Below are 57,083 nucleotides of genomic sequence, written 5' to 3'. Positions count from 1 at the left end.
GACAGGCTGGGGCTCTGCGAGGAGCTGGAGCGGCTGATGGCCGACCACGTCCGCGGCTACCGCGACGAGTGGGCCGAGACCATCAACGACCCCGAGCGGCTGCGCCGGTTCGTCACCTTCGTCAACGCGCCCGACGCGCCCGACCCGTCCGTGAAGTTCGTCCCGGAACGCGACCAGGTCAAGCCGGACCTGGACATCCTCGCGGGACCGGTTCTCGCCATCCGCACTCTTGAAGGGACCGCCTCCTGATGACCACGCAGACACTGGAGACCGCGCAGGACACCCGGACCGTCCGGCTCGCCGCCGGGGACGGCTGGCTCACGGTGTGCGACCGCTCGCTGCTGACCCCCGGCCGCGGGGTCGCCGCCCTCCTCCCGGACGGCCGGCAGGTGGCGCTCTTCCTGGACCGGGCGGGACGCACGTACGCCATCGACAACCGCGACCCGTTCACCGGGGCCTATGTCCTCTCGCGCGGCCTGGTCGGCTCGGACGGCGGGCAGCCCTTCGTCGCCTCGCCCCTGCTCAAGCAGCGCTTCGACCTGGCGACGGGCGCCTGCCTGGACGACGACGAGGTCTCCGTACCGGTCTTCGAGGTACGCGCGGACTGACGCGCACCGGCGGCCGGAAGTACCCCCGAACGGGTGCTTCCGGCCATGCGCGTGCCCGGTCGTACGCTTGATCCATGACCCAGGGCTGGAGCGCGCGCGACATACCCGACCAGAGCGGCCGCACGGCCGTGGTGACGGGGGCCAACAGCGGGATCGGGCTCGTCACCGCCCGTGAGCTGGCCCGTTGCGGGGCCAGGGTGCTGCTCGCCTGCCGCGACGAGCGGCGCGGCGAGGAGGCGGCGGCCCGCATCCGTTACGCGGTGCGCGGCGCGGACGTCGAGTTCGCCCCGCTCGATCTGGCCGATCTGTCCTCGGTGCGCGCGTTCGCCAAGGACCTCCGGGCGGACCGGCTCGATCTGCTGGTCAACAACGCCGGGGTGATGGCGCTGCCGTACGGGCGGACCGCCGACGGCTTCGAGACCCAGTTCGGCGTCAACCACCTCGGGCACTTCGCGCTGACCGGGCTGCTGCTGCCGAGGCTGTCGGCCACCGGGGGCGCCCGGGTGGTGACCGTCTCCAGCGGGCTGCACGCCCTCGGCAACATCGACATGGGCGACCTCAACAGCGAGCGGAACTACCGCCGCTGGACCGCCTACGGCCGCTCGAAGACCGCGAACCTGCTCTTCGTCCACGAGCTGGCCCGGCGGCTCGCGGCGGTCGGCAGCCCACTGGTCGCCACCGCCGCGCACCCCGGCCTCGCCGCGACCAACCTCCACACGGCGGGGGCCCGGCTGGAGAAGCGCAGGGTGGCCGAGCGGGTCATGAACCTCACCAACCTCTTGGCCCAGCCCGCGTCCGCCGGGGCCCTGCCCACGCTGTACGCCGCCACCGCGCCGGGCGTGCGCCCCGACTCGTTCACCGGCCCCCGGCTGGGGTGGCGCGGCGCGCCCGGACCGTCCTCACGGGCGGGCTGGACGCGCGACGACGTGGCGGGCGAGCGGCTGTGGGTGGCCTCGGAGCAGCTGACCGGGGTGACGTACGCGGGGCTGTAGCCCGGCCCTCCACGGCTCGGCCCTCCACGACTCAGCCCTCGACGGCGGACGGGTCCATCCAGACGACCTCCCACATGTGGTGGTCCGGGTCCTGGAAGGAGCGGCCGTACATGAAGCCGAGGTCCTGCGTCTCGTTGGCGGGCGATCCGCCGTTGGCGAGGGCGGCCTCGGCCAGCTCGTCCACCTTCTCGCGGCTGTCCGCGCTGAGCGCGAGGATCACCTCGGTGGACGCGGACGCGTCCGCGATGTCTTTCTTGGTGAAGTCCTTGAAGCGCTCCTCCTGGAGGAGCATCGCGAAGATCGTGTCGCTGATGACGAGGCAGGCGGTGCGCTCGTCGCTGAACTGCGGGTTGAAGGAGTAGCCCAGCTTCGCGAAGAAGTTCTTCGACGTCTCCAGGTCCTTGACCGGCAGGTTCACGAAGATCATCTGAGGCATGGCCGTCTCGCTCTCTCGGTGCTCGGGTTCGGTGTGCGTGTTCTCGACTGGTAGACGCCGGGGCCGCCCGGAACTCATCGGTGCGGGCCGCGGATCCTTTCCGTACCGGGCACCTCACGAAACCGCGACCGGCGCCCCGCCCCTCAGCAGCGAGCCGCCCAACGGGGTCAGGGTGTGCTGGACGGAGCTGCCGTGCCGCAGGGTGTGGACGAGCCCCGCCTCCCGCAGGACGCAGGCGTGCTGGCTGGCCGAGGCGAGGGAGACCCCGGCGCGCCGGGCCAGTTCGCTGGTGGTGCAGCCGTCGCCGATGGCCCGCAGGACCGTGGAGCGGGTCTGCCCGAGCAGCCGGCCGAGCGAGGGGCCCGGGTCGGCGAAGGCGGGGGCGGCCCGGTGGGCGACCGGGTAGACCAGGACCGGCGGGAGCAGGGGGTCGCGCAGGACGACGGGGGCGCCCCGGCAGAAGTAGGACGGCTGGAGGAGCAGTCCGCGCCCGTCCAGGTGGAGGTCGCGGTCCACGGGGTAGTCCGCCTCCAGGACGGGCGCCCGCCAGCGGATGACCGGGGGCAGCGAGGCGAGCAGTTCGTCGGTGCCGCCGCCCAGCAGGGCGCGGCCCCGGATCGCCCGGTCGGCCTCGACGGCGGAGCGGATGTGCGGCCAGTACGGCTCGACGGCGGCGCGGTGGTAGTCCCGTAAGGCGGCGACGAGCCGGGCCAGGGGCTCGGCGCCGCCCTCGCGCAGGGGCTCCAGGCGGGCGGCGTGCCTCGCGCCGGCGTCCCCGAGGAGGGCGATCTCGGCGCTCAGGCGCTCGGGCGGAGTGGCGCGCACGGCTTCCATTCCGGCGTCGGGTCCGAGCGGTTCGGCGCTTTCCTGAGAAGGCGTCAGGAAGTCGGGGAAATATCCGCGCTGCGGGACCACCGCGGACAGCAGACGTACTTCACCGCTCAACCGTGGGCGGGTTTCGGTGCGCCATTTCCCGAAGACCGCGGAAGCCCTCCGGTCCCTCAGCCGGTGAAAACTGAGAATGGTCTCCCACAGCGCGTCCGGCCCGGAGGCCATCCGCACCCTGGAAAGGTCCCATCCGGAGACATGGATACGCAGCACCGAACTCCCACCCCTTGCACCTGCAATTCCCCCCTCGCAAGAGTATGCGAATCGTAACAGCACGTCACCACGGGGTTTCGGCCAGAGGTGAAACGCCTCGCCGGGACCGCCCGCCGGACGAAAAGCTGTACGGCGTCGGGTGCGATTCCGGAGCCACCGGAAGAGCGAGTGAAGGCCGTGGGGGGTTTTGCTCGTTCGGCGGCGGTTGGCAATGGTGCGGCTCCGCACTCGATGGGGGTAAGCCGGGTGCGGCCCGTGGATGGGGATCCACGGGCCGCACCCCGGTCCGTTCAACTCGATTTCTTTGCGCATTAAACGAAGCAATGGGCGCTGGGCGCCAATTTACCGGAGCATGACAACGTTGTACGGGGATGCCGTCCCACATGACAAGACGGTGGCACCCCCGCACAGGGTGCCACCGTCTCAGGAATTCCGCGTCAGCGGCTGTCGCTCGCCCGCGCCCCGGCCGCCGCCCGGCCCGCCTCAAGACGCGCCACCGGAATGCGGAACGGCGAGCAGGAGACGTAGTCGAGACCGGCCTCGTGGAAGAAGTGCACCGACTCGGGGTCGCCGCCGTGCTCCCCGCAGATGCCCAGCTTCAGGTCCGGGCGGGTGGCCCGGCCGGCCGCGACGGCGTTCGTGACCAGCGAGCCGACGCCGTCCTTGTCGATCGTCTCGAAGGGCGACACCCCGAAGATGCCCTTCTCCAGGTACGCGGTGAAGAAGGACGCCTCCACGTCGTCGCGGGAGAAGCCCCACACCGTCTGGGTCAGGTCGTTGGTGCCGAAGGAGAAGAACTCCGCCGCCTCCGCGATCTGCCCGGCGGTCAGCGCGGCGCGCGGGAGCTCGATCATGGTGCCGATCTTCAGCTTGAGGTCGGTGCCGGTGGCGGCCTGGACCTCCGCGATGACCCGGTCCGCCTCGTCGCGGACGATCTCCAGCTCCTGGACCGTGCCGACGAGCGGGATCATGACCTCGGCGCGCGGGTCGCCCTTGGCGTTCTTGCGGGCGGCGGCCGCCTCGGCGATGGCCCGCACCTGCATGGCGAACAGGCCGGGGATGACCAGGCCGAGGCGCACCCCGCGCAGCCCCAGCATCGGGTTCTGCTCGTGCAGCTTGTGCACGGCCTGGAGGAGGCGCAGGTCGTTCTCGTTGGCGTCCTTGCGGGCCTCGGCGAGGGCCACGCGTACCGAGAGCTCGGTGATGTCCGGCAGGAACTCGTGCAGCGGCGGGTCGAGCAGCCGCACGGTGACCGGCAGCCCGTCCATCGCCTCGAACAGCTCGATGAAGTCCGCCTTCTGGAGCGGGAGCAGCTGCTCCAGGGCGGTCTCGCGCTCCTGGTCGGTGTCGGCCAGGATCAGCTTCTCGACCATCTCGCGGCGCTCGCCGAGGAACATGTGCTCGGTGCGGCAGAGGCCGATGCCCTGGGCGCCGAAGCGGCGGGCACGCAGGGCGTCCTCCGCGCTGTCCGCGTTGGCCCGCACCCGCAGCCGGCGCACCCGGTCCGCGTACGCCATGATCCGGTGTACCGCGGCGACCAGTTCGTCGGCGTCGTCGGCGCCCGCGTGCATCCGGCCCTCGAAGTACTCGACCACGGGGGACGGTACGACGGGGACCTCACCGAGGTACACCTTGCCGGTGGAGCCGTCGACGGAGACGACGTCGCCCTCCTCCACGACGATGTCGCCGACCGTGAGGCGCCGGCGCTTGGTGTCGACCTCGATCTCCTCGGCGCCGCAGACACAGGTCTTGCCCATGCCCCGGGCGACGACGGCGGCGTGCGAGGTCTTCCCGCCGCGCGAGGTGAGGATGCCCTCGGCGGCGATCATGCCGTCCAGGTCGTCCGGGTTGGTCTCGCGGCGGATCAGGATGACCTTCTCGCCGGACCGGGACCACTTGACGGCGGTGTACGAGTCGAAGACCGCCTTGCCGACCGCCGCGCCGGGCGAGGCGGCGATGCCCCGGCCGAGCCGCCGGGTCTTCGCGGTGTCGTCGAAGCGCGGGAACATCAGCTGCGCGAGCTGGGCGCCGGTGACCCGCTGAAGGGCCTCGGCCTCGTCGATGAGCCCCTGGTCGACCAGCTGGGTCGCGATCCGGAAGGCGGCACCGGCGGTGCGCTTGCCGACCCGGGTCTGGAGCATCCACAGGTGGCCGCGCTCGATGGTGAACTCGATGTCGCAGAGGTCCTTGTAGTGGGTCTCCAGCGTCTCCATGATCGTCAGCAGCTGGTCGTACGACTGCTTGTCGATCGACTCCAGCTCGGCGAGCGGCACGGTGTTGCGGATGCCCGCGACGACGTCCTCGCCCTGCGCGTTCTGGAGGTAGTCGCCGTAGACGCCCTGGTGGCCGCTGGCCGGGTCACGGGTGAAGGCGACGCCCGTACCGGAGTCGGGGCCGAGATTGCCGAAGACCATCGAGCAGACGTTGACGGCGGTGCCGAGGTCGCCGGGGATGCGCTCCTGGCGGCGGTAGAGCTTGGCCCGGTCGGTGTTCCACGAGTCGAAGACCGCCTTTATGGCCAGGTCCATCTGCTCGCGCGCGTCCTGCGGGAAGTCGCGGCCGGCGTCCCGCGCGACGATCTTCTTGAACTCCTTGACCAGCTTCTTCAGGTCGCCCGCGTCCAGGTCCACGTCGACCTTGACGCCCTTGGCCTCCTTCGCGGCCTCCAGCGCCTCCTCGAAGAGCTCGCCGTCCACCCCGAGCACGGTCTTGCCGAACATCTGGATCAGCCGGCGGTAGGAGTCCCACGCGAACCGCTCGTCGCCGGCCTGGGCGGCGAGGCCCACCACGGAGGCGTCGGAGAGGCCGATGTTGAGGACGGTGTCCATCATCCCGGGCATCGAGAACTTGGCGCCGGAGCGTACGGAGACCAGCAGCGGGTCGTCGGCCTGGCCGAGCTTCTTGCCCATCCGCGTCTCCAGGGCGCCGAGGTGCGCACTCACCTCGTCGCGGAGGGCGGCCGGCTCGTCACCGCTGTCCAGGTAGACCTTGCACGCCTCGGTGGTGATGGTGAAGCCGGGCGGGACGGGGAGCCCGAGGTTGGTCATCTCGGCGAGGTTGGCCCCCTTCCCGCCGAGGAGGTCCTTCAGATCCTTGTTGCCTTCGGTGAAGTCGTAGACGAACTTCTGCACATCTTTGTTTTCCGACACGGTCTCGACTCCTCGAAGACGCGGTGGCTGCCCTGACGGCGAGGAACATACCCAGATCGAAGGTGCCTGGGTACGTCCACTTGCGCGTCGTACGGCCGTAACCACCCGTCCGCCAGCAGATCGAAAGTCGGCCGGCCGGAAGCCATCCGGAATCCTGCATTCAGGAGTCGTACACAGGATCACGCAGCGCACACCGGAACCCGCGATTAGGTGGCCGAAAGTAGCCGAAGCATCGATCGATCAAAGTACGAGCACCTGGCACTCAGTGCCACCCTTTGAGAAATGCAGCCCCGGTTTTCCCGCTCATCTGAGCGTCACGCCTCTCAAGGTGGCGAGAATCACTCGATGGGGCCACCGCTCAGATGAGCGAAAACGCGCATGGGGGGCACGCGGTGCCCCCCATGCGCCGACGGCTTTTCTCAGCCCCCGGAGGTGTCCAGCTCCGCGTCGGCGCTGATGCCCGCGCAGTCGTACGGGTCCTTCAGCCAGCCGTCCGGGAGAGCCACCCGGTTGTTGCCCGAGGTGCGGCCGCGCGGACCGTCGGCGCCGTCCGGCCAGGGCTGGTCGAGGTCAAGCTCCTGGAGCTGGGAGCCCAGCTCCTCCAGCGAGGAGGTGATCGCCAGCTTCTTGCGCATCTCGGAGCCGACCGCGAAGCCCTTGAGGTACCAGGCGACGTGCTTGCGGAAGTCGATCACGCCGCGCGCCTCGTCACCGATCCACTCCCCCAGCAGCGTCGCGTGCCGCAGCATCACGTCGGCGACGGTGCGCAGCGTGGGCGCCTGCCGGGTCTCCGTGCCCTCGAACGCGCTGACCAGGTCGCCGAAGAGCCAGGGGCGGCCCAGGCAGCCGCGCCCCACGACGACGCCGTCGCAGCCGGTCTCGCGCATCATGCGCAGGGCGTCGTCCGCGCACCAGATGTCGCCGTTGCCGAGCACCGGGATCTCCGGGACGTGCTCCTTGAGGCGGGCGATGGCGTCCCAGTCGGCGGTACCGCCGTAGTGCTGGGCGGTGGTCCTGCCGTGCAGGGCGACCGCCGTGACGCCCTCCTCGACGGCGATCCGGCCGGCGTCGAGATAGGTCAGGTGGTCGTCGTCGATGCCCTTGCGCATCTTGATCGTGACGGGCAGGTCCCCGGCCCGGGAGACCGCCTCGTGCAGGATCGCGCGCAGCAGCGGCCGCTTGTACGGGAGGGCCGAGCCGCCGCCCTTGCGGGTGACCTTGGGGACCGGGCAGCCGAAGTTGAGGTCGATGTGGTCGGCGAGGTTCTCGTCCACGATCATGCTGACGGCCTTGCCGACCGTGTCCGGGTCCACTCCGTACAGCTGGATCGAGCGCGGGGTCTCGGTCGCGTCGAAGTGGATGAGCTGCATGGTCTTCTCGTTGCGCTCGACCAGGGCCCTCGTCGTGATCATCTCGCTGACGAAGAGGCCCTTGCCGCCCGAGAACTCCCGGCACAGCGTGCGGAAGGGGGCGTTGGTGATGCCGGCCATGGGCGCGAGGACCACCGGCGGCTGCACGGTGTGCGGGCCGATGCGGAGCAGCGGGGGCGAGGGGGCGAGCGTGGTCATGGCCCCATTGTCCCGTACGCCGATGACTGCTCCCCAGGGCGTCCCGCCCCGCCGGGGCGAGGGGAAGAGGGGGCGTTGTCCGACCCCCGCCGTAGCGTGGGGATTCCGGCGACCGGCCGGCCTGTGAAGGAGACGAAGCTCATGACTACGACCTCTGCCCGCTTAACTCCCGGCTCCCCCAGCCGTCGCGGTCTGCTCGCGCTCGGCGGCGCCGGGGTGCTGCTCCTCGGTACCGCGGGCACCGCCCGCGCGGCGGCCGATCCCACGACGGCCCGGCTGCGCGAGCTGGAGCGGACGCACGGCGCCCGCGTCGGCGCGTTCGCGTACAACGTGGCGACCGGGGTCGCGGTGCGGCACCGGGCGGACGAGCGCTTCCCGATGCTGTCCACGTTCAAGACGCTCGCGGCGGCGGCCGTCCTGCGGGATCTGGACCGGGACGGCGAGGTCCTGGCGAAGGTGATCCACTACACGAAGGCGGACTGCGTCTCCGACTCGCCGGTCACGGACACCGCGGAGAACATCGCGAACGGGCTGAGCGTGGCCCGGCTCTGCGACGCCGCCATCGGGGACAGCGACAACACCGCGGGCAATCTGCTGCTGCGCGAGCTCGGCGGCCCGCACGCCGTCACCCGCTTCGCCCGCTCGCTGGGCGACCGGGTGACCAGGCTGGACCGCTGGGAGCCCGTGCTGAATTCCGCCGAGCCGGGCCGGGTCACGGACACCACGACCCCGTCCGCGCTCGCCCGCGACTACGCCCGGCTGGTCCTGGGGGACGTGCTGCAGCGCCGGGACCGCGCACTGCTGACCCACTGGCTGCTCAACTGCCGGACGAGCGGGACGCGGTTCCGGGCCGGGCTGCCGCCGGAGTGGACGGTCGCCGACAAGACGGGCGGCGGCTCGTACGCCTCGTGCAACGACGTGGGCGTCGCGTGGACGGAGGAAGGCGTACCGGTGGTCCTGGCGGTGCTGACGACGAAGCCGACGGGCCCTTCGGACGCGGCCGGCGACCACCCGCTGGTGCGGGACGTGGCGAAGGCCCTGGCGGCAGCAGTCGTTAGTTAGTCGTACTATCAATGAATGCCTGAGCTCAGCCACCGACGGCGGATGCTGGTGCTGGCGATCTGCTGCATGAGCCTGCTGATCGTCAGCCTCGACACCACCGCCCTCAATGTCGCCCTGCCCGCCATGCGCCAGGACCTCGACGCGAGCGTCGCGGGGATGCAGTGGACGATCGACGCGTACACGCTCGTCCTCGCATCCCTGCTGATGCTCGCCGGTTCCACCGCCGACCGGATCGGCCGGCGGAAGGTCTTCATGGCGGGCCTGGTGCTGTTCACGCTGGGCTCGGCGCTCTGCTCGCTGGCACCGAATCTGGAGGCGCTGATCGCCTTCCGGATGGTGCAGGCCGTGGGCGGCTCGATGCTCAACCCGGTCGCGATGTCGATCATCACCAACACCTTCACCGACCCCCGCGAGCGCGCCCGCGCGATCGGGGTCTGGGGCGCGGTCGTCGGCGTCTCGATGGCGGCGGGACCGGTGGTCGGCGGCGCTCTGGTCGACTCGGTCGGCTGGCGCTCGATCTTCTGGGTCAACCTCCCGGTGGGCCTCGCCGCCCTGTTGCTGACCTGGCGTTACGTCCCCGAGTCGCGCGCCCACCGGGCCCGCCGCCCGGACCCGCTGGGCCAGCTCCTGGTGATCACGCTGCTGGGCTCGCTGACGTACGCGATCATCGAGGCCCCGCAGAAGGGATGGGCCTCCGCCGAGATCCTGCTCTTCGCGGGGCTCGCGGCGGCGGCCCTCGTGGGGCTGCTGGTGTACGAGCCCCGGCGCGCCGATCCGCTGATCGACCTGCGGTTCTTCCACAGCGTGCCGTTCAGCGGGGCCACGGTCATCGCCGTCAGCGCCTTCGCCGCGCTCGGCGGCTTCCTCTTCCTCAACACGCTCTACCTCCAGGACGTCCGGGGCCTGAGCGCGCTGGACGCCGGGCTCTACACGCTGCCCATGGCGGCGGTGGTGTGCCTGCTGTCGCCGCTGTCCGGGCGGCTCGTGGCCAGTCGCGGACCGCGCATCCCGCTGCTGATCGCGGGCGGTGCGATGGCGGTGAGCGGCCTGATGCTGGCGGCCTTCGACGCGGAGACCGGGACGGTCTCGATGTTCGCCGCGTATGTGCTGTTCGGCCTGGGCTTCGGCTCGGTGAACGCGCCCATCACCAACACCGCCGTCTCCGGCATGCCCCGCTCCCAGGCGGGCGTCGCGGCCGCCGTCGCCTCCACCAGCCGGCAGATCGGGCAGACCCTCGGGGTCGCCGTGATCGGCGCGGTCCTGGCGGCGGGCATGGCGGACCCGGGCGGCTCGGACGGCTTCGTGGCGGCGAGCCGGCCCGGCTGGTGGATCGTCACCGGCTGCGGGCTCGCCGTCCTGCTGATCGGCGCCCTGAGCAGCGGCCGCTGGGCCCGGTCCACCGCCCGCCGGACTGCGGAGCGGCTGGCGGAACCGGTGGCCGGGAGCTCGGCCGCTCAGCCTTCGGAAGCCCGCACCAGTTCCTGAAGGCGGGCCAGCCGCTCGTACGTCTCGTCGTCCCGGGGCGCGTAGCTGACCAGGCGCGGTCCGGCCGAGGGACCGAGCCACAGGTCGGTGGCCTCCACCCGGAGCAGCCCCACCCAGGCGTTGCGGAAGACCTTGGCCCGGCTGCCCGCGCCGACGACCTCGTGCCGGGCCCAGTTCTCGCGGAACTCCTCCGAGGCCGCCTCCAGGCGCCCCAGCAGCTCCTTCCAGGCGGGCTCGGCGAGGTGTTCCGCCATCGCCGCGCGGAACTTGGCGGTGATGTAGCGGGTCACCTCGGCGGTGTCCATGACGGAGGCCCGCCACTGCGCGTTGGTGTGGGCGAGCAGCATGACGTTGCGGTCCTCGGGCGCGACCTCCTCCAGGTCGCAGAGCAGCCGCCCGTACGTGCGGTTGTGGGCGAGGATGTCGTACCGGCTGTTCTGCACACAGGCGGGGATCGGCTCCAGCTGCCGCAGCATGGTCCGCAGCGCCGGGGTGACGTGCGGGCAGTCGGTGCCGGGGGCCGGGTCGATGGCCGCGGCGAGCGAGAAGAGGTGGCTGCGCTCGCTGCGGTCCAGCAGCAGGGCGCGGGCGAGGGCGTCGAGGACCTGGGGCGAGACCTGGATGTCCCGGGCCTGTTCGAGCCAGGTGTACCAGGTGACGCCGACGGCGGAGAGCTGGGCGACCTCCTCGCGGCGCAGCCCCGGGGTGCGCCGGCGGCGGCCCCGGACGAGGCCGACCTGCTCGGGGGTGATCCGTTCGCGGCGGCTGCGCAGGAAGTTCGCCAGCTCGTGCCGCCGGATGTCGGGCTCGCTCGCGCCGGGGACGGCCGTCTGCGTCAGGGGCGTCGCCATCGTCGTCATTCCTCCAGGGTGCGGGCCCGGTGCGGGCCCCGGGCTGCTGGTGCCTGGTGGTCCTTGTACCAGGATAAGGACACTCTGGTACCAGGCTGCGAGGGGCGCGATCGTCGATGGCGTGAGTGAATCCTCTGTACGGACGACAACGGCAAGCGCCACCACCTCCCCGGTGGTGCGGCACGACCATCCCGCCCCGGTCCTCGGCACGCTGGGGCTGTTCACCGTGCTGCTGGGCGCGGCCCTTCCCCTCATCGACTTCTTCATCGTCAACGTGGCCCTGCCCACCATCGACCGCGACCTGGCGGCGGGCCCGGCCCTGCTGGAACTGGTCGTCGCGGGCTACGGCCTCGCCTACGCCGTGCTGCTCGTCCTCGGCGGGCGGCTCGGTGACATGGCGGGGCGGCGCCGGCTCTTCCTGGCCGGCATCGCGGCCTTCGGGCTGACCTCGCTGGCCTGCGGGCTCGCCCCGACCGCCTGGACCCTGGTGGCGGCGCGGGTGGCCCAGGGCGCGTCGGCCGCGCTGATGCTGCCGCAGGTCCTCGCCACCATCCAGGCGGCCACCTCCGGCCACCGCAGGGCCCGGGCGATGAGCCTGTACGGGGCGACGGCCGGGCTCTCCATGGTCGCGGGCCAGATCCTGGGCGGGGCGCTGGTCGCCGCCGCGCCGCTCTCCTCGGTGTTCGGCGAGAGCGCGGGCTGGCGGTCGGTGTTCCTGGTCAACGTGCCCGTCGCGGCGATCGGTCTGGTGCTGGCGGCGCGCGCGGTCCCGGAGACGCGGGCGGACCGGCCCGCGCCCGTCGACGTACCGGGCACGCTGCTGCTCGCGGTGTCGCTGCTGACGCTGCTGGCCCCGCTCACCGAGGGCCGGGCGGCGGGCTGGCCGCTGTGGACCTGGGTGTCCCTCGCGCTGTTCCCGTTCGCGGCGGCGGCCTTCTACCGGGTGGAGCGGCGGGCGGACCGGCGCGGGCTGGTCCCACTGGTGCCGCCGAGCCTGCTGCGCCTGGAGTCGCTGCGGCGCGGGCTCGCCCTGGTGGTGCCGTTCTCGGTGGGCTTCGGCGGCTTCATGTTCGTCATCGCGGTCGCGCTCCAGCAGGGCCTGCAGCTGGGCCCGGCGCGGTCCGGGCTGTCGATCGCCCCGATGGCGGTGGCCTTCTTCGCGGCCTCGCTGGCCGGTCCCCGGCTGGTGCGGCGGTACGGCAGCCGGGTCGTGACGGCGGGCGGGCTGATCCAGGCGGTGGGCGTGGCGGTGCTCGCGTTCACCGTGTGGCGGGGCTGGCCGGACCTGGGCATGGCGGGCCTGCTGCCGGGCATGGCGGTCGCCGGTTTCGGCCAGGGCCTCCAGCTGCCGGTCATCTTCCGCATCATCCTGTCGGACGTACCGCCGGAGCGGGCCGGGGTGGGCGGCGGTGTGATGACGACGACCCAGCAGGCGACGCTGACCCTGGGCGTGGCGACGCTCGGCTCGCTGTTCCTGGCGCTGGTGCCGGGGTCGGGGATGCGGGACGCGCTGATCGTGACGCTGCTCGTCCAGCTGGCGGCGGTCGCCCTGACGACCGCGCTGAGCCTGCGGCTGCCGCGCACGGTGAGCTGAGGGGCGGGGGCTCCGGACGGGGCGGCCCGGGACGCGGGGCGGACACGGCACGGCCCCGGCGGGCGGACCTGGTGGTCCGGCCCGCCGGGGCCTCGGTGTGTGCGCGGGGCGTCAGCTCTGCGCCGGGGCCTCCGGCTCCGCGGCCGGCGCGTCGGCGTCCGCGGTGTCGGGCTGCTCGGTGCCGGCGGCCCGCTCCCGCATCTTGCGGAGCAGCTCCTGCTTCTGGTCGGCGGCCGACTTGCGGTCGGCGGCCTCTCCGGCGGGACCGGCGCCCTGCGCCCCGCCGCGGGACAGCTTCTTGCGCTGTCCGCCGACGCCGAGGAGGTTGTTGCGGCTCTTGGCCATGGGGTTCTCCCAATGTGTGGTCTCGGTGAGGTCTCTCGTGACCTCGGATCGATCCGGGGGGCGGCGGGTGGTCGGACCCGCCGCGCTCTCACTCGTAGATCTGGAAGAACGAAGACATGGGCAGGACGGTACCCACACCGGGCGCCCGGCTCACCCGGTTTTCCGTCCCCGGTCCCCCCGGCGCACGAGGCCCCCGGTTCCGCGGCGGGCGCGGAAGCCGGGGGCTTCGGTCGGCGGGTGCGGGCGTCAGCAGCCGAGCAGGCGGGAGGCGAGGTAGCCCTGGATCTGGTCCAGGGAGACGCGCTCCTGCTTCATCGTGTCGCGCTCGCGGACGGTGACCGCGTTGTCGTCCAGGGTGTCGAAGTCGACGGTGACGCAGAACGGCGTGCCGATCTCGTCCTGGCGGCGGTAGCGGCGGCCGATGGCGCCGGCGTCGTCGAACTCGATGTTCCAGTTCTGCCGGAGATCGGCGGCGAGGCCCTTGGCCTTCGGCGAGAGCTGCGGGTTGCGGGAGAGCGGGAGGACCGCGACCTTGACCGGCGCCAGGCGCGGGTCGAGGCGCATCACGGCGCGCTTCTCCATGACGCCCTTGGCGTTCGGCGCCTCGTCCTCGCTGTACGCGTCGAGGAGGAAGGCCAGCATCGCGCGGCCGACACCGGCCGCCGGCTCGATGACGAACGGGGTGTAGCGCTCGCTCTTCTCCTGGTCGAAGAAGGAGAGGTCCGTGCCCGACGCCTTGGAGTGGGCGTTGAGGTCGTAGTCGGTGCGGTTGGCGACGCCCTCCAGCTCGCCCCACTCGCTGCCGCCGAAGCGGAAGCGGTACTCGATGTCAGCGGTGCGCTTGGAGTAGTGGGAGAGCTTCTCCTGCGGGTGCTCGAACCACCGCATGTTCTCCTCGCGCATGCCGAGACCGGTGTACCAGTTCCAGCGCTGCTCCATCCAGTACTCCTGCCACTGCTCGTCCTCGCCCGGCTTGACGAAGAACTCCATCTCCATCTGCTCGAACTCGCGCGTGCGGAAGATGAAGTTGCCCGGAGTGATCTCGTTGCGGAAGGACTTGCCCATCTGCGCGATGCCGAACGGGGGCTTCTTGCGCGCGGTGGTCAGCACCTGGGAGAAGTTGGTGAAGATGCCCTGCGCGGTCTCGGGGCGCAGGTAGGCGACCGAGCCGGAGTCCTGGGTCGGGCCGAGGTGCGTGGAGAGCAGGCCGGAGAACTGCTTGGGCTCGGTGAAGGTGCCCTTGTTGCCGCAGTTCGGGCAGTTGAGGTCGGCGAGGCCGTTCGCGGGCGCCTTGCCGTGCTTCTCCTCGTACGCCTCCTCCAGGTGGTCCGCGCGGTAGCGCTTGTGGCAGGAGGTGCACTCGGTCAGCGGGTCCGAGAACGTGGCGACGTGGCCGGACGCCACCCACACCTCGGGGGCCAGGATGACCGACGAGTCGATGCCGACGACGTCCTCGCGGGAGGTGACCATGTAGCGCCACCACTGGCGCTTCAGGTTCTCCTTGAGCTCGACGCCCAGCGGCCCGTAGTCCCAGGCGGCCTTCTGACCACCGTAGATCTCGCTGCAGGGGTAGACGAAGCCACGGCGCTTGCTCAGGCTGACGATGGTGTCGATCTTGTCGGCGGCCACGGTGCTCTCTTCATTACGACGGAACGGGCGGGCGAATGGCCCAGATTACCGGCGGCCACTCCCCTTCGATCAAATCGGTATCGGTCCCGGCCGCGAACCCCGCTTGTTGACAATCGTTTCCACTTTTGTTGAAAATGAGTGTCATGAACATACGCCGCCTCATACCGGCCGCCGCCGTCACCGGCGCGGTCGCGCTCGGTCTCACCGCCGTCACCGCCTGCTCGTCGTCCGACACCTCCGACCACAAGGGCGACGGCCGGCTGGACGTGGTGGCGTCCTTCTATCCGATGCAGTTCCTGGCCGAGCGCATAGGCGGCGACCACGTCTCGGTCACCAGCCTCACCAAGCCCGGCGTGGAGCCCCACGACCTGGAGCTCAGCCCCCGGCAGACCGGCAGGCTCAGCGACGCGGACTTCATCCTCTACCTCAAGGGCCTCCAGCCGGCCGTCGACGAGGCGATCAAGCAGTCCGGCGCCTCCCACACCCTGGACGCCGCGACGCTGACCACGCTGGAGGACCACGGCACCGAGACCGGCGGTGAGGAGCACGGCCACGCGCACGAGGGCGACGAGGCCGGCGCCGATCCGCACATCTGGCTGGACCCGGTGAAGTACACCGAGGTCGCCAAGGGCGTCGGCACGTCCCTGGAGAAGACCGACCCGGACCACGCGGCGGACTACCGCAGGAACACCGACGCCCTGGTCAAGGAGCTGGGAGCGCTCGACACCGCGTACCGGACCGGGCTGAAGAACACCGCGACGAAGACGTTCATCACCACGCACTCCGCCTTCGGCTACCTCGCCGAGCGCTACGGCCTCACCCAGGAGGGCATCGCCGGCATCGACCCCGAGGCCGAGCCCAGCCCCGCCCGCATCAGCGCCCTGCACTCCATCGCCGAGAAGAAGAAGGTCACCACCGTCTTCTTCGAGACGCTCGCCAGCGACAAGACGGCGAAGACCGTCGCCCGCGACACCGGCCTGAAGACCGACGTCCTGGACCCGCTGGAGGGAATCACGGACAAGTCCAAGGGCGATGACTACATCGAGGTCATGAAGTCCAACCTCGCCGCCCTGCGCTCGGCGCTCGGCGCGAAGTGAGCGACGACCCCACCGCACCCGACGACCTCACCGCTCCCGTCGGCCCGAACCGCGCAGCAGCACCGGAGGCGCTCATGCCCGAGCCCCAGCACCCCACCAGCGAACCCGTGATCGCCGTACGCGACGCCACCGCGACCCTGGGCTCGCGCCCCGTGCTGCGCGGCGTCGACCTGACCGTGCAGCGGGGCGAGGTCGTCGCCCTGCTCGGCGCCAACGGCTCCGGCAAGTCCACGGCCGTCCGCTCCGTCATCGGCCAGGTCCCCCTGACCGGCGGCACCGTCGAGCTCTTCGGCACCCCGCTGCGCCGCTTCCGCGACTGGGCCCGGGTCGGCTACGTCCCGCAGCGCACCACGGCGGCCGGCGGCGTGCCCGCCACGATCCGCGAGGTCGTCTCCGCCGGGCGGCTCTCCCGCACCCGGCTCGGCCTCCCCCGCAGGGCCGACCGCGCCGCCGTCGACCGGGCCATCGAGCTCGTCGGCCTCGCCGACCGCGCGAAGGACTCGGTCAACGCCCTCTCCGGCGGCCAGCACCAGCGCGTGCTCATCGCCCGCGCGCTCGCCGCCGAACCGGAGCTCCTGATCATGGACGAGCCGATGGCGGGCGTGGACCTGGCCAGCCAGGAGATCCTGGCCGCCACCCTGCGCGAGCAGGTCGCCGGCGGCGCCACCGTGCTCCTCGTCCTGCACGAGCTGGGCCCGCTGGAGCCCCTGATCGACCGGGCGGTCGTGCTGCGGGACGGCTGCGTCCTGCACGACGGGCCGCCCCCGAAGGCCGTCGGCCAGCACGCGCTGCCCGGCCACGACCACGTACACCCCCACGCGGCTTCCGAGCCCGTCCGGACGGGACTGCTGAGCTGACCATGGAATTCCTCGACCCTCCCTTCATGCAGCGGGCGCTGCTCGCCGCCGTGCTGGTCGGCGTCATCGCGCCCGCCGTCGGCATCTACCTCGTGCAGCGCCGGCAGGCCCTGATGGGCGACGGCATCGGCCACATCGCGATGACCGGCGTCGGCCTCGGCTTCCTGCTCTCCACCAGCCCGGTCTGGATGGCCACCGCGGTCGCCGTCGCGGGCGCGGTCGTCATGGAGCTGATCCGCTGGTACGGCCGCACCCGCGGCGACATCGCGCTGGCCATGCTCTTCTACGGGGGCATGGCGGGCGGTGTCCTGCTGATCAACCTCTCGGACACCGGCTCGAACGCCAACCTGACCTCGTACCTCTTCGGCTCGCTGTCCACGGTCTCCTCCGAGGACATCACCTCGATCTCGCTGCTCGCCGCGTTCGTGCTGCTGGTGACGGTCGGGCTGCGGCGGCAGCTGTTCGCCGTCAGCCAGGACGAGGAGTTCGCCCGGGTGACGGGCCTGCCGGTGCGGATGCTGAACCTGCTCGTCGCGGTCACCGCCGCCGTGACCGTCACGGTCGCGATGCGGGTCGTGGGGCTGCTGCTGGTCAGCGCCCTGATGGTGGTCCCGGTCGCCGCCGCGCAGCAGATCACCCGGTCCTTCAAGGTGACGTTCGTGCTCGCGGTCGTCATCGGCGTCGGCGTCACCCTGTCCGGCACCATCACCTCGTACTACCAGGACGTTCCGCCCGGCGCGACGATCGTGCTGCTGGCCATCGGGGTCTTCGTCGTCCTGACGCTGCTCGCCGCCCCGCTCGCCCGCGGCCGCGCCCGGCGCGGCGAGACCGAGGCGGAGCGGTGCACCCTGGAAGTACCGGGAGCCCGCCCGGCACCGGACGACGTCCGAGTCTGACTCCCCGGACGGGGCGGGCTGGCACAATGGCCCGACAGATGTACGGGCGACACGAGGAGGCTCCTGTGGCGACGGCGCCGATCAGTGGGACGAACGCGGCTCCGGTACGCGGCCGCTCGACCCGGCAGCGGGCAGCCGTCGCGGCGGCGCTCGACGAGGTGGACGAGTTCCGCAGCGCCCAGGAGCTGCACGACGTCCTCAAGCACCGGGGGGACTCGGTCGGCCTGACGACGGTCTACCGCACCCTCCAGTCCCTCGCGGACGCGGGCGAGGTGGACGTCCTGCGCACCACGGAGGGCGAGTCCGTCTACCGGCGCTGCTCGACCGGCGAGCACCACCACCACCTGGTCTGCCGCATGTGCGGCAAGGCGGTCGAGGTGGAGGGGCCCGTGGTCGAGCAGTGGGCGGAGACCATCGCCAGCCAGCACGGCTTCGTCAACGTGGCGCACACGGTCGAGGTCTTCGGCACCTGCGCGGACTGCGCGGGCGGCGAGAAGTAGGCCGGACCGGGGCGGCTCCCGCTCCGGCCGTTCAGACCTTCGTCAGGTTCCGGTCGAAGATCGCGCGCACGCGGTCCACATCGGACCCGTCCCGGACGCCCCGCTTGGGTATCACGGTCACCCCGGTGGCGTTCCGGTCGTCGCTGAACATCACGAACAGGTCCGCTGTCTCCACGTACCGCGGCTGCGCCCGCCACTTGACGACCGCGCTCGTGCTGTCCGTGTCGACGGCGACGCCGGACTCCTCGACCCGCACCCGGAACTCGCCCTGCCGCCGTACGAACCGGAACAGCTGGCGCGCCATCAGCCACGGGCCGAGGAACAGCAGCGGGCCGCAGATCAGCAGCGCCGCCAGCAGGGGCACCGGTACATCCTCGCCCTTCGCCAGCGACAGTGCGGTGGCCACGACGCCGCATCCCGTCGCGACCACCCCCAGGACCCGCTGCCGCCGGCCCGAGGCGCTGACCCGGTTGCGGGCGCGGAGCGCCGTCGTGTAATCGCGCAACTCCGGGCGGTATCTCAGCTCGACCGCTCCGTGCACGGCATCCCGCTGTTCGTTCATGGCCCCCACCTGACGTGTGTGAAAGAGCCGTGATCGTACCGGCAGGGGTTCAGGCCCGGGGATCCGATGTCGCCGCGACCTCCTCCGCGCCGCCGAACCGGCGGTCGCGCTGGGCGAATTCCAGGCAGGCGCGCCACAGGTCGCGGCGGTCGAAGTCCGGCCACAGCACGTCCTGGAAGACCATCTCGGCGTACGCGCTCTGCCAGATCAGGTAGTTCGAGGTGCGCTGCTCGCCGCTGGGGCGCACGAAGAGGTCCACGTCCGGCATGTCCGGGTAGTAGATGTACTTCGCGAACGTCTTCTCGTTGACCTTCGACGGGTCGAGCCGTCCGGCGGCGACGTCCTGCGCGATCCGCTGCGCGGCGTCCGCGATCTCGGCCCGGCCGCCGTAGTTGACGCAGAAGTACAGCGTCATCTTGTCGTTGTCCTTGGTCTGCTCCTGGGCGACCTGGAGCTCCTGGACGACGGACTTCCACAGCTTGGGCATGCGGCCCACCCAGCGGATACGGATACCGAGCGCGTCCATCTCGTCACGGCGGCGGCGGATGACGTCCCGGTTGAAGTTCATCAGGAACTTCACCTCCTCCGGGGACCGCTTCCAGTTCTCCGTCGAGAAGGCGTACAGCGAGAGGTTCTTGACGCCCATCTCGATGCAGCCCTTGAGCACGTCCATGACGACGGCCTCGCCGACCTTGTGCCCCTCGGTGCGGGGCAGGCCGCGCTCCTTCGCCCAGCGGCCGTTGCCGTCCATCACGATGGCGACGTGCTTGGGCACCAGCTCACCGGGGATCTTCGGGGGCACGGCACCGGACGGGTGCGGCTCCGGGGTCTTGTAGTCGCGCCGGTTACGGCCGCCGAGCATCCCGCGTACTGCCATGTGCTTCTCAGTCTCCCTGTGTCACTTCTCTACGTACCGCAGTGAACGCAGCCCGCGCTCCAGATGCCAGTGCAGATACGCGGACACCAGTCCGCTCCCCTCCCTGGCATGACGCGCCTCGCACGCGTCCGCCGTCTCCCAGTCGCCGGTGAGCAGGGCGCTCAGCAGGGCGACGGCCTCAGCCGAGGGTACGACGCTGCCGGGCACCCGGCAGTCGCCGCATACGATGCCGCCCGCCGCCACGGAGAAGAAACGGTTCGGGCCGGGCAGTCCGCAGCGCGCGCAGTCGTCGAAGCTGGGGGCGTAGCCGTTGACCGCGAGGGAGCGCAGCAGGAAGGCGTCCAGGATGAGATGCGGCTCGTGCTCGCCCCGGGCCAGCGTGCGCAGCCCGCCCACCAGCAGCAGATACTGCTGGACCGCGGGCTCGCCCTCGTGGTCGGTGAAGCGCTCGGCGGTCTCCAGCATCGCGGTCCCGGCGGTGTAGCGCCCGTAGTCCGTGACGATCCCGCCGCCGTACGGGGCGATCGTCTCGCTCTGGGTGCACAGCGGAAGACCGCGCCCGACCAGCTCGCTGCCCCGCGCGAAGAACTGCACGTCCACATGGGAGAACGGCTCCAGACGGGCCCCGAACTTCGACTTGGTGCGCCGCACCCCGCGCGCGACGGCCCGCACCCGGCCGTGGCCCCGGGTCAGTATCGTGATGATCCGGTCGGCCTCGCCCAGCTTCTGCGTGCGCAGCACCACGCCGTCGTCCCGGAACAAGCTCATGCGTCCCATTGTCCGGTACGCCACTGACACCCGGGGCCCGCCCCCGTGCGGCGGGGCCGTAGGGCTCCCCCGGCGGTCACCCCGAGCCCCCGGGCCCACAGGAGCCCCAGGAGGGCCGGGGGGCGGATCAGGAGGGCGTACGCGCCGCCTCGGCGAGCAGGCGGGCGGTGTCCTCGGCGCGCAGCCTCAGCGCGCCGCCGACGGTGGTCAGCACCTCGCGTTCGGCGGTGCTGTACGCGCCGTCGACGAGGGCGATCCGGGCGCCCTGGAGCAGAATCGATTCGCGCCCGGTGGGGGCGAGGTGCGGGGCGAGCGGTTCCAGCGCCTCGTGCAGCTCGATGGCGAGGGCCGCGCCGCACGCCTCGGCCGCCGGGTCGAACGCGGAGCCCTGGCCGATGTCGGCGGACAGCACCTCGACCACGGTCGCGAGCTGTTCGGGCGTGCAGTCGTCGAACCCGGCGCCGCGCACGGTGTCGGCGGCGCTCTCCAGGACCGTACGGGAGGTGCTGCCGCCGGCCGCGAGGACGCCGAGGGCCACGGTGTGCACGGCGTCCCGCAGCATCGCGGAGAACCGGGTGGTGGTGGGGTGGTCGAGCGTTTCCGGGTCGAAGTGCTGGTGGCAGGCGGCGCATTCGACCACCGGGCCCGTGGTGCCGCGCCGCAGCAGGGGCACGCCCAGCACGGCGAAGCGACGGCGGCCCGTGAGGCGGCGGTAGTTGCGGTCACCGCCGCAGCCGGGGCAGAAGAACTCCCCGTCACCGGTGGTGTCCCACAGCGTACGGATGCCGCAGATACGCAGCTTCATGGCGCGTTGTCCCAGGGCTGACCGCACGTCGCACACCTCCGTAACACTCCGGCAACACTGCCGTGTCGACGTGATGTTAACCACATCACCCTTGTGCCGTCAGCACCCCGCCGGTCACAACCGCCCGGAGAATGGCCGAACCCCGCCCCCCGGAAGCGGGTGGGCGGGGTTCGCGGACCGTACGACTCCGGGCCCTTTCGGGCGCCGGATCAGCGGGTGGCGCGGTTGACGGCCGAGACGACCGCCTTCAGCGAGGCGCGGGTGGTGTTGGCGTCGATGCCGATGCCCCACAGCACCTTTCCGTCGATGACGCACTCGATGTACGAGGCGGCCTGGGCGCTCGCGCCCTCGCTCATGGTGTGCTCGGTGTAGTCCAGCAGCCGGGCGTCGATGCCGATGGCCTGCAGCGCTTCGAAGAACGCGGAGATCGGGCCGTTGCCGGTGCCGGTCAGCACGGTGTCCGTGCCGTCCACGGTCGCCTCGACGGTGATCGTGTCGCGGCCGTCGGTGCCGGTCGTGCTCTGGCCGGAGCGGATCTGCACGCGCCCCCAGGCGTTCTCGGGGTTGGGCAGGTACTCGTCCTGGAAGACGCTCCAGATCGCCGTCGGCGTGACCTCGCCGCCCTCGGCGTCGGTCTTGGCCTGAATGATCCGGGAGAACTCGATCTGCATCCGGCGGGGCAGGTCCAGCTTGTGGTCGTTCTTCAGGACGTACGCGATGCCGCCCTTGCCGGACTGCGAGTTGACCCGGATGACCGCCTCGTAGGAGCGACCGACGTCCTTCGGGTCGATCGGCAGGTACGGCACGGCCCACTCGATGTCGTCCACCGTCTTGCCCTGGGCGGCCGCGTCGGCCTCCATGGCGTCGAAGCCCTTCTTGATGGCGTCCTGGTGGGAGCCGGAGAAGGCGGTGTAGACCAGGTCGCCCGCGTAGGGGTGGCGCGGGTGGACCTCCATCTGGTTGCAGTACTCGCTGGTGCGGCGGATCTCGTCGATCTGCGAGAAGTCGATCTGCGGGTCGACGCCCTGCGAGAACAGGTTCATGCCCAGCGTCACCAGGTCGACGTTGCCGGTGCGCTCGCCCTGGCCGAACAGGCAGCCCTCGATCCGGTCCGCCCCGGCCATCAGGGCCAGTTCGGCGGCGGCGACGGCGGTGCCGCGGTCGTTGTGCGGGTGGACGGACAGGCAGACGAACTCGCGGCGCGACAGGTTGCGCGACATCCACTCGAACCGGTCCGCGTGCGTGGACGGCGTCGAACGCTCCACGGTGGCGGGCAGGTTGAGGATGATCTCGCGGCCCTCCTCGGGCTGCCAGACGTCACAGACCGCCTCGCAGACCTCCAGGGCGAAGTCCAGTTCGGTGTCGGTGAAGATCTCCGGGCTGTACTGGTAGCCGAAGATCGTCTCGTCGCCCAGGATCTTGTCCGCGTACTCCATGACCAGCCGGGTGCCGTCCACGGCGATCTGCTTGACCTCCTCCTTCGAGCCGCGGAAGACCACGCGGCGGAAGGTGGGGGCGGTGGCGTTGTACAGGTGGACGGTGGCGCGCCGGGCGCCCACCAGCGACTCGACGGTCCGCTCGATCAGTTCCTCGCGGGCCTGCGTCAGGACGGAGATCGTCACGTCCTCGGGGATCGCGCCCTCTTCGATGATGGAGCGGACGAAAGCGAAGTCCGTCTCACCGGAGGACGGGAAGCCGACCTCGATCTCCTTGTAGCCCATGCGTACGAGCAGGTCGAACATCTCGCGCTTACGGGCCGGCGACATCGGGTCGATCAGGGCCTGGTTGCCGTCGCGCAGGTCCGTGGACAGCCAGCGGGGCGCCTTGGTGATCCGCTTCTCGGGCCAGGTGCGGTCGGGGATGTCGACAGCCTCGTAGCGGCCGTACTTGTGGACCGGCATCCCGGACGGCTTCTGCAGCACCGCGGCGTTGGTGATCGGCGTGGGACGGCCGACGGCGTGCGAGGCGGGGGTCTGGGCGGGGTTCACTTCGGTCATGGCGCGGGGCTCCTCGGGTGTCCTTCTCGGGGACGGCCGACTGTGTTTCTGCAACACCAGACTCCGCGGGGAGGGGGTCGGCCTCGACTACAGGCCCTCGCCGCGGCAGCTAAGAAGAAGCAGCCCGAAACGCATGATGCGTCGAGACTAGCCGAGGGGCGCCCGAGACGTGGGTGCCGTTCCAGTATGCGGGATCGGCAACCGCCCTTACCCGTACGGGACGACCTAAACGCCCAACAGTGACCAATCACTCCATTTCAGCAACCCTGGTTGCAACCAGTGACATCACACTTACGCAGTGCCACAGTCGTGTGTATGCAGCCTCGTTCACAGCAGGGGTTCCACCCCGTCTTCTGCACCATCGTCCCGCCCCACGTCCTCGACAAGCTGTCCCAGTCCGACGACCCCGTCCTCGCCGATCCGGCCCGCCGCACCCTGGAGTCCGACGCGGCCCGGCGCACCCGCCGCCAGATGACGGCCGTCGCCCGGCCCACGGCCCCCGTCGAGCCGGACGACGAGGGCAGCGCCAAGCCCCACCGCACGCTCTACGACTGCCGCCACGGCACGGACCTGCCGGGCACCAAGGTCCGCGGCGAGGGCGAGAAGCCCACGAAGGACGCCAGCGTCAACCGCGCGTACGCGGGCCTCGGCGCCACCTTCGACCTGCTGCTCACCGCCTACGGCCGGCGCTCCATCGACGGCCACGGGCTCCCCCTGATCGGGTCCGTCCACTACGACGAGAAGTACAACAACGCCTTCTTCGACGGCGAGCAGATGGTCTTCGGCGACGGGGACGGCGAGATCTTCCTCGACTTCACCGTCGCCATCGACGTGATCGCCCACGAACTGGCCCACGGGCTCACGCAGTACACCGCCAACCTGAGCTACTACGGCCAGTCCGGCGCGCTCAACGAGTCGGTCTCGGACGTCTTCGGCTCCCTCGTGAAGCAGTACTCGCTGGGCCAGACCGCCGACCAGGCGGACTGGCTGATCGGCGAGGGGCTGCTCGCGCCCCGGGTCCAGGGCGTGGCGCTGCGCTCGATGAAGGCGCCCGGCACGGCGTACGACGACGACGTGCTCGGCAAGGACCCACAGCCGGCGTCCATGGACGACTACGTCCACACCGGCGACGACAACGGCGGGGTCCACCTCAACTCCGGCATCCCCAACCGCGCGTTCTATCTCCTGGCGACCGCGCTGGGCGGCAGCTCCTGGGAGCGGGCGGGCCAGCTCTGGTTCGATGTGCTCACAGGTGGTGAACTGGCGGTGGACGCGGACTTCGCGGACTTCGCCCGGCTGACCGTGGCGGCGGCGCGCAGCCGCTTCGGCGAGGGCGACGAGGTGGAGGCCGTTCTCAAGGCGTGGTCGGAGGTGGGCGTTCCGACCGACTAGGAAGGGACACCGCATGCGGATCCAGGTGAGCAGGACCGGCGGCTTCGCCGGCATCGCGCGCCACCGCGAGATCGACACCTCCGGACTGGCCGACGCCCAGGAGTGGGAGGCCCTGGCCGGCACGGCACTCGCCGACGGCCAGGCCGCCGCGCCCCGGGGCGTCCCGGACGGCTTCAGCTACCGGATAACGGTGGACGGCCGGACCGTGCACTGCGCGGACCCCCGTCTGACCGAGGCCCAGCGCGCCCTGATCTCACGCGTCCTGAAGGAGGGCGCGTGAGATCAGGCCCTCAAGGGTCTGGCAGGTCTCAGAACCCGAGCTTGCGCAGTTGCTTGGGATCGCGCTGCCAGTCCTTGGCGACCTTGACGTGCAGGTCGAGGAAGACGGGGGTGCCGAGCAGGGCCTCGATGTGCTTGCGGGACTTGGTGCCGACGTCCTTCAGGCGCTTGCCCTTCGGGCCGATGATGATGCCCTTCTGGCTGGGGCGCTCGATGTAGACGTTGGCGTGGATGTCCAGCAGCGGCTTGTCCGCCGGCCGGTCCTCGCGCGGCAGCATCTCCTCCACGACGACCGCGATGGAGTGCGGCAGCTCGTCGCGTACGCCTTCGAGCGCGGCCTCGCGGATCAGCTCCGCGACCATCACCATCTCCGGCTCGTCCGTGAGGTCGCCCTCGGGGTAGAGCGGCGGGCTCTCGGGCAGCAGCGGGGCGATCAGGTCGGAGAGCAGGTCGACCTGCTGGTCCTTGACGGCCGAGACCGGGATGATCTCCGCCCACTCGAAGCCCAGCTCCTCGCCGAGCCGCGAGACGGCCAGCAGCTGTTCGGCGAGCTGCTTGGAGTCGACCAGGTCGGTCTTGGTGATGATCGCGATCTTGGGCGTCTTCCGGATGCCCGCGAGCTCCTTGACGATGTACTTGTCGCCGGGGCCGAGCTTCTGGTCGGCGGGCAGGCAGAAACCGATCACGTCGACCTCGGCCCAGGTGGTGCGCACGATGTCGTTCAGCCGCTCGCCCAGCAGGGTGCGCGGCTTGTGGAGCCCGGGGGTGTCGACCAGGATCAGCTGGGCGTCCGGCCGGTGCACGATGCCGCGCACGGTGTGCCGGGTCGTCTGCGGACGGTTGGAGGTGATGGCCACCTTCCGCCCGACCAGAGCGTTCGTCAGGGTGGACTTGCCCGCGTTGGGGCGGCCCACGAAGCAGGCGAAGCCGGCCCGGTGGGGGGCGGGGTTCTCGGCCTGCCGCGCGGCGGCTTCAGGGTTAGGTCGAACGCTCATGGCGCCCATTGTCCCCGATCCCGGGGGCGCCGGGGCACCGAGGCGCCCGCCACGCCCTCCGGGCCCGGTCCGGACGGCCCCGGGCCCCGCCCCCGTACCGGGGTCAGCCGGCCGTGACGCTGAGCCGGAGCTGTCCGTCCGGCCCGGCGAGCAGCACCGGCGTGCCCGCCCCGCCCAGGTCCCGTACGGCGGCCCGGTCCTCCTCGGAGGGGGCCTCGGCCTCGGAGACGATCGCGGCGGCCTCCAGGGACTTCGCCCCGCTGGCCACCGCCATCGCGACGGCCGTCCGCAACGCGCTGAGCTTCAGCGACTCCAGCTCCACGGTGCCGGCCACATAGGTGCGCCCGGTCTCGTCCCGGACGGCCGCGCCCTCGGGGACGCCGTTGCGGGCGCGGGCGCTGCGCGCCAGGGTGACGATCTTGCGGTCCTCGGCGCCGAGGTCGGTGGTGCCGGTGCTCTCAGTCATGTGCCGAGCATACGAAGCCCGGCGCGGACCGGGGCGGGCGGGAGCCCTGGAGCCTGTCTGCCTCAGGGGCGGTCGAGCCGCAGCCGCTCCGCCTTCGGCAGCCCGGCCACCACCAGGTCGTAGCTGTCCTCGATGAGCTCGCGCAGCTTCGCGTCGGGCAGTCCGGAGACGGTGACGGTGTTCCAGTGGCGCTTGTTCATGTGCCAGCCGGGCACCACCGCCTCGTACTCCTCGCGCAGCCGCACCGCCTCGTCGGGGTCGCACTTGAGGTTCACCGTCAGCGGCCGGGCGTCCAGCTCGCTGAGCGCGAACATCTTGCCGAGCACCTTGAAGACGGACGCCCCGGGCCCGAACGGGAACTCCTCGGCGCTCGCGTTGAAGCTCAGGCAGAAGGCCCTCAGCTGCTGCGGGGTCATTCCGGCGTCTCCTCCTCCTCGGGAGCCACCGGCTCCACCAGCACCGTGACGATCTTGTTGCGCCGGCCCGCCGGGGACTCCGCGGTCAGCCGCAGCCGCCGCCCGTCGGGCAGTTCGACCTCGGAGGACGCGCCGGCGATCGGGACCCGGCCCAGCGCCTTCGCGAGGAGTCCGCCGACCGTCTCCACGTCCTCGTCGTCGTACTCGTCGAGGCCGAACAGCTCGCCGAGGTCCCCGATGTCGAGCCGGGCGGTGACCCGGAAGCAGCCGTTCTCCAGCTCCTGGACGGGCGGCAGCTCGCGGTCGTACTCGTCGGTGATCTCGCCGACGATCTCCTCCAGGATGTCCTCGATGGTGACGATGCCCGCCGTGCCGCCGTACTCGTCGATGACGACGGCGACGTGGCTGCGTTCCTGCTGCATCTCGCGCAGCAGATCTCCGGCGTTCTTGGTGTCGGGCACGAACGACGCCGGGCGCATCGCGGTGGAGACCGGGTCGGCCTCCGACTCCCGGTTGATGTGCGTCTTGCGGACCAGGTCCTTCAGATAGACGATCCCGACCACGTCGTCCTCGTTCTCGCCGGTGACCGGGATGCGCGAGAAGCCGGAGCGCAGGGCGAGGGTGAGAGCCTGACGGATCGTCTTGTAGCGCTCGATGCAGACGAGGTCGGTGCGCGGGACCATCACCTCGCGCACCAGGGTGTCGCCGAGCTCGAAGACGGAGTGCACCATGCGGCGCTCCTCGTCCTCGATCAGCGACTCCTGCTCGGCGAGGTCCACCATGGCCCGCAGCTCGGCCTCGCTGGCGAACGGGCCCTTGCGGAATCCCTTGCCGGGGGTCAGCGCGTTGCCGATGAGGATCAGCAGCTGCGGGATGGGCCCCATGATCCGGGCCAGCGGCAGCAGCACGTACGCCGAGGCGGTCGCCGTGTTCAGCGGGTGCTGGCGGCCGATGGTGCGCGGGGAGACGCCGATCGCGACGTACGAGACGAGGACCATCACACCGATGGCGACGGCCAGCGCCTCCCAGGTCTCCGGGAACTCCTTCAGGCAGGCGTACGTGACGAGCACCCCGGCGGCCATCTCGCAGGCGACCCGCACCAGCAGGGCGACGTTGAGATAGCGCGTCGGGTCGGCCGCGACCTGCTCCAGCTTGGCGCTGCCGCGGCGGCCCGAGCGGACCGCCTCGGCGGCCCGGAAGCTCGACGTACGGGCGATGCCCGCCTCGGCGCAGGCGGCCAGCCAGCCGACGACGACCAGCAGGACGACGCCGGAGATCAGGGGCAGGCTCACGAGACGGTCGGGGCGGGGGACGGGCCGGTCAGCCCGCGCTCACCGCGCCAGCCGTCCACGATGGCCGCCTGGAGGCCGAACATCTCGGCCTTCTCGTCCGGCTCCTCGTGGTCGTAGCCCAGCAGGTGCAGCACCCCGTGGACGGTGAGCAGCTGGAGCTCCTCGTCCATGGAGTGCTGGGTCTCGGCCTCCTCGCCCTGCCGCTTGGCGACCTCGGGGCAGAGCACGATGTCACCGAGGAGCCCCTGCGGGGGCTCCTCGTCGTCCTTGGCCGGCGGACGCAGCTCGTCCATCGGGAAGGACATGACATCGGTCGGGCCCGGGAGGTCCATCCACTGGATGTGCAGCTGCTCCATGGCCGCGGAGTCCACCACGATCACCGAGAGTTCGGAGAGGGGGTGGATCCGCATGCGCGCGAGCGCGTAGCGGGCGATGTCGAGGATCGCCTGCTCGTCGACCTCGGTTCCGGACTCGTTGTTGACGTCGATCGACATGGTGCGCTGCTACTGCTTCCCGTTGTGACGGCCGCGGCCCCGATGGCCCCCGCCGTCCTGCTCGCCCTTGCTGTTGTCGTACTTCTCGTACGCGTCGACAATACGGCCGACCAGCTTGTGCCGGACGACATCCTGGGAGGTGAGGCGGGAGAAGTGCACGTCGTCGATGCCCTCCAGGATGTCCTGCACCTGGCGCAGACCGCTCTTGGTCCCCGTCGGCAGGTCGACCTGGGTGATGTCACCGGTGACGACGATCTTGGAGTCGAAGCCGAGCCGGGTCAGGAACATCTTCATCTGCTCGGCGCTGGTGTTCTGCGCCTCGTCCAGGATGATGAAGGCGTCATTGAGCGTGCGGCCCCTCATATAAGCCAAGGGCGCCACCTCGATCGTGCCCGCGGCCATCAGGCGCGGGATCGAGTCGGGGTCGAGCATGTCGTGCAGGGCGTCGTAGAGCGGGCGCAGGTACGGGTCGATCTTGTCGAACAGCGTGCCGGGCAGGAAGCCCAGGCGCTCGCCCGCCTCGACGGCCGGGCGGGTCAGGATGATGCGGCTGACCTGCTTGGACTGGAGGGCCTGGACCGCCTTGGCCATGGCCAGGTAGGTCTTGCCGGTACCGGCGGGGCCGATGCCGAAGACGATCGTGTGCTTGTCGATCGCGTCGACGTACCGCTTCTGGTTGAGCGTCTTGGGGCGGATCGTGCGGCCCCGGCTGGACAGGATGTTCTGCGTCAGCACCTCGGCCGGGGTCTCCGTGCCGTCCGCCTGGCCGTTGTCGGTGGCCTTGAGCATCGCGATCGACCGTTCCACGGCGTCCTCCGTCATCGGCTGCCCGGTGCGGAGCACCAGCACCATCTCGTCGAACAGGCGCTGGATCAGGGCGATGTCCGCCGCGTCGCCCGTCGCGCTTATGTCATTTCCCCGGACGTGGATGTCGGCCGCCGGGAACGCCGCTTCGATCACGCGCAGCAGCGAGTCGCCCGCTCCCAGGAGCATCACCATCGGGTGAGCGGCCGGGATGCTGATGTGGGCACGCGCCTGCGGCTGTGTGGGTGACTGAGTCATGGGCCGGCCCTCGGGCCTGCGCATACCTCCTGTTGCAGGGTTCTCGCTGCTCGAAAACCTCGTGTGCCTCAAGCCTACGACTCCGTACTGACAACACCAGAGGTTTTACGGGGCAGTGGGGTCAGGCGCGGAAACCGATCGTCGGCACGGCCCGGCGCAGCGGCCAGGGCCGGGCGGCGGCCGGCAGCAGTTCGTCCAGGAAGGCGTAGCGCCGCAGCGCGGCCGGGTCCTGTCCGGCGCAGGTGCGCACCTGCTGCCACCAGGCGGCGATCTCCGCCCAGCCGGGGGCCGAGAGCGAGCCGCCGAACTCCTGGACGGAGAGGGCGGCGGTCAGCCCGGCGAACGCGAGGCGGTCGGCGAGGGGCCAGCCGGCCAGGGTGCCGGTGACGAAGCCGGCCACGAAGACATCGCCGGCGCCGGTCGGGTCCAGCGCCTCGACCTCGATGGCCGGGACCTCGGCGGCGGTACCGGTGGCGGCGTCGACCGCGTAGGCGCCCTCGGAGCCCAGGGTGACGACGGCGAGCGGTACGCGTTCGGCGAGGGCGTGCGCGGCGGCCCGGGGGCAGTCGGTGCGGGTGTAGCGCATCGCCTCCTCGGCGTTGGGCAGGAAGGCGTGGCAGTGCTCCAGGCCGCTGAGGGCGTCCAGGTCCCAGCGCCCGGTCTCGTCCCAGCCGACGTCCCCGAAGATCAGGGCCCCCCGGCGGGCGGCCTCGGCGACCCAGGGTTCGGTGCGGCCCGGGACGAGTGAGGTGACGGCGGCCCGGGCCCTGGGCGGGCAGCGGGGGAAGGCGGGGGCCTCGGGCGAGGCGGTGGTGGGGAGCGACGGGGCCTCGTGGCCGTGCGAGACCATCGTCCGCTCGCCCTCGTACGCCATGGAGACGGTCACCGGGGAGTGCCAGCCGCGGACGGTGTGCGAGCGGGAGAGGTCGATGCCCTCGCCCTGTTCGAGCGCGTCCCAGCAGTACTCGCCGTAGTGGTCGTCGCCGAACGCGGCGGCCAGGGAGGTGCGCAGACCGAGGCGGGCCAGGGCGGTGGCCATGTTGGCGACGCCGCCGGGGCTGGAACCCATGCCGCGCGCCCAGGACTCGGTGCCCCGCACGGGGGCGCTGTCCAGGCCGGTGAAGATGATGTCCAGGAAGACCGTGCCGGTGAGGAAGACGTCGCAGTCGGGGTCCTGCGGGGCGCGCAGCCCGTCCAGCGGGTCGATCTGCGGAATGTCAGCGCTCACCTTGCACTCCCCGGTCGTGGCGGTTGCGGCCAGTGTGCCCGAAACGCGGCGCTGATGGACGAGTGCGCGCCGCGCGTGTGTTCACGGGCGCTGACCTGCATAAACATGCGCGATTACCCACCCGCGAACTGCATAAACACAAAAGTGGCCCAGATCACAGAACTCCGGCTTTCGGTGGGCCGGGGGCACTTGATACAAATTGGCCCGCGAGCACCGTTGGAGACGTACCCGACGGAAGCGCCGATTTCTCTGATTTCTCGTATTTCCCCCCTCCCTCCTGCCTCTTCTGGCATGTCTTCAGGAACGCCCATGTCCTCGCGCCCTCGCGCCGCGTGGCCCCTGGTCGCCGTGTTCACCGCCGGTTACCTCGCCGCCTACCTCCTCCCCACCATCGTGGGACGGCTCTCCGTCTATCTGGGCCTCAGCACGGCTCAGGCCGGGCTCGTCGGCAGCGCGCTGCTGCTGAGCTCGGCCTCCGCCGGCTTCTCCCTGGCGGGACGCGTGGAGACGTACGGGCCGTGCAGACCGGCGCGCGTGGGACTGATCCTGTGCGTGGTGGGGTACGGCTGCGCGGCGCTGGCTGGCACCGTGCCGCTGGTGGTCGCGGGCGCGGTGGTCGGCGGCTTCGGCTCCGGTACGGCGACCGCCGTCGCCGCGGCGGGCATCGCCGCCCAGAGCGACCCGCACCGCACCTCGTCCCTGGGCCTGCTGAGCGTGTCGGCGACCGCGGGCGCCCTGTATCTGACGGTCCCGCACCTGGGCGGCGGCCACCGGCTGCCGTTCGCCTCGATCGCCCTGGTCGCGCTCCTGGTCTGGCCGGCCACCTCCCGGCTCGACGGCTCCGCGCGCGAGGACCAGGCCGGACCGGCCGTCCCCGCGAAGGGCCGGCTGCCGCACCGCCGCTCCGGACTGGTGCTCGCGGGCGGGATGCTCATCTGGTCGATGGCGCAGAACGCGCTGTGGGGCGTGAGCAGCCGGATCGGCGTGGACCAGGTCGGGCTGTCCGAGGTGACGATCGGCGCCGTCTTCGCGGCCGCGCTCGGCGCCGGGCTGCTCGGTGTGATGGGCGCCGGGGTGCTGGGCTCGAAGCTGGGGCGCGCGGTCCCGATCGGGGTGGGCACCGCCGTCATCGCGGGGAGCATCGTGCTCAGCTCGTCCGCCGGGAGCCTGGGCTCCTTCGCGACCGGCGAGATCCTGTGGAACACCGTCTACCCGGTGGTCCTGTCGTATCTGATCGGTCTCGCCGCCTCCCTGGACGTACGCGGCCGCTGGGCGGTCCTCGCGGGCTCCGCCTCGTCCGTGGGTGTCGCCTGCGGGCCGGTGCTCGGCAGTGTGCTCTCGGAGGCGGCCGGCTACCCGGGGATGGGCCTGGTCCTGGGCGTGACGACCCTGCTGATAGCGCTCCCGGTGACCGCGGTGGCCCTGCACGTCGGCGGCCGTCCGCTGGTGCCCGGTTCGGTACGCCGCCGTGGCGGTGCGCCGGCGGCCCTGCTCGCGGTCACCACGGGTGCGGTGCCCGGGGCGGTGCCCAAGCTGGGCGCGCCCGAGCAGGCCGTCGCGGAGATCAGCATCCCGGCCCTGCGCCGCAGGCGCCTCGGCAGGAACGCGTTCCGGACGGCCGGCCCGGAGGGCGGTCAGTCGAACGCGTACGCCTCGACCTCGGACAGGTAGCGCGCCCTGCGCTCCTCGTCGTGGTCGAGGAAGGCAGCCTGGAAGCTGTTGCGGGCCAGGGTGCGCAGCTGCTCGCGGTCCAGGCCGAGCGCTTCGTGGACGGCGTGGAAGGTGTCTCCGACGTACCCGCCGAAGTAGGCGGGGTCGTCGGAGTTCACCGTGCAGAGCAGCCCGGCCTCCAGCATGGCGGGCAGCGGGTGCTGTTCCAGGGTGTCGATCGCGCGCAGCCGTACGTTGGACAGCGGGCAGAGCGTGAGCGGTACGCGCTCCGCGACCAGCCGCTTCACCAGGTCCGGGTCCTCCATGCAGCGCAGCCCGTGGTCGATCCGCTCCACGCCGAGGACGTCGAGCGCCTCGCGGATGTAGGAGGGCGGCCCCTCCTCCCCCGCGTGGGCGACCTTGCGCAGACCGAGCTCCCCGGCCCTCTCGTACACCTCGCGGAACTTCACGGGCGGGTGGCCGACCTCGGCGGAGTCCAGGCCGACGGCACTGATCCGGTGCAGGTGCGGCCGGGCGGCCTCCAGGGTCTCCAGGGCCGATTCGGCGGACTGGTCGCGCAGGAAGCACATGATCAGCTGGGTGGAGATGCCGTGCTTCTCCTCGCTGCGCTCCAGCGCCCGGCCCAGGCCCTCCACGACGGTGCCGAGGGGCACGCCGCGCGCGGTGTGGGCCTGCGGGTCGAAGAAGATCTCGGCGTGGCGGACGCCCTGGGCGGCGGCCCGGGTGAGGTAGGCGTCGGCGAGCTCGGTGAAGTCGTCCTCGGTCCGCAGCACGGCCATCAGGGCGTAGTAGAGGTCCAGGAAGCTCTGGAGGTCCTCGAAGAGGTACGCGGTGCGCAGGGCTTCGGTGTCCGCGTACGGCAGGGTCACGCCGTTGCGCGCGGCGAGCGCGAAGGCCAGTTCCGGTTCGAGGGTCCCCTCGATGTGGAGGTGGAGTTCGGCTTTGGGGAGGTGCACGGTGATCTCAATCGTTCTCGGGGTGGTGCTACGGGTGCCGGCTCGGAACCGGTACGCGCATGAGGTCCTGGGCGACGGTGAGCTCGCCCTCGTAACCGGCCGCCCGGGCCTCGGCCTCGAACGCCTCCGGTTCCGGATAGCGCTGGGAGAAGTGCGTCAGGACGAGGTGCCGTACGCCCGCCTCCCGGGCGACCCGGGCCGCCTGGGAGGCGGTCAGATGGCCGTGGTCGGCGGCCAGCTTCCGGTCCGCGTCGAGGAAGGTCGACTCGATGACCAGCAGGTCGCAGCCCTCGGCGAGGGTGTACACCCCGTCGCAGAGCCTGGTGTCCATGATGAACGCGAACCGCTGTCCGCGCCTGGGCTCGGACACGTCGGCGAGCGTGATCCCGCCGAGGGCGCCCTCGCGCTGGAGGCGTCCGACGTCCGGCCCCTTGATGCCGTGCTCGGCGAGCTTCGCGGGCAGCATCCGCCGCCCGTCGGGCTCGGTGAGCCGGTAGCCGTACGACTCGACGGGGTGCGAGAGCCGGTGGCTGTCGAGGGTGTACGCGGCGGTGGTGGCCAGTGGTCCGTCGGCGGCGACGGGGGCCTCGGCCAGCTTCACGGTCTCGCGGTAGGCGGTGGCGTACCGCAGCCGGTCGAAGAAGCGCTGCCCGCTCGCCGGGTAGTGGGCGGTCACCGGGTGCGGGACCTGGTCGAGGTTGATCCGCTGGATCACCCCGGCCAGGCCGAGCGAGTGGTCGCCGTGGAAGTGCGTGACGCAGATGCGGTTGATGTCGTGCGCGGCGACCCCGGCCCGCAGCATCTGGCGCTGGGTGCCCTCGCCGGGGTCGAAGAGGATGCCCTCGCCGTCCCAGCGCAGCAGATAGCCGTTGTGGTTCCGGTGCCGTGTCGGGACCTGGCTGGCGGTCCCGAGCACGACGAGTTCACGGGCGGACATTATCCGGGCGGCCATTCCAGGCCCCGGCCGCCCAGGACGTGCGCGTGGGCGTGGAACACGGTCTGGCCGGCGCCGGCGCCGGTGTTGAACACGACCCGGTAGCCGGTCTGGTCGATCTTGTCGCCGGCGGCGACGTTGCCCGCCTCGCACAGCACGTCGGCGAGCACCTGCGGTTCGGCGGCGCCGAGGGATGCGGCGTCCGGGTAGTGCAGGCGCGGGATGACGAGGACGTGCGTCGGCGCCTGGGGGTTGATGTCGCGGAACGCGACGGTGGTGTCGGTCTCGCGGACGATGGTGGCCGGGATCTCGCCCGAGACGATCTTGCAGAACAGGCAGTCGGGCTGCGGTTCTCCTGCCATTCGCTTACGCGCTCCTTGAGCTCGGGTGATCCGTTGCGGCCCAGCCTATCGGGGGCTCTGCCCCCGTACCCCCGCTCCTCAATCGCCGGAGGGGCTTGATTTTGCCGCGCGGCCACCTCCAGCCTCGCCGGCGTTTGAGTCGCGGGGTCCGGGGCAGAGCCCCGAACCCCGCAGGCCCCCTAGTCCGACAGCCCCGGCAGCTCCGGTGCCGCCTTCGCCGGCGTCCGCTCCAGCGACTCCAGCGCCAGACGGATCGCCTCGTCCAGCTGGGGATCACGTCCCTCCGCGTGGTCCCGAGGCGTCATCACGACCTCCACATCCGGGTCCACGCCATGGTTCTCGACGCCCCACCCGTACCCCTCCAGCCAGAACGCGTACTTCGGCTGCGTGACCAGCGTCCCGTCGACCAGCCGGTACCGGCTGTCGATGCCGACCACGCCGCCCCACGTCCGGACCCCGACCACGGGCCCGATCTTCAGCGCCTTGATCGCCGCGTTCACGATGTCGCCGTCCGACCCGGAGAACTCGTTCGCCACGGCCACCACCGGCCCGCGCGGCGCGTCGCCCGGGTAGCTGTACGGCTGCATGTTGCGCGGCAGGTCCCAGCCCACGATGCGGCGGGCCAGCTTCTCGACCACGAGCTGCGAGGTGTGGCCGCCCCGGTTCTCCCGGACGTCCACGACCAGGCCCTCGCGCGCCATCTCGGTCCGCAGGTCGCGGTGGATCTGGGCCCAGCCGCCGCCGACCATGTCGGGGACGTGGAGGTAGCCGAGGCGCCCCCCGGACCGCTCGTGCACGTACGCCCGCCGGTCGGCGACCCACGCGTGGTAGCGCAGGGCCTCCTCGTCGGCGACGGGCACGACGACGACATGGCGCCGGTCGCCCCCGTCCGCCGGGGACACCGTCAGCTCGACGGGCTTGCCGGCCGAGCCGGTGAGCAGCGGCGCGGGCCCGGTCAGCGGATCGACCGGGTGCCCGTCGACGGCCAGGATCGCGTCGCCGGCCCGGACCGCCACACCCGGCGCGGCGAGCGGCGAGCGGGCGGCCGGGTCCGACGTCTCGGAGGGCAGCACGCGGTCGACGCGCCAGCTGCCGTCCTCCGCGCGCGAGAGGTCCGCCCCGAGCAGCCCCTGCCGGGCCGCGTCGTCGCGCCACCCGCCGGGCGGGGTGACGTAGGCGTGCGAGGTGCCCAGCTCGCCCTGGACCTCCCAGAGCAGGTCCATGAGGTCGTCGTGGGTCGCGACGCGCTCCAGGACCGGGCGGTAGCGGTCGAGGACCCCGGACCAGTCGACGCCGCCCATGTCGGGGCGCCAGAAGTTGTCCCGCATGACGCGCCCGGCCTCGTCGTACATCTGGCGCCACTCGGCGGCCGGGTCGAGGGTGCGGCGGATGCGGGAGAGGTCGACGGTGACGGCGTCGTCGTGGTCGTCGTCGCCCGCGGGCACCCGGCTGTCGGAGGGGACGACGGACAGCTTGCCGTGGTGGACGATCGCCAGCCGCTTCCCGTCACCGCTGACCGCGAAACGGCTGACGTCCGAGGACAGCTCCTCGCAGCGCAGCTTCTCCAGGTCGTACCGCTCCAGGACGGTGTCCGGGCGGCGGGCGTCCGGACCGGCCCCGCTGGTGCCGAGGACTCCGGTGAGCGGGTGGCGCAGCCAGAGCAGCCCGTCCCGCGCGGTGCGCAGCGAGGAGTAGACGCCGGCCTCGACGGGAAGGGGCACGATCCGGTCGGCGAGGCCGTCCAGGTCGATGCGGGTGATGGGGAGCGCGGTCGGGTTGTCCTCGCCGTCGCCGCCCTTCTCCTTCTCCGTGGGCCGGCCGTGCAACTGCGGTCCGAACGGGGAGGGCGTGGTGGCCGCGAGGGTGAGCAGGTGGGGCCGGCAGGAGCCGATGAACGCCATGTCGAATACGTGGGCGTCGTAGATCGGGTCGAAGGCGCGCTCGGAGAGGAAGGCGAGGTGCTTTCCGTCGGCGGTGAAGGCGGGCGCGAAGTCCCGGAACCGCAGCGGGGTCGCCTCGGAGACCGACAGGTCGGCGATGTGGGCCAGCTTGAGCTGGCTGAGCGGCTCGGGGCCGGGGTGCGACCAGGCGAGCCAGGCGGAGTCGGGCGACCAGGCGAGCCCGGAGGCGTCGCCGTTCTCGCTGCGGTCCACCTCGTGGATCTCGCCGCTCTCCCGCTCGACGATCAGCACCCGCCCGTCGTGCGCGGCGACCGCGAACCGGCTGCCGTCGGGGGCGGGGGCGAGGTCCAGGACGCGGCCCAGTCGGCCGGCCGCGAGGCGGCGGGGCGTGGCGCCGGGGGCGGTACCGGTGGCGGGGGCGATCTCCAGCGCGTCGTCGCCCTCGGCGTCGGTGACCCAGACGACGTGCTGGTCGCCGTCGGCCTGGAAGGTGCGCGGCAGCCTGGCCCGTACACCGGGCTCGGCGGCGAGCGCGCGGGCCGGGCCCTCGCGGTGGGTGACCCAGTGGACGGCGCCCCGCGACAGGACGGCGCTGCCCCGGCCGGTGCGGTCGGGCGAGGCGCCGGCCAGGTGGCTGTCGGCGTGCAGCGGGTAGGGCTGGAGGTCGGCGCGCTGGCCGCCGAGCCGGATCTCGACGCGGCGGGGCCCGTCGCTCTCCAGGCTGTCCAGGAGCCAGAGTTCACCGGCGGAGGCGTAGGCGACCCGGGTGCCGTCGGTGGTGGCCTGCCGGGCGTAGAAGCCGTCGACGGGGGTGTGCCGGCGCAGGCCGGTGCCGTCGGGCAGCGAGGAGTAGAGGGCGCCGGTGCCCTCGTGGTCGGAGAGGAACGCGATGCGCTCCCCCACCCACATCGGGCACTCGATGTTGCCGTCGAGGTCCTCGTGGATACGGGCGAACTCCAGCGGGTCGTCCTCGGCCGCGATCCAGAGCTTGCCGGCCGTGCCGCCCCGGTAGCGCTTCCAGGAGGCGGCCTCGCGGCCCATGGTGGCCGAGAGCAGCAGGACGCGTCCGCCCGGCCCGTACGCGAGGGAGCCGACGGGGCCGTACGGGAGGGTCCGCGCGGGACCGCCGTCGACCGGGACGGCCCGGGCCCAGCTGCGGCGCAGCGAGACCTGGCCCTGGGTGCTGGTGACGAGTACGTCGCCTTCGGGGGTCCAGCCGCGCACGGTGGTGCGGGCGTCGCCCCAGTGGGTGAGCCGCCGGGAGGGCCCGCCGTCGGCGGGGGCGAGGTGGACCTCGGGCGCCCCGTCGCGGGTGGACGTCCAGGCGACGAGGGTGCCGTCGGGAGATATGCGCGGCTGGGTGACGGGACGGTTGTCTGCGCTGACCCGCCACGCCCGGCCGCCGTCGAGTGGGGCGAGCCAGACGTCGTCCTCGGCGGTGAAGGCGATCAAGTCACCTTGGACATGGGGGTACCGGAGGTAGGAAGGCTGTGTCACACGATCACCCTAGGCCGCTGGTGTGCCTGGTGGCACGGGGTTGGCGGGAGTACGTCACACGTCGCGGGCGTGCCCCCGGGGCGGGCGGACCGGAGAATCGGCCAACCGCCCCGGTGACGCCGCTACTTGCCGGGGTAGGCGGTGACCGTCACCGTCACGGTGGCGGTCGGGCCGTTGCCCCGGCCCGGGGTTCCAGCGGGCGGCGCGGTCGTGGCCGGGGCGGTGCAGTCGCCGAGCAGGGTGGCCCGGAAGACGGCGCGCCCACCGGTCTTCGCGGTCATGTCCCCGCGTACGCACCGGCCTTCGACCGCGTAGGTGACCTGCCCGTCCAGCGCGATGTCCCCGCCGGACTTCGTCTTGCCGTCGCAGTGGACCTCGGCCGTCCGGCGCGTGGCGGAGGGCGCCCCCGAGCGGGTGGCGCCGTCCCCGTCGAGCGAGGCGGTGCAGGTCAGCCAGCGGACCTGGACGCCTTCGTGCTCCAGGGCGCGGGTGGCAGTCCGGTCGGTGGTGAAGGCGACGGACGCGGTGTTCAACGCGCCCGCGCCATCGGCCGGTTCACAGGCGGTGAGCCCGGTGACGGCGGCCGCGGCGAGGCAGAACGCGGCCGGAAAACGACGGGCCGCGCGACGGCCCCCTGCCCTTGATGTCCCCATACGGGCAGCTTCCCACCCCGCCTGACGGCGCGGTAGACCGCTTCCGGGCACAACCACCCCATCGAGGACGGTTTACGACCAGCGCCCCGTGCGTCCCAGGAGCAGTGCCGTCGCCGCGGTGCCCGCCGTGGAGGTGCGCAGGACCGTGGGGCCGAGGCGGCAGGTGCGGGCGCCGGCGGCGGCGAACGCGGTCAGCTCGTCCGGGGACACGCCGCCCTCGGGGCCGACGACCAGCACGATCTCGCCCTCCTCGGGCAGCGCGACGGTGGCCAGCGGGTCGCTCGGGTAGTCGCGGTCCTCGTGCAGGACGGCCGCGAAGTCCGCCGCGGCGAGGAGGCCGGCGACCTGCTTGGTGGTGGCCAGGTCCGCCACGTCCGGGAACAGCACCCGGCGCGACTGCTTGCCGGCCTCCCGGGCCGTGGCGCGCCATTTGGCCAGGGACTTGAGGCCCCGGTCGCCCTTCCACTGGGTGATGCAGCGCGCCGCCTGCCACGGGACCACCGCGTCGACGCCGGTCTCGGTCATCGTCTCCACGGCGACCTCGCCCCGGTCCCCCTTGGGCAGGGCCTGGACGACGGTGATCCGCAGCGCGGGACGCGACTCCTCGTGCACCGGGGCCAGGTCGCCGACGACCAGCCGGTCCTTGCCCTCGGCGGCGCGCACGAGGCCCTGGGCCCACCGGCCGCGGCCGTCCGTGAGGACGACCTCCTCGCCGGTGCGCAGGCGCTTCACGGAGACGGCGTGGCGTCCCTCGGGGCCGTCGAGGACGAACTCCGTTACGTCCGGCAGCTGTTCGACGACGAAGACGGGTGCCGTCACTGTGCGCTCCTTGTGCTCACTGCCGTCCGTGCGGCGTCCAGTTCCTCGGCGAGCAGCCGGACCAGCCGGCCGGCGGGCAGCTCGCGGGCCATCCGGTGGCCCTGCCCGGCCCACAGCGCCATGCCCTGGGCGTCCCCGACGCGGGCGGCGGCCTTGCGCAGCACCGAGGTCATGTGGTGGACCTGGGGGTAGGCGGCGGGGGCGTACGGGCCGTGCTCGCGCACGAAGCGGTTGACCAGGCCGCGTGCCGGGCGACCGGAGAACGCCCTGGTCAGGGTGGTCCGGACGAACAGCGGGTTGGTCAGGGCCTGTTTGTGCAGGACGTGGGCGCCGGACTCCGGGCAGGCCAGGAAGGCGGTGCCGAGCTGGGCGGCGTCGGCGCCCGCCGCGAGGACGGCGGCGATCTGGGCGCCGCGCATCAGGCCGCCGGCGGCGACGACCGGTATCTGCACGGTCTCGCGGACCTGGGCGACCAGGCTCAGCAGCCCGGTCCCGCCGTCCTCGGTCGCCGGGTCGTCCTGGAACGTGGAGCGGTGCCCGCCCGCCTCGGTGCCCTGGGCGCAGACGGCGTCGGCCCCGGCCCACTCGGCGGCCTGGGCCTCCTCCGGCGAGGTGACCGTGACGACGGTGTACGTACCGGCGGCCGCGAACGCGTCGAGCGTGTCGCGCGAGGGGCAGCCGAAGGTGAAGGAGACGACCGGGACCGGGGAGTCGAGGAGGACGGCGAGCTTGTCCTCGTAACCGTCGTCGCCGGGGACGTCCGGGTCGCCGAGCCCGGTCTCGTAACGGCCCACCTCGCCCGCGAGCCGGCGGCGGTAGTCCGCCAGCGCGGCGGGGTCCGCCGGTTCGCACTGCGGCATGAAGAGGTTGACGCCGAAGGGCTGCCCCGTCAGGGCGCGCACCTGCCGGATCTCGTCGCGCAGGGCGTCCGCCGTCTTGTATCCACCGGCCAGGAAGCCCAGCGCGCCGGCCTCGGAGACGGCGGCGGCGAGCTGCGGGCAGGACGGACCGCCGGCCATGGGGGCCTGCACGAGGGGATACCGGCAGAGAGCGGTCAGCGCGGAGGGCATGACCGCATCGTGTCATGTCCTTCCTGTCCCGTGATGCCCGCCCCGCGACAGCGTGCGACGGCGCGGTACGGGCCCGGAGGCCGGGTCCGTACCGCGTGGACAGGTGCCGTCAGCGGCCGTTGAAGGCGTCCTTCAGGCGGGAGAACAGGCCCTGCTGGCCCGGCTGGAACTGGCCGGTGGGCCGCTCCTCGCCGCGCAGCTTGGACAGTTCGCGCAGGAGGCGTTCCTGCTCGGGGTCCAGCTTCATCGGGGTGGTCACCTCGACGTGCACGATGAGGTCGCCGCGTCCCCCGCCCCGCAGGTGGGTGATGCCGCGCCCGTGCAGCGGGACGGACTGGCCGGACTGGGTGCCCGGCCGGATGTCGACCTCCTCCAGGCCGTCCAGCGTCTCCAGCGGCACCTTGGTGCCGAGGGCCGCCGCCGTCATGGGGATGGTGACCGTGCAGTGCAGGTCGTCGCCACGGCGCTGGAAGACCGCGTGCGGCAGCTCGTGGATCTCGACGTAGAGGTCGCCGGCGGGGCCGCCGCCGGGGCCGACCTCGCCCTCGCCCGCGAGCTGGATGCGGGTGCCGTTGTCGACACCGGCGGGGATCTTCACGGTCAGCGTGCGCCGCGAGCGGATGCGGCCGTCGCCGGCGCACTCCGGGCACGGGGTCGGCACGACCGTACCGAAGCCCTGGCACTGCGGGCAGGGACGGGAGGTCATGACCTGGCCGAGGAAGGACCGGGTGACCTGGGAGACCTCACCGCGGCCGCGGCACATGTCGCAGGTCTGCGCCGAGGTGCCGGGGGCCGCGCCCTCGCCGCTGCACGTGGTGCAGACGACGGCGGTGTCGACCTGGAGGTCCTTGGTGGTGCCGAAGGCCGCCTCGGAGAGGTCGATCTCCAGCCGGATCATGGCGTCCTGGCCGCGCCGGGTGCGCGAGCGGGGCCCGCGCTGCGACGACGTACCGAAGAACGCGTCCATGATGTCCGAGAAGTTGCCGAAGCCGCCCTGGCCGAAGCCGCCCGCGCCGGCGCCGCCGGACTGCGAGAGCGGGTCTCCGCCGAGGTCGTAGACCTGCTTTTTCTGCGCGTCCGAGAGGACCTCGTAAGCGGCGTTGATCTCCTTGAACCGCTCCTGGGTCTTCGGATCGGGGTTCACATCCGGGTGCAGCTCGCGGGCGAGCCTCCGGAATGCCTTCTTGATCTCGTCCTGGGAAGCGTCGCGGCGCACGCCGAGTACGGCGTAGTAGTCCGTGGCCACTTACGACTCCGCCAGGATCTGTCCGACGTAACGTGCCACTGCGCGTACCGCTCCCATCGTTCCGGGGTAGTCCATGCGGGTCGGTCCGACCACGCCGAGTTTGGCGACTGCCTCGTCGCCCGAACCGTAGCCGACCGCGACGACGGACGTGGAGTTGAGGCCCTCGTGGGCGTTCTCGTGCCCGATGCGTACGGTCATGCCCGAGTCCTTGGCCTCGCCGAGCAGCTTCAGCAGCACGACCTGTTCCTCCAGTGCTTCCAGCACCGGCCGGATCATCACAGGGAAGTCGTGTCCGAAGCGGGTGAGGTTGGAGGTGCCGCCGATCATCAGCCGCTCCTCCGTCTCCTCGACAAGCGTTTCGAGCAGGATCGAGAGGACGGTGGACACGGTTCCCCGGTCCTCGCTCTCGAAGGATTCCGGCAGGTCCTGCACCAGCTGCGGGACGTCCGCGAACCGGCGCCCCACCACCCGGCTGTTGAGCCGGGCCCGCAGATCGGCGAGCGAGGTCTCGCCGAACGGCGCCGGGCAGTCCACCAGCCGCTGTTCGACCCGTCCGGTGTCCGTGATCAGCACGAGCATCAGCCGCGCCGGGGCCAGGGACAGCAGTTCCACATGCCGCACCGTCGAACGGGTCAGCGAGGGGTACTGCACGACGGCGACCTGCCGGGTCAGCTGCGCGAGCAGCCGTACGGTGCGGCCCACGACGTCGTCCAGGTCGACCGCGCCGTCGAGGAAGTTCTGAATGGCGCGGCGCTCGGGGGACGAGAGGGGCTTGACGCCCGCCAGCTTGTCCACGAAGAGCCGGTAGCCCTTGTCCGTCGGGATGCGCCCGGCGCTGGTGTGGGGCTGGGCGATGAAGCCCTCCTCCTCCAGCACCGCCATGTCGTTGCGGACGGTCGCCGGGGAGACCCCCAGCTTGTGCCGCTCCGTGAGCGCCTTGGAGCCGACGGGCTCCTCGGTCCCGACGTAGTCCTGGACGATCGCGCGCAGCACTTCGAGTCTGCGTTCGCTGAGCATCGCGCGCACACCTCCAGCTGTCCACGTCGGCGTTCCCGGGCCGTTCCCGGGATTCCTCCTGGCACTCGGTGCGTACGAGTGCCAGCGATCCCCGGCCAGTGTACGGCGACGGGGTGGTGCCCTAGCAAGGGCGACCGGCCACGCTACCGCGCGATCGCGCAGGTCGCTGCCGATAGCGTCGCCGCATGGATGCCTCTTGGGAAGAGTTCGGATGGGAGCGGCTGGGTCACGGAACGGGCCGGCGGCGCCTTCCGGTCTGGGATGCGACCGCCCTGCTGGTGGCCGGTCCCGACGGGGTGCTGCTCTGCGACACCGGTTCGTCACTGCGCGAGGGCGTGGAACTGCGCACCCAGGCCGAGGCGCTGCTCGGCCGGAGGGTGACGCACATCGCACTCAGCCACCCCCACTTCGACCATGTGCTGGGCACGGCCGCGTTCGCCGGGGCACGGGTGTACGGCTCCGAGGGCACGGCGGAGCTGCTGCGGCGCGGGGCCGGTGAGCTGTACGCGGACGCGGTGGCCCAGGGCCTGCCCGAGGCGGACGCGGCCGAGTCCGCCGATGTGCTGGTGGCCCCGCGCCACGAGGTGCGCGGGGAGCTGACGGTGGACCTGGGCGGCGGCCGGGAGGTGGTCCTGGTGGACGTGGGCGCGGCGCACAGCGGGCACGACCTGGCGGTGCTGGTCCCGGGCTCCCCCGCGCTGGTGTTCTGCGGCGATCTGGTCGAGGAGTCGGGCGAGCCCCAGGCCGGTCCGGACGCGAGTCCGGCGCGCTGGCCGGCCGCGCTGGACCGGCTGCTGGAGCTGGGCGGGGAGGACGCGCTGTACGTGCCGGGGCACGGGGCCGTGGTGGACGCGGCGTTCGTCCGGGCCCAGCGGTCGGAGCTGGCGGGGCGGTTCGGCGTGTCGTAGGTCTTCCCCGCCGATCGGTCTTCCCCGCTTATCGTCGTGCGATGCGCAGCTACCAGCCTGATCTGACCCCGCCGTGGAAGAAGTCCGCCCCCGCCCCGGAGGTGCCCGCCGAGACCGATCTGGTCGTGGAGGAGGCCGTCACCGGTTTCTGCGGCGCGGTCATCCGGTGCGAGAAGACCGCCGAGGGGCCGACGGTGACCCTGGAGGACCGGTTCGGCAAGCACCGGGTCTTCCCGATGGCGCCGCGCGGCTTCCTGCTCGAAGGCCGGGTGGTCACGCTGGTGCGCCCGTCGGCCGGGGGTCCGGCGCGGCCCACGCGTACGGCCTCCGGTTCGGTGGCGGTGCCCGGGGCGCGGGCGCGGGTGGCGCGGGCCGGGCGGATCTATGTGGAGGGGCGGCACGACGCGGAGCTGGTCGAGCGGGTCTGGGGCGACGACCTGCGCATCGAGGGCGTCGTCGTGGAGTACCTGGAGGGCATCGACGACCTGCCGGCGATCGTGCGGGAGTTCGCGCCCGCGCCGGACGCCCGTCTCGGGGTGCTGGTCGACCATCTGGTGCCCGGTTCCAAGGAGTCCCGGATCGCGGCCCAGGTGTCGGACGGCGATGTGCTGGTGGTCGGGCACCCGTACATCGACGTGTGGGAGGCCGTGAAGCCGGCGTCGGTGGGGATCGCGGCGTGGCCGGTGGTGCCGCGCGGGCAGGACTGGAAGACGGGCGTGTGCCGGGCGCTGGGCTGGCCGGAGAACACCGGGGCGGCCTGGCAGCGCATTCTGTCCTCGGTCCGCTCCTACCGGGACCTTCAGCCCGAACTCCTGGGCCGGGTAGAGGAATTGATCGATTTCGTCACCCTTCCTGACTGATGTCCGGCCGCCCTTCCCCTCGATCCGGCACCGATCCGGATGAATACCTGCGCCTCGCACACATCATCGGTTATTGAGGGGGCCAGGCTCTTTTCGCGAGGGAAGGCACGGGGCGATGGCACGCGAGGTCTGGCGGGACACTGCGGAGAACGAGGCGGCCTCCGCCGTCTTCCACTTCGTGCAGCAGCTCATCGACGGCTACCGGGCCAACCGGCCCGTGATGCCCCTGGTGGTCCTCCAGGCCGCCGACGCCGACGTACCGGCCGACGTGGACGCCCGGGTCGAGCAGATCGTGCGCCAGGTCCACCGGGCCAACCAGCCGCGCCGCGTCCCCCTGCGCCTGCTCGACGGGCGCGGCGACTCCCCGTACGACGCGGCGCTCGACATGGTCCGCACGCTGACCGAGAAGCCGTGGGAGACCCGGGGCGGATCGCAGTACAAGCCGTTCGCCTTCCCCCGTTCCCGGCTGCTCGGCGCCATCGAGCAGGCCACCGAGGCCGTGCTGCGGGACCCTGACCCGGGCTGCTCCCGGGACCAGCGCGACGATCGGATCCTGGAGGAGCTGAGCGCCCTGCGCTGGCGGGCCGGGCGGCGCGGCCGGGGCACCTGGTGGACGGCGCTGCGCGAGTCGGTGCGGCCGGAGACGTTCGTGGGGGCCGTGGTCATCGCGGTCCTGGGTGTGCTGCTCGGCGAGATCGGCTGGCTGCCGACCACGCTGGTGGCCGTGGGCGCGGTCCTCGGGCTCGCGGTGATCCGGCTGGTGACGACGTCGGCGCCGCCGCTGCTGTGGCTGCGCCGGGCCAGCAGGTGGTTCGCCACCACCTCGTCGCTGGCCGCCGCCAGCACCGGCTATCCGTCGGACGGCTGGTCCCGTCTCTCGCCCAGCGGTTCGTGGCGGGTGATCCGGGCGCGGGCGGCGGTGGTCGCGGGGCGGGTGGCCGACGCGGCGGCGGGCGACGAGCGGTCCCGCCAGTTCCACCTGGAGCTGAGGGTCCAGGCGCTGCTGGAGGACCTGCGCAACAACTACCGGCCGCACGCGCCGGACTGGCGGCGCGGCAAGCGGACCGTACCGCCGGTGGTCTTCCTGCCGAGGGCCGTCCAGGGCAACGGCGGCGTGCAGCTGATCAACGCCGTCAACAACGTCCGCTCCCGGCGCAGCGAGGTCGATCCGCTGCTGCTCCTGGCCTCGCTTCCGGCGGCCGAGATCCTGCGGCACACCCCGCCGCTGCCGCCCGACCCGCCGCCCGTGCACACGGGTGCGGCGCGGGCCCGGTACGAGGACTGGGTCGGCCATCTCAGCGTGGGCCAGTCGCCCTCGGGCACGGCCACGCCCGCCTGGGTGCTGCGGCTGCCGCTGTCGACGGCCCAGCTGACCCATGAGCACGCGCACGCCCAGCTGTCCACGCAGCGGGTGCGCAGGACGTGGGTGTGGTGGGTGATGTCGCGGACGACGGTCGCCTGCCTGGTGGCCGGGGCGCTGCTGGGGACGATGCTGCTGGGCAACCACCTGGCGAACCGTTACTGCCACGGGCCGCTCACGGACGTCGACACGGACTCGGTGCGGCTCGGTCCGGACGGCGGGGACAGGGAGTGCATCGGCGTGGCGACGTCCACCCGGGTGCGCTTCGCGGAGGGCAACGGCCTGGAGCTGGACGGGGCCGGGGCGGGGGTCACCTTCGACCGGATCGAGCGGGCGGTGGCCGAGGAGAACGCCTCGATCGAGCCGGGCGACAAGTACGTCACGCTGATCTACGCGGGTCCGTTCACCGCCCCGTCCCCGGAGCGCACCCGCAAGGCCCTGGAGGAGCTGACCGGCGTCTACCTCTACCAGCACCACACCAACACGCTGGACTTCTCCGTGAAGCTGCGGGTGCTGACCGCCAACGGCGGGCAGGACATGCTCCAGCAGATACCCGCGGTGAAGAAGATCATCGAGGTGGCCGAAAGAGATCCCTCGGTCGTCGGCGTGGTCGGGCTCGGCCGCGACACCACCGACAGCCCGGAGGCCACCGCGCTCCTTCAGCGGGCGGGCCTGCCCGTGGTGGACACCACCAACTCCGGGGGCTATCTGGCGACGGACTACTCCAACTACTTCGGCCTGGCGGCCACCGACCAGGAGCAGGCGGACGCCCTCGGCCTCGTCGCGAAGCAGCTGGCGGCCGGGGCGGCCGGCAAGCACAAGCCCCGGGCCCTCGTCCTGTCGCGCAAGCTCGGCAACAACGACAAGGACCGCTACACGGTGGAGCAGCGCAAGGTGGGCAGCGCGATGCTGAAGGACTCGGGCTTCGCGCTGTCGGAGCCGGTGGAGTACGACCTCGGCCGCCGCAGCAGTGCCGACCTGGACCGGCCGGTGCAGCGGATCTGCGCGGCGGACCCGGCGCCGGACGCGCTGTACTTCGCGGGCCGGGTCGAGGACGTCGCCAATCTGATGAGCCGGCTCGCCCACAGCTGCTCGCGCCGCCCGATCACCGTCTTCACGGGCGACGACCTGACCAAGGCCCGGCTCGACGCGAGCACGGACACCACGAAGCACGTCACGCTGTACCACACGGCCCTCGCGCCGATGAGCCGCGGCCGCGCCGACGGCTTCTACGAGGAGTCGCACCGGGCCCTGGGGAAGCTGCTGCCCGAGGGCGTGACACTTCCCCGCCTGCCGGAGTCGAAACCGTACGAGGACCCGCTCTTCGCGAGCGGGCAGTCGGTGATGTCGTACAGCGCCACGGCCGCGCTGTACGACGCGGCGAGCCACGGCGACACGGTGAACAGCGCGGCGGAGACCTGGGCGAACCTGTACGCGGTGAACCTCCGGACGATGCCCACGGGGACGATCACCTTCCGCGGCTTCATCCCGTACGAGGCGCAGGCGGGCCACGGTCTGGACGTCGTGCAGATCACCTACCCGGACGGCCGGAGCCACGCCCGGACCATCTGCGGCCGGGCGGCGGGAAAGGTGGAACTGGACCCGCCGAAGTGCCCGCTGAAGTGAGCGGGGGCCGACCCCCCGCTCAGTCGACCAGGTCGCGTACCACCGCGTCGGCCAGCAGCCGCCCGCGCAGCGTCAGCACGGCCCGTCCGTCGGCGAACGGCGCCGGTTCCAGGCGACCGTCGTCCACCGCCCGGCGGGCCGCCGCGAGGCCGGCGGGGGCCAGCAGGGAGAGCGGGCAGCCGTCCACGAGGCGCAGCTCCAGCAGGATGCGCTCGACGCGGCGGTCCTCGGCGGACAGGACCTCGCGCCCGGCGCCCGGCGAGCGGCCCTCGGCGAGCGCCTGCGCGTACGCCCCCGGGTGCTTCACGTTCCACCAGCGCACGCCCCCGACGTGGCTGTGCGCCCCCGGCCCGGCGCCCCACCAGTCGGCGCCCCGCCAGTACAGCTCGTTGTGCAGGCAGCGGCCCTCGGGCGTGCGGGCCCAGTTCGACACCTCGTACCAGGAGTAGCCGGCGGCGGCCATCGCCTCGTCCGCGATGAGGTAGCGGTCGGCGTGCGCGTCGTCGTCGGTCATCGGGATCTCGCCGCGCTTGATGCGGCGGGCGAGGCCGGTGCCCTCCTCCACGATCAGCGCGTACGCGGAGACGTGGTCGGGCCCGGCGCCGATCGCCGCGTCCAGGGACGCGCGCCAGTCGTCGTCGGACTCACCCGGGGTGCCGTAGATCAGGTCCAGGTTGATGTGCTCGAAGCCTGCCGCGCGCGCCTCGGCCACGCACGCCTCGGGCCGGCCCGGGGTGTGGGTGCGGTCGAGGATCTTCAGCACGTGCTGCCGGGCGCTCTGCATGCCGAAGGAGATCCGGTTGAAGCCGCCCTCGCGCAGCTCGGCCAGGTAGGCCGGTCCCACGGACTCCGGATTGGCCTCGGTGGTGATCTCGGCGTCGTCGGCGAGCCCGAACTCCTCGCGGATGGCGGCCAGCATCCGGACCAGGTCGGCCGCGGCGAGCAGGGTCGGGGTGCCGCCGCCGACGAAGACCGTGCGGACCGGGCGGGAGTCGTCGCCGAGGACCTTGCGGGCCTGGCGGACCTCGCCGATGAGGTGCGATGCGTAGTTGTCGCGGGAGGCCAGCGCGCCGCCGGAGCCGCGCAGCTCGGTCGCCGTGTAGGTGTTGAAGTCGCAGTAGCCGCAGCGGGTCGCGCAGTACGGCACGTGCAGGTAGAAGCCGAGCGGGCGGCCGGCTGCGCCTTCCAGGGCATGGCGGGGCAGCGCCCCGTCGTCGGGCACGGGTTCACCATCGGGCAGTACGGAAGGCATACCGCCCATTGTCGCGCGCCGCCCGGCAATCGGACGCCAAGCCCCGGACCGGCGCTACTCGGCCTGGAGCACCAGCAGCGCCAGGTCGTCGTCCGGCGGCCGCTCGGCGAAGTCGTGCACGGCGTGCTTGATGCGCTCCGCGATCCCCTCCGCGCTCAGCCCCGCGCACCCCGACAGCGCCCTGGCCAGCCCGTCCCCGTCATCGAACATCAGCCCGCCCGAGCGCCGCTCCGTGACCCCGTCGGTGACGCAGAGCAGGCTGTCCCCGGGCGCCAGGTCGAAGCTCTGGGTCTCGTAGACGGCGTCGTCCATCAGCCCGAGCAGCAGTTGCGGCTCGGCGGCGGGCCGCACGGTGCCGTCCGGGCGCAGCAGCAGCGGCAGCGGGTGCCCGGCGCTGGCCAGGGTGCACCGGGCGCCGCCGCCGGGCAGCGGCACCAGCTCCCCGTACAGCAGGGACAGGAAGCGGGACTGCCCGCCGTTGTCCGCGGAGTGCTGGCCCCCGGCGGCGGCGACCATGAGCGCGGCGGCCTCGGCGGCCTCCATGGCGTCGTCCAGGAGGAGCCGGTTGAGCCGGACCAGGACCTCGTCGGCCTGGAAGCCCTCGCGGGCCAGCAGCCGCAGCCAGGGGCGGGCCAGGCCGGTGACGACGGCGGCCTCGGGGCCGCTGCCCTGGACGTCGCCGAGGACGAAGCACCAGCGGTCGCCGGGGCACGGGAAGATGTCGTAGAAGTCACCGCCGACGACGCCGTCGTCGCTCGGTTCGTAGACGAGGGAGCTGGCCACCCCCGGTATCCGGGCGACCTTGCTGGGCAGCAGTCCGCGCTGGAGGATGCGGCTGATGGTGGCCTGCCGGGTGTAGGCGCGGGCGGCGCCCACGGCGAGGCCGACCCGGCGCACGAAGTCCTCGATGAGCGCCGTCAGCTCGTCGGGCAGCCGGTCGGTGGACTCGCGGCCCAGGAGTACGGCTCCGAGGGTGCGGCCGCCCGAGGTGATCCGGTAGGCGAAGGCGACGCCCTCCTCCCCGTCCGGCGGCTCGCCGTCCTCCCCGCTGCCGGGCCACGGCATGGAGACGGCGCCGGTGCCGACGCGCTCGGGGAGCCGGAGCGGGTGGCCCTCCAGCAGGGCGCGCAGCGTCCCGATGTGCTCCTCGTCCACGTGCCAGACCTTGGCGAGGCGGGGGACGGCCGCGGGGCCGCCGCTCTCGGGCTCCAGCCAGATCGCGCACCAGTCGGCGAGGCGGGGGACGAGTAACTGCCCGGCGAGGGCCGCCACGATGTCCTCGTCCAGCTGCCCGGCCAGCAGGTCGGACGCCTCGGCGAGGAACGAGAGCGCCCCGCGCCCGGCCCAGTCCCCGTCGTCGCGGGCGGTGCGCCGGGCGGCGGTCGGGGCCAGCAGTTCGGCGGCGCGCAGTCCGCGGTCGAGCCCGGTCTCGCCGCGCCCCTCGGGGAACGGATTCCAGTCGTCCACGGGGAGCCGGGCCCAGACGGTCTTCGTACCGGTGCGGTAGGTGATGCCCCACCGCTCGGCGAGGGCGGCGACGATGTCCAGGCCGCGCCCGTAGTCGGGGGGTTCGTCCACGGCCTCGGAGCTGTGCGCGTGGTCGCCGCGGACGGTGCGGGCGGGGTGGTGGTCGGAGACCTCCAGGACCAGTGCGGACTGCTCGTCCTCGGTGGCCTCCTCCAGCCGGAAGAGCAGGTCGACCGCGGTGCCCGCGTGGACGACGGCGTTGGTCACCAGCTCGCTGACGATCATCGCGGCGTCATCGGACAGCCGCTCGCTGAATCCGACCGCGGCGGGCAGCCCGAGGCCGGTCCACTCGTCCAGCGCGGCGGTGACGAACCTCCGGGCCGCGGCGGGCGCGAGGAGGTTGCCGGGCAGGCTGGTCCGGGCGACCGGCTGTGTGCCTGTGGCGGCGGTGGTTCCGGGACGCTGCACGATGTCCCGCTGCAAGGGAATGGACCCCACAGGGCGGCTCCTGACCTGTTCTCGCTCTGCCTGTTTCTCCGTGGTGCGCCGCTGACGACACGGACAGAGTGACAGATCGGCCCTTCACATACGCGCCGAGTTACCGAAGTGGGTGGTCAAGACGTTGCGGCGAGAACGCGCCGACCCCCCGCGCCGGTGTGCGCGGGGGGCTTTCAGGGGGCGTACGGAGGTGCCTCGGGCGCCGGTCAGGCCTCGCGGGAGCCCGCGTACATGTCCTCGATCAGGTCCTTGTAGGTGCGCTCGACCACCGGCCGCTTCAGCTTGAGGCTGGGTGTGACCTCGCCGTGCTCGATGTCGAGGTCGCGCGGGAGCAGCCGGAACTTCTTGATGGTCTGCCAGCGCTGCAGGCCCTCGTTGAGCCGCTTCACGTAGCCGTCGATGAGCTCGACGGTCTTCGGGGAGGCCACGACGTCCGCGTACGACGTGCCCTCCATGCCGTTCTCGGCGGCCCAGCCGAGGAGGGTGGGCTCGTCCAGGGCGATCAGCGCGGTGCAGAAGTTACGGTCCGCGCCGTGCACCAGGATGTTGGAGACGAACGGGCAGACCGCCTTGAACTGGCCCTCGACCTCGGCGGGCGCGATGTACTTGCCGCCGGACGTCTTGATCAGGTCCTTCTTGCGGTCGGTGATCCGCAGGTAGCCGTCGACGGAGAGCTCGCCGATGTCGCCGGTGTGGAACCAGCCGTCGGCCTCCAGCACCTCGGCGGTCTTGTCCGGCAGGCCCTGGTAGCCCTGCATGATGCCGGGGCCGCGCAGCAGGATCTCGCCGTCGTCGGCGATGCGCACCTCGGTACCGGGGAGCGGTTTGCCGACCGTGCCGGTGCGGTAGCTCTCGCCCGGGTTGACGAAGGAGGCGGCGCTCGACTCGGTGAGGCCGTAGCCCTCCAGGATGTGGATGCCGGCGCCGGAGAAGAAGAGCCCGATGTCGGGGGCGAGCGCGGCGGAGCCGGAGACGCAGGCGCGGAGCCGGCCGCCGAACGCCTCGCGGATCTTGGCGAAGACCAGCGCGTCGGCGACCTTGTGCTTGCTGCCGAGCGCGAAGGGCACGGACGCCTTGCCGGTGCGCCGGAAGTTGTCCTGGGAGACCCGGGCGTGCTCGCGGGCGACATCCGCCGCCCACTGGAAGATCTTGTACTTGGCCCCGCCGCCCGCGCGCGCCTTGGCCGCGACGCCGTTGTAGACCTTCTCGAAGATGCGCGGCACGGCGGCCATGTAGGTGGGCTGGACGACCGGCAGGTTCTCGATGATCTTGTCGACGCGGCCGTCGACGGCGGTGACGTGGCCGACCTCGATCTGCCCGGAGGTGAGGACCTTGCCGAAGACGTGGGCGAGCGGCAGCCAGAGGTACTGGACGTCGTCCTTGGTGATCAGGCCCGTGGAGACGGTGGCCTTGGCCATGTACGACCAGTTGTCGTGCGGCAGCCGTACGCCCTTGGGGCGGCCGGTGGTGCCCGACGTGTAGATGAGGGTCGCCAGCTGCTCGGAGGTGATGGCGTCGACGCGCTCGCGGACCGCCTCCGGGTTCTTCGCCAGGTGCTCGGCGCCCAGGGCCTCCAGCTCGGCCAGGGTGAGCACCCAGCCCTCGGGGTCGGCCTCGGCGGGACCGGCGCCCTCCGCGTCGATGACCACGACGTGGGCGAGGTTCGGGAGCTCGGCGCGGCGCTCGCGGGCCTTGGCCAGCTGGACGGCGTCCTCGGCGATCAGGACCCGGCTCTCGGAGTCGGCGAGGATGAACGCCGACTCCTCGACGTTGGTGGAGGGGTAGACCGTGGTGGTCGCGGCGCCCGCGCACATGACGCCGAGGTCGACGAGGATCCACTCGACCCGGGTGGAGGAGGCGAGGGCGACGCGCTCCTCCGGGTTCACGCCGAGCGCGATCAGCCCGGCGGCCACGGCGTACACCCGCTCGGCGGCCTGCGCCCAGCTGAGCGACTTCCACTCGTCGGGGCCGTCACCGCCGGCCGCGGGTACCGGATAGCGGTATGCCTCCCCGTCCGGGGTGGCCGCCACCCGGTCGATGAAGAGGGTCGCCACGGAGGGCGGACGGTTATCGATCATGGTCTGTGTGTCGCTCACGACATCCTCCGGGCCTGCGGCGATGGTGCTTGCTGCTGTCTGCGTCTACGTGCTGCGATCCCGCTTGCTTAACTGGCGAGTAACTAAGAAGTCGTGATCAGGGTAGAGCGCCCGCGCGCCCCGCGTAAGGGGCAATCGGACCCCGCTTGATAACGAACGGGCCCCCGCATCGCAGCGTGCTGCCTGCGATACGGGGGCCGCCTGTCCTGCCGGGACTACTTCTTGGTCTTGCCTTCCCCGGCGGACTCGTCGGTCGACAGCACGGAGATGAACGCGTCCTGCGGCACCTCCACGTTGCCGACCATCTTCATCCGCTTCTTGCCTTCCTTCTGCTTCTCCAGCAGCTTGCGCTTACGGGAGATGTCGCCGCCGTAGCACTTGGCGAGGACGTCCTTGCGGATGGCGCGGACGGTCTCACGGGCGATGACCCGGGAGCCGATGGCCGCCTGGATCGGCACCTCGAAGTTCTGCCGGGGGATGAGCTTCTGCAGCTTGGCGACGAGGCGCACACCGTACGCGTACGCCTTGTCCTTGTGCGTGACCGCGGAGAACGCGTCGACCTTGTCGCCGTGCAGCAGGATGTCGACCTTGACGAGCTGGGCCGACTGCTCGCCGGTGGGCTCGTAGTCGAGGGAGGCGTAACCGCGGGTCTTGGACTTCAGCTGGTCGAAGAAGTCGAAGACGATCTCCGCGAGCGGCAGCGTGTAACGGATCTCGACCCGGTCCTCGGAGAGGTAGTCCATGCCGAGGAGGGTGCCGCGGCGCTGCTGGCACAGCTCCATGATCGCGCCGATGAATTCGCTGGGCGCCAGGACCGTGGCCCGGACGACCGGCTCGTGCACCTTGTCGATCTTGCCCTCGGGGAATTCACTCGGGTTGGTGACGACGTGCTCGCTGCCGTCCTCCATCTCGACCCGGTAGACCACGTTGGGCGCGGTGGCGATGAGGTCGAGGCCGAACTCGCGCTCCAGGCGCTCGCGGACCACGTCCAGGTGGAGCAGGCCGAGGAAGCCGACGCGGAAGCCGAAGCCGAGCGCGGCGGAGGTCTCCGGCTCGTACACCAGGGCGGCGTCGTTGAGCTGGAGCTTGTCCAGGGCCTCGCGCAGGTCCGGGTAGTCCGAGCCGTCCAGCGGGTAGAGCCCGGAGAACACCATCGGCTTGGGGTCCTTGTAGCCGCCCAGCGCCTCGGTCGCGCCGTTGCTCAGCGAGGTGATCGTGTCACCGACCTTGGACTGCCGGACGTCCTTCACACCGGTGATGATGTAGCCGACCTCGCCGACGCCGATGCCGTCGGAGGGCGTCATCTCCGGCGAGGAGACACCGATCTCCAGCAGCTCGTGCGTGGCGCCGGTCGACATCATCCGGATCCGCTCGCGCTTGTTCAGCGAGCCGTCCACGACACGGACGTACGTGACGACGCCCCGGTACGAGTCGTAGACCGAGTCGAAGATCATCGCGCGGGCGGGCGCGTCGGCGTTGCCGACGGGCGCCGGGACGTCCCGGACGACGCGGTCGAGCAGCGCGTCCACGCCCATGCCGGTCTTCGCGGAGACCTTGAGCACGTCCTCCGGCTGGCAGCCGATGAGGTGAGCCAGCTCCTCGGAGAACTTCTCGGGCTGGGCGGCCGGCAGGTCGATCTTGTTGAGCACCGGGACGATGGTGAGGTCGTTCTCCATCGCCAGGTAGAGGTTGGCCAGGGTCTGGGCCTCGATGCCCTGTGCGGCGTCGACCAGCAGGATCGTGCCCTCGCAGGCGGCCAGCGACCGGGAGACCTCGTACGTGAAGTCGACGTGGCCCGGCGTGTCGATCATGTTGAGGACATGGGTGCTGCCCTGGCCCTCACCGGTGGTCGGCGCCCAGGGCAGCCGGACCGCCTGGGACTTGATGGTGATGCCGCGCTCGCGCTCGATGTCCATCCGGTCGAGGTACTGAGCGCGCATCTGCCGCTGGTCGACCACCCCGGTGAGCTGGAGCATCCGGTCGGCAAGGGTCGACTTGCCGTGGTCGATGTGCGCGATGATGCAGAAATTGCGGATCAGCGCCGGGTCGGTACGGCTCGGCTCGGGCACGTGGAGAGGAGTCGCGGGCACGCAGGGTCCTGATTCTTGAGACGCCGGACGCCGTGTCTCGGGTCGGTTCGGGTCGGGGCGGATCTGTACGTAGCCTCCATCGTCCCACGCCTGCGGGGCGGCGACCGGTTTGGGCCGGTCGGACCGCTCCTGCTACCGTGGACAGCTGTGCCATGTGGCTCTCGGGCCGCACGGACACACATCGAAGATCCAACGAACCTGAAAAGGCTCTTTCGTGGCGAACATCAAGTCCCAGATCAAGCGGAACAAGACGAACGAGAAGGCGCGCCTGCGCAACAAGGCCGTCAAGTCGTCGCTCAAGACCGCGATCCGCAAGGCCCGCGAGGCCGTCGCCGCCGGCGACGTCGAGAAGGCCACCGTCGCCGTGCGCGCCGCGTCCCGTCAGCTGGACAAGGCCGTCTCGAAGGGTGTCATCCACAAGAACGCCGCCGCCAACAAGAAGTCGGCGCTGGCCTCCAAGGCTGCCACCCTCCAGGGCTGAGCGATCTGATCCCAACGCCGGAACGGGACCAAGCGGGCCCTCTACCCCGCTCCTGTCCGGCCCCCGCGCCGCACACCGAACCTGCGTTCGCCACGCGGGTGCGACGCACCCATCTGAACCCGAGGCCCCGCCACCCTTTCCCCAGGGAGCGGGGCCTTCGGCATGGGCGCTCGTCGGGCTGCCCGGCAAAACCCAGCCCACCCGGCAAACCCAGCCCGTCCGGCGCTTGAGGACACCTGGACCCGCACGCCCAACGCGCGCGGCAAACCCAGCCCGTCCGGCGCTTGAGGACGCCCGAACCCGCACGCCCAACGCGCCCGGCAAACCCAGCCCGTCCGGCGCTTGAGGACGCCTGAACGGCACGTTCGAGCCCGTCCGGCGATTGAGGACCACCGCGGGCGCCCCCTACCGCGGGCTACGCCCGCCCCACGCGGCCCCCGCCACGGCCACCACCGCCTTCTCCAACGCGTACTCGGGGTCGTCCCCGCCCCCCTTCACCCCCGCGTCCGCCTCCGCGACCGCCCGCAGCGCCACGGCGACCCCGTCCGGCGTCCACCCCCGCATCTGCTGCCGCACCCGGTCGATCTTCCACGGCGGCATGCCCAGCTCACGCGCGAGATCCGCCGGCCGCCCCCCGCGCGCCGAGGACAGCTTGCCGATCGCCCGGACGCCCTGCGCCAGCGCACTGGTGATCAGGACGGGCGCCACCCCCGTCGACAGCGACCAGCGCAAAGCCTCCAGCGCCTCCGCCGCCCGCCCCTCGACCGCCCGGTCGGCGACGGTGAAGCTGGACGCCTCGGCCCGCCCCGTGTAGTAGCGCCCGACGACCGCCTCGTCGATCGTGCCCTCGATGTCCGCGACGAGTTGCGACACCGCGCTCGCCAGCTCCCGCAGGTCGCTCCCGATGGAGTCGACCAGCGCCTGGCACGCCTCGGGCGTCGCGGACCGCCCCAGCGCGCGGAACTCCCCCCGCACGAAGGACAGCCGCTCGGCCGGCTTCGTCGTCTTCGGGCACGCGACCTCGCGGGCCCCCGCCTTACGGGCCGCGTCGAGCAGCCCCTTGCCCTTGGCGCCGCCGGCGTGGAGCAGGACGAGGGTGATCTCCTCGACCGGGTCGTCCAGATACTTCTTGACGTCCTTGATCGTGTCCGCGCTCAGATCCTGCGCGTTGCGCACGACCACCACCTTGCGCTCGGCGAACAGCGAGGGGCTGGTCAGCTCGGCCAGCGTGCCCGGCTGGAGCTGGTCGGGGGTGAGGTCCCGGACGTCCGTGTCGGCGTCGGCGGCACGCGCGGCCGCCACCACCTGCTGCACGGCTCGGTCGAGGAGCAGGTCCTCCTGCCCCACGGCGAGCGTGAGCGGGGCGAGCGGATCGTCGGTGGAATTCCTTCTGGTGGCCATCGCCGTCCAGCATCCCACGGGCCACTGACATTGATGCTGATACTCAGGTCCCGGTGGTCGTGGCTCTGCCACTGACTGACGCCCTGCTGGGCTGTCTTCCCGCTGTTCTGTCCGG

The 57,083-nt window shown here is 71.9% G+C and carries 50 protein-coding genes (1 of these 50 running past the window's edge); 17 read left to right on the top strand and 33 right to left on the bottom strand.

What is annotated here, in order from left to right; translation table 11 throughout:
• The 3 genes from nirB to ACIQZN_RS26440 form a co-directional block, all read left to right on the top strand.
• Positions 1–249 carry the 3' end of a nitrite reductase large subunit NirB gene (nirB, locus tag ACIQZN_RS26450; RefSeq protein ID WP_403998947.1) on the top strand. It extends 2,346 nt beyond the left edge of the window, so the window shows 249 of its 2,595 coding nt (coding positions 2,347–2,595); the start codon falls outside the window, past its left edge; the stop codon is at positions 247–249.
• Positions 249–608 (top strand): nitrite reductase small subunit NirD, encoded by a 360-nt coding sequence (nirD, locus tag ACIQZN_RS26445; RefSeq protein ID WP_018103288.1) that lies wholly within the window; start codon positions 249–251, stop codon positions 606–608. The genes nirB and nirD overlap by 1 nt, the downstream gene beginning before the upstream one ends.
• A 74-nt stretch (positions 609–682) precedes the next feature.
• Complete coding sequence (locus tag ACIQZN_RS26440) at positions 683–1,600, top strand: oxidoreductase (protein ID WP_403998653.1); 918 nt, start codon at positions 683–685, stop codon at positions 1,598–1,600.
• 31 nt (positions 1,601–1,631) lie between these two features.
• On the opposite strand, the gene ACIQZN_RS26435 is transcribed toward ACIQZN_RS26440, so the two are convergent.
• From ACIQZN_RS26435 to dusB, 4 genes are all read right to left on the bottom strand, one after another.
• Positions 1,632–2,036, bottom strand: a complete 405-nt coding sequence (locus ACIQZN_RS26435; RefSeq protein WP_403998650.1) for a VOC family protein — start codon at positions 2,034–2,036, stop codon at positions 1,632–1,634.
• Between the two features lie 114 nt (positions 2,037–2,150).
• Positions 2,151–3,137 carry a helix-turn-helix domain-containing protein gene (locus tag ACIQZN_RS26430; RefSeq protein WP_403998648.1) on the bottom strand — a complete coding sequence of 329 codons (987 nt, stop codon included), beginning with the start codon at positions 3,135–3,137 and terminating at the stop codon, positions 2,151–2,153.
• A gap of 437 nt (positions 3,138–3,574) precedes the next feature.
• Positions 3,575–6,286 (bottom strand): pyruvate, phosphate dikinase, encoded by a 2,712-nt coding sequence (ppdK, locus tag ACIQZN_RS26425; RefSeq protein ID WP_403998645.1) that lies wholly within the window; start codon positions 6,284–6,286, stop codon positions 3,575–3,577.
• A 419-nt stretch (positions 6,287–6,705) separates the two neighbouring features.
• Complete coding sequence (dusB, locus tag ACIQZN_RS26420) at positions 6,706–7,854, bottom strand: tRNA dihydrouridine synthase DusB (RefSeq protein ID WP_403998642.1); 1,149 nt, start codon at positions 7,852–7,854, stop codon at positions 6,706–6,708.
• Positions 7,855–7,995: 141 nt separating this feature from the next.
• Here dusB and bla point away from each other — a divergent pair, with 141 nt between their 5' ends.
• Both bla and ACIQZN_RS26410 read left to right on the top strand, forming a co-directional pair.
• Entirely contained in the window at positions 7,996–8,916 is a 921-nt protein-coding gene (gene bla, locus ACIQZN_RS26415) for a class A beta-lactamase (RefSeq protein WP_403998639.1), read from the top strand.
• A 15-nt stretch (positions 8,917–8,931) separates the two neighbouring features.
• Positions 8,932–10,401: an MFS transporter gene (locus ACIQZN_RS26410; protein ID WP_403998636.1), complete on the top strand. Its 1,470-nt coding sequence runs from the start codon at positions 8,932–8,934 to the stop codon at positions 10,399–10,401.
• Here ACIQZN_RS26410 and ACIQZN_RS26405 read toward each other — a convergent pair.
• Positions 10,371–11,261, bottom strand: a complete 891-nt coding sequence (locus ACIQZN_RS26405; protein WP_403998633.1) for a helix-turn-helix domain-containing protein — start codon at positions 11,259–11,261, stop codon at positions 10,371–10,373. The genes ACIQZN_RS26410 and ACIQZN_RS26405 overlap by 31 nt on opposite strands.
• A 163-nt stretch (positions 11,262–11,424) precedes the next feature.
• On the opposite strand from ACIQZN_RS26405, the gene ACIQZN_RS26400 reads away from it, so the two are divergent.
• Positions 11,425–12,846, top strand: coding sequence for an MFS transporter (locus tag ACIQZN_RS26400; RefSeq protein ID WP_403998944.1), 1,422 nt, complete (start codon positions 11,425–11,427; stop codon positions 12,844–12,846).
• A gap of 111 nt (positions 12,847–12,957) precedes the next feature.
• Here the strand turns inward: ACIQZN_RS26400 and ACIQZN_RS26395 are convergent, their stop codons facing one another.
• Complete coding sequence (locus tag ACIQZN_RS26395; RefSeq protein WP_403998630.1) at positions 12,958–13,191, bottom strand: DUF6243 family protein; 234 nt, start codon at positions 13,189–13,191, stop codon at positions 12,958–12,960.
• A gap of 246 nt (positions 13,192–13,437) precedes the next feature.
• Entirely contained in the window at positions 13,438–14,820 is a 1,383-nt protein-coding gene (locus ACIQZN_RS26390) for a glycine--tRNA ligase (protein ID WP_366438806.1), read from the bottom strand.
• A gap of 143 nt (positions 14,821–14,963) precedes the next feature.
• Between ACIQZN_RS26390 and ACIQZN_RS26385 the strand changes: the two genes are divergently transcribed.
• The 4 genes from ACIQZN_RS26385 (at position 14,964) to ACIQZN_RS26370 (ending at position 18,170) form a co-directional block, all read left to right on the top strand.
• Positions 14,964–15,917: a metal ABC transporter substrate-binding protein gene (locus ACIQZN_RS26385; RefSeq protein WP_403998627.1), complete on the top strand. Its 954-nt coding sequence runs from the start codon at positions 14,964–14,966 to the stop codon at positions 15,915–15,917.
• Between the two features lie 74 nt (positions 15,918–15,991).
• On the top strand, positions 15,992–16,774 hold the full coding sequence (locus tag ACIQZN_RS26380; RefSeq protein WP_403998941.1) for a metal ABC transporter ATP-binding protein: 783 nt from the start codon (positions 15,992–15,994) through the stop codon (positions 16,772–16,774).
• Between the two features lie 2 nt (positions 16,775–16,776).
• The gene (locus tag ACIQZN_RS26375; RefSeq protein WP_403998624.1) at positions 16,777–17,670 is read left to right on the top strand and encodes a metal ABC transporter permease; all 894 of its coding nucleotides are present in this window, start codon (positions 16,777–16,779) and stop codon (positions 17,668–17,670) included.
• 65 nt (positions 17,671–17,735) lie between these two features.
• On the top strand, positions 17,736–18,170 hold the full coding sequence (locus tag ACIQZN_RS26370) for a Fur family transcriptional regulator (RefSeq protein WP_403998621.1): 435 nt from the start codon (positions 17,736–17,738) through the stop codon (positions 18,168–18,170).
• A gap of 31 nt (positions 18,171–18,201) precedes the next feature.
• Here the strand turns inward: ACIQZN_RS26370 and ACIQZN_RS26365 are convergent, their stop codons facing one another.
• The 5 genes from ACIQZN_RS26365 to leuA all read right to left on the bottom strand — a co-directional run bounded on the left by ACIQZN_RS26365 (position 18,202) and on the right by leuA (position 23,179).
• Positions 18,202–18,732, bottom strand: a complete 531-nt coding sequence (locus ACIQZN_RS26365; RefSeq protein ID WP_403998618.1) for a YcxB family protein — start codon at positions 18,730–18,732, stop codon at positions 18,202–18,204.
• A 49-nt stretch (positions 18,733–18,781) separates the two neighbouring features.
• Positions 18,782–19,609 (bottom strand): isoprenyl transferase, encoded by an 828-nt coding sequence (locus tag ACIQZN_RS26360; protein ID WP_403998615.1) that lies wholly within the window; start codon positions 19,607–19,609, stop codon positions 18,782–18,784.
• Positions 19,610–19,630: 21 nt separating this feature from the next.
• Complete coding sequence (gene recO / locus ACIQZN_RS26355; RefSeq protein WP_403998612.1) at positions 19,631–20,377, bottom strand: DNA repair protein RecO; 747 nt, start codon at positions 20,375–20,377, stop codon at positions 19,631–19,633.
• A gap of 127 nt (positions 20,378–20,504) precedes the next feature.
• Entirely contained in the window at positions 20,505–21,182 is a 678-nt protein-coding gene (locus tag ACIQZN_RS26350) for a TerB family tellurite resistance protein (protein WP_403998609.1), read from the bottom strand.
• Positions 21,183–21,391: 209 nt separating this feature from the next.
• Positions 21,392–23,179: a 2-isopropylmalate synthase gene (leuA, locus tag ACIQZN_RS26345; RefSeq protein ID WP_403998606.1), complete on the bottom strand. Its 1,788-nt coding sequence runs from the start codon at positions 23,177–23,179 to the stop codon at positions 21,392–21,394.
• Positions 23,180–23,494: 315 nt separating this feature from the next.
• On the opposite strand from leuA, the gene ACIQZN_RS26340 reads away from it, so the two are divergent.
• Together ACIQZN_RS26340 and ACIQZN_RS26335 are read left to right on the top strand one after the other, a co-directional pair.
• On the top strand, positions 23,495–24,571 hold the full coding sequence (locus ACIQZN_RS26340; protein ID WP_403998603.1) for a M4 family metallopeptidase: 1,077 nt from the start codon (positions 23,495–23,497) through the stop codon (positions 24,569–24,571).
• A gap of 13 nt (positions 24,572–24,584) precedes the next feature.
• Positions 24,585–24,851, top strand: a complete 267-nt coding sequence (locus tag ACIQZN_RS26335; protein WP_403998600.1) for a protealysin inhibitor emfourin — start codon at positions 24,585–24,587, stop codon at positions 24,849–24,851.
• Between the two features lie 28 nt (positions 24,852–24,879).
• Here the strand turns inward: ACIQZN_RS26335 and era are convergent, their stop codons facing one another.
• From era to ACIQZN_RS26300, 7 genes are all read right to left on the bottom strand, one after another.
• Positions 24,880–25,854 carry a GTPase Era gene (era, locus tag ACIQZN_RS26330; protein WP_383303849.1) on the bottom strand — a complete coding sequence of 325 codons (975 nt, stop codon included), beginning with the start codon at positions 25,852–25,854 and terminating at the stop codon, positions 24,880–24,882.
• A gap of 94 nt (positions 25,855–25,948) precedes the next feature.
• Positions 25,949–26,311 carry a cytidine deaminase gene (locus ACIQZN_RS26325; protein WP_403998596.1) on the bottom strand — a complete coding sequence of 121 codons (363 nt, stop codon included), beginning with the start codon at positions 26,309–26,311 and terminating at the stop codon, positions 25,949–25,951.
• A gap of 62 nt (positions 26,312–26,373) precedes the next feature.
• Positions 26,374–26,727: an MmcQ/YjbR family DNA-binding protein gene (locus ACIQZN_RS26320; protein WP_403998593.1), complete on the bottom strand. Its 354-nt coding sequence runs from the start codon at positions 26,725–26,727 to the stop codon at positions 26,374–26,376.
• Positions 26,724–28,019: a hemolysin family protein gene (locus ACIQZN_RS26315; protein WP_403998590.1), complete on the bottom strand. Its 1,296-nt coding sequence runs from the start codon at positions 28,017–28,019 to the stop codon at positions 26,724–26,726. The genes ACIQZN_RS26320 and ACIQZN_RS26315 overlap by 4 nt, the downstream gene beginning before the upstream one ends.
• Positions 28,016–28,513 (bottom strand): rRNA maturation RNase YbeY, encoded by a 498-nt coding sequence (ybeY, locus tag ACIQZN_RS26310; protein ID WP_391265145.1) that lies wholly within the window; start codon positions 28,511–28,513, stop codon positions 28,016–28,018. Before ybeY ends, ACIQZN_RS26315 begins: the two co-directional genes overlap by 4 nt.
• Before the next feature lie 9 nt (positions 28,514–28,522).
• Entirely contained in the window at positions 28,523–29,575 is a 1,053-nt protein-coding gene (locus ACIQZN_RS26305; RefSeq protein WP_393767698.1) for a PhoH family protein, read from the bottom strand.
• Positions 29,576–29,696: 121 nt separating this feature from the next.
• Positions 29,697–30,803 (bottom strand): PfkB family carbohydrate kinase, encoded by a 1,107-nt coding sequence (locus ACIQZN_RS26300; protein ID WP_403998586.1) that lies wholly within the window; start codon positions 30,801–30,803, stop codon positions 29,697–29,699.
• Positions 30,804–31,112: 309 nt separating this feature from the next.
• Here ACIQZN_RS26300 and ACIQZN_RS26295 point away from each other — a divergent pair, with 309 nt between their 5' ends.
• On the top strand, positions 31,113–32,474 hold the full coding sequence (locus ACIQZN_RS26295; protein WP_403998583.1) for an MFS transporter: 1,362 nt from the start codon (positions 31,113–31,115) through the stop codon (positions 32,472–32,474).
• Here the strand turns inward: ACIQZN_RS26295 and ACIQZN_RS26290 are convergent.
• The 9 genes from ACIQZN_RS26290 to hrcA form a co-directional block, all read right to left on the bottom strand.
• Positions 32,438–33,430, bottom strand: a complete 993-nt coding sequence (locus ACIQZN_RS26290; protein ID WP_403998580.1) for an adenosine deaminase — start codon at positions 33,428–33,430, stop codon at positions 32,438–32,440. The genes ACIQZN_RS26295 and ACIQZN_RS26290 overlap by 37 nt on opposite strands.
• 28 nt (positions 33,431–33,458) lie before the next feature.
• Entirely contained in the window at positions 33,459–34,367 is a 909-nt protein-coding gene (locus ACIQZN_RS26285; RefSeq protein ID WP_403998938.1) for a ribonuclease Z, read from the bottom strand.
• Positions 34,367–34,726 (bottom strand): histidine triad nucleotide-binding protein, encoded by a 360-nt coding sequence (locus ACIQZN_RS26280; protein WP_403998577.1) that lies wholly within the window; start codon positions 34,724–34,726, stop codon positions 34,367–34,369. The genes ACIQZN_RS26285 and ACIQZN_RS26280 overlap by 1 nt, the downstream gene beginning before the upstream one ends.
• Before the next feature lie 179 nt (positions 34,727–34,905).
• A complete protein-coding gene (locus ACIQZN_RS26275; RefSeq protein ID WP_403998574.1) occupies positions 34,906–38,079 on the bottom strand; it encodes a S41 family peptidase in 3,174 nt (1,057 codons plus the stop codon).
• A 167-nt stretch (positions 38,080–38,246) separates the two neighbouring features.
• Positions 38,247–38,657 carry a hypothetical protein gene (locus ACIQZN_RS26270; protein ID WP_403998935.1) on the bottom strand — a complete coding sequence of 137 codons (411 nt, stop codon included), beginning with the start codon at positions 38,655–38,657 and terminating at the stop codon, positions 38,247–38,249.
• Positions 38,658–38,849: 192 nt separating this feature from the next.
• Positions 38,850–39,596, bottom strand: a complete 747-nt coding sequence (locus ACIQZN_RS26265; protein WP_403998570.1) for a 16S rRNA (uracil(1498)-N(3))-methyltransferase — start codon at positions 39,594–39,596, stop codon at positions 38,850–38,852.
• Complete coding sequence (locus tag ACIQZN_RS26260; RefSeq protein ID WP_403998567.1) at positions 39,593–40,666, bottom strand: nitronate monooxygenase; 1,074 nt, start codon at positions 40,664–40,666, stop codon at positions 39,593–39,595. Before ACIQZN_RS26260 ends, ACIQZN_RS26265 begins: the two co-directional genes overlap by 4 nt.
• Positions 40,667–40,775: 109 nt before the next feature.
• Entirely contained in the window at positions 40,776–41,912 is a 1,137-nt protein-coding gene (gene dnaJ / locus ACIQZN_RS26255; protein ID WP_403998564.1) for a molecular chaperone DnaJ, read from the bottom strand.
• Positions 41,913–42,929: a heat-inducible transcriptional repressor HrcA gene (gene hrcA, locus ACIQZN_RS26250; RefSeq protein ID WP_018103247.1), complete on the bottom strand. Its 1,017-nt coding sequence runs from the start codon at positions 42,927–42,929 to the stop codon at positions 41,913–41,915. It abuts the gene before it with no gap.
• Positions 42,930–43,114: 185 nt separating this feature from the next.
• Between hrcA and ACIQZN_RS26245 the strand changes: the two genes are divergently transcribed.
• The 3 genes from ACIQZN_RS26245 to ACIQZN_RS26235 all read left to right on the top strand — a co-directional run bounded on the left by ACIQZN_RS26245 (position 43,115) and on the right by ACIQZN_RS26235 (position 47,683).
• Complete coding sequence (locus tag ACIQZN_RS26245; RefSeq protein WP_403998561.1) at positions 43,115–43,837, top strand: MBL fold metallo-hydrolase; 723 nt, start codon at positions 43,115–43,117, stop codon at positions 43,835–43,837.
• A gap of 41 nt (positions 43,838–43,878) precedes the next feature.
• A complete protein-coding gene (locus tag ACIQZN_RS26240; protein ID WP_403998558.1) occupies positions 43,879–44,697 on the top strand; it encodes a DUF3097 domain-containing protein in 819 nt (272 codons plus the stop codon).
• A 115-nt stretch (positions 44,698–44,812) separates the two neighbouring features.
• Positions 44,813–47,683, top strand: coding sequence for an ABC transporter substrate-binding protein (locus ACIQZN_RS26235; RefSeq protein ID WP_403998555.1), 2,871 nt, complete (start codon positions 44,813–44,815; stop codon positions 47,681–47,683).
• Positions 47,684–47,702: 19 nt separating this feature from the next.
• On the opposite strand, the gene hemW is transcribed toward ACIQZN_RS26235, so the two are convergent.
• The 4 genes from hemW to lepA form a co-directional block, all read right to left on the bottom strand.
• Positions 47,703–48,944 (bottom strand): radical SAM family heme chaperone HemW, encoded by a 1,242-nt coding sequence (gene hemW, locus ACIQZN_RS26230; RefSeq protein WP_403998552.1) that lies wholly within the window; start codon positions 48,942–48,944, stop codon positions 47,703–47,705.
• Positions 48,945–48,989: 45 nt separating this feature from the next.
• Positions 48,990–50,885, bottom strand: coding sequence for a SpoIIE family protein phosphatase (locus ACIQZN_RS26225; protein ID WP_403998932.1), 1,896 nt, complete (start codon positions 50,883–50,885; stop codon positions 48,990–48,992).
• A 221-nt stretch (positions 50,886–51,106) separates the two neighbouring features.
• Entirely contained in the window at positions 51,107–52,996 is a 1,890-nt protein-coding gene (locus tag ACIQZN_RS26220) for an AMP-dependent synthetase/ligase (RefSeq protein ID WP_403998549.1), read from the bottom strand.
• Positions 52,997–53,211: 215 nt separating this feature from the next.
• Complete coding sequence (gene lepA, locus ACIQZN_RS26215) at positions 53,212–55,086, bottom strand: translation elongation factor 4 (protein ID WP_403998545.1); 1,875 nt, start codon at positions 55,084–55,086, stop codon at positions 53,212–53,214.
• Between the two features lie 214 nt (positions 55,087–55,300).
• On the opposite strand from lepA, the gene rpsT reads away from it, so the two are divergent.
• The gene (rpsT, locus tag ACIQZN_RS26210; protein ID WP_018103239.1) at positions 55,301–55,567 is read left to right on the top strand and encodes a 30S ribosomal protein S20; all 267 of its coding nucleotides are present in this window, start codon (positions 55,301–55,303) and stop codon (positions 55,565–55,567) included.
• A gap of 405 nt (positions 55,568–55,972) precedes the next feature.
• Here rpsT and holA read toward each other — a convergent pair whose 3' ends face one another.
• A complete protein-coding gene (gene holA, locus ACIQZN_RS26205) occupies positions 55,973–56,968 on the bottom strand; it encodes a DNA polymerase III subunit delta (protein ID WP_403998541.1) in 996 nt (331 codons plus the stop codon).
• Positions 56,969–57,083 lie beyond the last annotated feature (115 nt).

The sequence above is a fragment of the Streptomyces sp. NPDC097595 genome (assembly GCF_044761525.1).
GTDB lineage: Bacteria > Actinomycetota > Actinomycetes > Streptomycetales > Streptomycetaceae > Streptomyces > Streptomyces drozdowiczii_A.
This window is presented reverse-complemented; position numbering and strand designations above follow the sequence as displayed.

Coding starts and splice junctions, on each gene's coding strand:
- ACIQZN_RS26325 (WP_403998596.1), bottom strand. CDS start 26,311: ATGACTGAGAGCACCGGCACCACCGACCTCGGCGCCGAGGACCGCAAG.
- ACIQZN_RS26260 (WP_403998567.1), bottom strand. CDS start 40,666: ATGCCCTCCGCGCTGACCGCTCTCTGCCGGTATCCCCTCGTGCAGGCC.
- hemW (WP_403998552.1), bottom strand. CDS start 48,944: ATGGGCGGTATGCCTTCCGTACTGCCCGATGGTGAACCCGTGCCCGAC.
- ACIQZN_RS26435 (WP_403998650.1), bottom strand. CDS start 2,036: ATGCCTCAGATGATCTTCGTGAACCTGCCGGTCAAGGACCTGGAGACG.
- ACIQZN_RS26385 (WP_403998627.1), top strand. CDS start 14,964: ATGAACATACGCCGCCTCATACCGGCCGCCGCCGTCACCGGCGCGGTC.
- holA (WP_403998541.1), bottom strand. CDS start 56,968: ATGGCCACCAGAAGGAATTCCACCGACGATCCGCTCGCCCCGCTCACG.
- ACIQZN_RS26295 (WP_403998583.1), top strand. CDS start 31,113: ATGTCCTCGCGCCCTCGCGCCGCGTGGCCCCTGGTCGCCGTGTTCACC.
- ACIQZN_RS26360 (WP_403998615.1), bottom strand. CDS start 19,609: ATGGCAGTACGCGGGATGCTCGGCGGCCGTAACCGGCGCGACTACAAG.
- ACIQZN_RS26320 (WP_403998593.1), bottom strand. CDS start 26,727: ATGACCCCGCAGCAGCTGAGGGCCTTCTGCCTGAGCTTCAACGCGAGC.
- recO (WP_403998612.1), bottom strand. CDS start 20,377: ATGAGCTTGTTCCGGGACGACGGCGTGGTGCTGCGCACGCAGAAGCTG.
- dusB (WP_403998642.1), bottom strand. CDS start 7,854: ATGACCACGCTCGCCCCCTCGCCCCCGCTGCTCCGCATCGGCCCGCAC.
- ACIQZN_RS26395 (WP_403998630.1), bottom strand. CDS start 13,191: ATGGCCAAGAGCCGCAACAACCTCCTCGGCGTCGGCGGACAGCGCAAG.
- ACIQZN_RS26245 (WP_403998561.1), top strand. CDS start 43,115: ATGGATGCCTCTTGGGAAGAGTTCGGATGGGAGCGGCTGGGTCACGGA.
- leuA (WP_403998606.1), bottom strand. CDS start 23,179: ATGACCGAAGTGAACCCCGCCCAGACCCCCGCCTCGCACGCCGTCGGC.
- ACIQZN_RS26350 (WP_403998609.1), bottom strand. CDS start 21,182: ATGAAGCTGCGTATCTGCGGCATCCGTACGCTGTGGGACACCACCGGT.
- ACIQZN_RS26340 (WP_403998603.1), top strand. CDS start 23,495: ATGCAGCCTCGTTCACAGCAGGGGTTCCACCCCGTCTTCTGCACCATC.
- ybeY (WP_391265145.1), bottom strand. CDS start 28,513: ATGTCGATCGACGTCAACAACGAGTCCGGAACCGAGGTCGACGAGCAG.
- ACIQZN_RS26380 (WP_403998941.1), top strand. CDS start 15,992: ATGCCCGAGCCCCAGCACCCCACCAGCGAACCCGTGATCGCCGTACGC.
- ACIQZN_RS26235 (WP_403998555.1), top strand. CDS start 44,813: ATGGCACGCGAGGTCTGGCGGGACACTGCGGAGAACGAGGCGGCCTCC.
- ACIQZN_RS26335 (WP_403998600.1), top strand. CDS start 24,585: ATGCGGATCCAGGTGAGCAGGACCGGCGGCTTCGCCGGCATCGCGCGC.
- ACIQZN_RS26280 (WP_403998577.1), bottom strand. CDS start 34,726: ATGGCAGGAGAACCGCAGCCCGACTGCCTGTTCTGCAAGATCGTCTCG.
- ACIQZN_RS26305 (WP_393767698.1), bottom strand. CDS start 29,575: ATGACTCAGTCACCCACACAGCCGCAGGCGCGTGCCCACATCAGCATC.
- ACIQZN_RS26240 (WP_403998558.1), top strand. CDS start 43,879: ATGCGCAGCTACCAGCCTGATCTGACCCCGCCGTGGAAGAAGTCCGCC.
- ACIQZN_RS26365 (WP_403998618.1), bottom strand. CDS start 18,732: ATGAACGAACAGCGGGATGCCGTGCACGGAGCGGTCGAGCTGAGATAC.
- bla (WP_403998639.1), top strand. CDS start 7,996: ATGACTACGACCTCTGCCCGCTTAACTCCCGGCTCCCCCAGCCGTCGC.
- ACIQZN_RS26440 (WP_403998653.1), top strand. CDS start 683: ATGACCCAGGGCTGGAGCGCGCGCGACATACCCGACCAGAGCGGCCGC.
- ACIQZN_RS26405 (WP_403998633.1), bottom strand. CDS start 11,261: ATGACGACGATGGCGACGCCCCTGACGCAGACGGCCGTCCCCGGCGCG.
- ACIQZN_RS26285 (WP_403998938.1), bottom strand. CDS start 34,367: ATGTCCGCCCGTGAACTCGTCGTGCTCGGGACCGCCAGCCAGGTCCCG.
- hrcA (WP_018103247.1), bottom strand. CDS start 42,929: ATGCTCAGCGAACGCAGACTCGAAGTGCTGCGCGCGATCGTCCAGGAC.
- ACIQZN_RS26375 (WP_403998624.1), top strand. CDS start 16,777: ATGGAATTCCTCGACCCTCCCTTCATGCAGCGGGCGCTGCTCGCCGCC.
- nirD (WP_018103288.1), top strand. CDS start 249: ATGACCACGCAGACACTGGAGACCGCGCAGGACACCCGGACCGTCCGG.
- era (WP_383303849.1), bottom strand. CDS start 25,854: ATGGGCGCCATGAGCGTTCGACCTAACCCTGAAGCCGCCGCGCGGCAG.
- ACIQZN_RS26410 (WP_403998636.1), top strand. CDS start 8,932: ATGCCTGAGCTCAGCCACCGACGGCGGATGCTGGTGCTGGCGATCTGC.